Genomic DNA, 57,671 nt, shown 5'->3' on the forward strand with positions numbered 1-57,671 from the left:
TTGCATAATCTCTTGCACAAAAAAGGGCGGCTTCCGGAGGAGCCCGCCCTACGTAATCAACTGTAGGAGCGAGCTTGCTCGCGATGAACTTCAGAACACCGCGTTTATCCAGGACAAACGCGTCATCGTTAGCGACCATCGCGAGCAAGCTCGCTCCTACAACAACACCATCAAGCCGAAGCCTGACCCTCAGCCAGGAAGAACCAGGTCTCCAGTACGGAGTCAGGGTTCAGCGACACGCTTTCGATGCCTTGCTCCATCAGCCACTTGGCCAGGTCCGGGTGGTCCGAAGGGCCCTGACCGCAAATGCCGATGTACTTGCCAGCCTTGTTGCACGCGGCAATCGCGTTGGCCAGCAGCTTCTTGACCGCAGGATTACGCTCGTCGAACAGGTGCGCGATGATGCCGGAGTCACGGTCCAGGCCCAGGGTCAGCTGGGTCAGGTCGTTGGAACCGATGGAGAAACCGTCGAAGTACTCGAGGAATTCATCCGCCAGGATCGCGTTGGACGGCAGTTCGCACATCATGATGACGCGCAGGCCGTTTTCACCGCGGGCCAGGCCGTTCTTGGCCAGCAGGTCGACCACCTGGCTCGCTTCGCCCAGGGTACGGACGAACGGCACCATGATTTCAACGTTGGTCAGGCCCATCTCGTTACGCACGCGCTTGAGGGCGCGGCATTCGAGTTCGAAGCAGTCACGGAACGATTCGCTGATGTAACGCGAAGCGCCGCGGAAGCCCAGCATCGGGTTTTCTTCTTCCGGCTCGTAGAGCTTGCCGCCGATCAGGTTCGCATATTCGTTGGACTTGAAGTCCGACAGACGCACGATGACCTTCTTCGGATAGAACGCCGCAGCCAGGGTGCTGATGCCTTCGACCAGTTTTTCGACGTAGAAGCCGACCGGATCGTTGTAGCCGGCGATACGCTTGTCGACGCTTTCCTTGATGTCCAGCGGCAGACCATCGTAGTTCAGCAGTGCCTTGGGGTGCACGCCGATCATGCGGTTGATGATGAACTCCAGGCGGGCCAGGCCCACACCGGCGTTCGGCAGCTGTGCGAAGTCAAAGGCACGGTCCGGGTTGCCGACGTTCATCATGATCTTGAACGGCAGGTCCGGCATGGCGTCGACGGAGTTCTTCTTGATGTCGAAGCCCAGTTCGCCTTCGAAGATGTAACCGGTGTCGCCTTCGGCGCAGGAAACGGTCACGCCCTGGCCTTCCTTCAGCAGTTCGGTGGCGTTGCCGCAACCGACCACGGCCGGAATACCCAGTTCACGGGCGATGATCGCCGCGTGGCAAGTACGGCCACCACGGTTGGTGACGATGGCGCTGGCGCGCTTCATGACCGGTTCCCAGTCCGGGTCGGTCATGTCGGAGACCAGTACGTCGCCGACCTGGACCTTGTCCATCTCGGACACGTCCTTGATGATGCGGACCTTGCCGGCGCCGATGCGCTGGCCGATGGCGCGACCTTCCACCAGCACGGTGCCCGTTTCCTTCAGCAGGTAACGTTCCATGACGTTGGCCTGGGTGCGGCTCTTCACGGTTTCCGGACGGGCCTGCACGATGTACAGCTTGCCGTCGTCACCGTCCTTGGCCCATTCGATGTCCATCGGGCACTGATAGTGCTTCTCGATGATCATCGCCTGCTTGGCCAGTTCGCTGACTTCGGCGTCGGTCAGGCAGAAACGCGCGCGATCGGCCTTGTCGACATCAACGGTCTTGACCGAACGACCGGCCTTGGCCTCGTCGCCGTAGATCATCTTGATGGCCTTGCTGCCCAGGTTGCGGCGCAGGATCGCCGGACGACCGGCGGCCAGGGTGCCTTTGTGGACATAGAATTCATCCGGGTTCACCGCGCCTTGTACGACGGTTTCACCCAGGCCGTAGGCGCCGGTGATGAACACCACGTCACGGAAGCCCGATTCGGTATCGAGGGTGAACATCACGCCGGCGGTGCCGGTTTCGGAGCGGACCATGCGTTGTACGCCGGCCGACAGGGCAACCAACTTGTGGTCGAAGCCCTGATGCACGCGGTAGGAAATCGCGCGATCGTTGAAAAGGGAGGCGAACACCTCTTTGGCGGCGCGAATGACGTTTTCGACACCACGGATGTTCAGGAAGGTTTCCTGCTGACCGGCGAAGGAAGCGTCCGGCAGGTCTTCGGCGGTAGCCGAAGAACGTACGGCCACGGCCACGTCGGGATTGCCGGCGGACATTGTGGCGAAGGCGGCGCGGATTTCGGCGTTCAGTTTTTCAGGGAACTCGGCTTCCATGATCCATTGACGGATCTGGGCGCCGGTCTTGGCCAGGGCATTCACGTCATCGACGTCCAGGGCATCCAGGGCGTCGTGAATCTGCTGGTTCAGGCCGCTCAGTTCCAGGAAGTCACGATAAGCCTGAGCGGTTGTGGCGAAGCCGCCGGGCACCGATACACCGGCACCTGCAAGGTTGCTGATCATCTCGCCCAGGGATGCGTTCTTGCCCCCCACATGCTCAACATCATGTTTGCCGAGCTTATCGAGGGAAACTACGTACTCTACCAAGGTGATCTCTCCACTAACTGTGTTGGAAAAGCTCAGAAGCCGGCTGCTTAAAGGAGCGTTTGCCGGCTATATGGCCTGGACCTGGAAAATAAGTGAGAATGCGGGCCGTTGGCGGCCGGCAAATCGCGCCTATCATATCCAAGATTCGTCACTAGCTTAAGGCCCAAGGTGCAAATGAAACGATCTGCTTTCTTTATCTCCGATGGCACCGGCATTACTGCCGAAACCCTGGGTCAAAGCCTTCTGGCGCAGTTCGAAAACATTACCTTCGCCAAATTCACACGGCCGTACATCGACAGCGTGGATAAAGCGCGGGCCATGGTACAACAAATCAACAAAGCCGCCGAAACCGACGGCTTTCGTCCGATTATCTTCGACACCATCGTCAATCAGGACATTCGTGAGATCCTCGCGACTTCCAATGGTTTCATGATCGACATTTTCTCGACCTTCCTGGCGCCCCTGGAACAGGAATTGACCGAGCATTCTTCCTATTCCGTCGGCAAATCCCACTCCATCGGCTCCAATTCCAATTACATGGAGCGTATCGAGGCGGTGAACTTCGCCCTCGACAACGATGACGGCGCCCGCACGCACTATTACGACAAGGCCGACCTGATCCTGGTGGGCGTGTCGCGCTGCGGCAAGACACCTACCTGTCTGTACATGGCCATGCAATTCGGCATCCGCGCGGCCAACTACCCGCTGACCGAAGACGACATGGAACGCCTGACCCTGCCAAGCGCCCTGCGCGCCCACCAGCACAAGCTCTTCGGCCTGACCATCGACCCGGACCGCCTCACGGCCATCCGCAACGAGCGCAAGCCCAACAGCCGCTATTCGAGCTACGCCCAGTGCGAGTTCGAAGTGCGCGAAGTGGAAAACCTGTTTCGTCGCGAGAACATTCCCAACATCAACTCCACGCATTTCTCGGTGGAAGAGATCTCCGCGAAGATTCTTGTGGAGAAAGGTGTGGAGCGGCGGTTCAAGTAGTTCTTTTTCACCTGTTCAATCGCTATCGCGGGCAAGCCCGCTCCCACAGGTTTCGCTGGTGTTCGCAAACTTCGCATTCACAACAAAACCCTGTGGGAGCGAGCCTGCTCGCGATTGAACGATAACGCTGTCCTTCAGATAACAAACAAATCCATAAACCTGTTCACCGGCGTCGCCTCAAGCCGCGCCTGGTCCTTGCACAACGCAAATATTTCCTCGCTTCTCTGTCCGGTAAACCGGGTCGCCAGGTTCGCCCTGAACTTGTCCTCCAGCAGCGCAATACCCTCCGCACGCCGCCGGCGATGGCCGATCGGGTACTCCACCACCACGTTTTCCGTGCTGGAACCGTCCTTGAAAAACACCTGCACCGCATTGGCGATGGAGCGCTTGTCGGGCTCCAGGTATTCGCGGGTGAAACGCGGGTCTTCGACGATGACCATTTTGTCGCGCAACACATCGATGATCGGGTGCGAGCGGTGGAAATCATCCTCGTAGTGTTCGGCCACCAGATTGCCGTAGGCCAGCGGCACGGCGGTCATGTACTGAATGCAGTGATCACGGTCGGCGGCATTGGCCAGCGGACCGACCTTGGAAATGATGCGGATCGCCGATTCGTGTGTGGTGATGACGATTCGGTCAATTTCATGCAGGCGATTGCGCACCAGCGGGTGCAGGGTCACTGCAGCCTCGCAGGCGGTTTGCGCATGGAATTCCGCCGGAAAACTGATCTTGAACAGCACGTTTTCCATCACATAACTGCCGTAGGGGCGCGAGAAGCTGAAGGCGCGCTTGTCTTCGGGCTTGAGCGCCAGATCGTTGTTGGTGTGACTGAACAACACATCGTAAAAGCCCCACTGTCTCGCGCTCAGCACACCGGGGATGCCCATTTCGCCGCGCATGGCGATGTCTGCCAAGCGCACGCCCCGACTGGAGGCGTCCCCCGCCGCCCAGGACTTTCTCGATCCGGCATTCGGCGCATGACGGTAAGTACGCAATGCCTGGCCGTCGGCGAAGGCATGGGACAACGCCGACAACAGCTGCTCGCGATTGGCCCCCATCAGTTTGGCGGTGACCGCGGTCGAGGCGACTTTCACCAGGATCACGTGGTCGAGGCCGACCCGGTTGAACGAGTTTTCCAGGGCGATCACACCCTGGATTTCGTGGGCCATGATCATCGCGTCGAGCACCGCACGAACGGTCAGGGGTGCGTCGCCATTGGCCAGGCGCTTTTGTGATAAATGGTCAGCCACTGCAAGGATGCCACCGAGATTGTCCGACGGATGCCCCCACTCCGCGGCCAGCCAGGTGTCGTTGTAATCGAGCCAGCGCACGATGCAACCGATGTCCCACGCTGCCTTGACCGGATCCAGCCGATAGGAAGTGCCGGGCACCCGCGCGCCAAACGGCACCACCGTGCCTTCGACGACCGGCCCGAGATGCTTGGTGCACTCGGGAAAGCGCAGCGCCAGCAGGCCACAGCCCAGGGTATCCATCAGGCAGTTGCGGGCGGTATCGAGGGCTTCCGGGGATTCGATCTGGTAGTTCAGGACGTAATCGGCAATGTCCTGCAGGACCTGGTCATAGTCCGGGCGATTGTTCAGGTCAACGTTGGCGCTCATGTTCGATTCACTCGTGAAGTGGTTCGTTGATGGGACCTCGGTTCAGGGCAATCCCGGTCGATGACAAATTCTTGTGATTGAAATGCAGGTCACTGTGGGAGCGAGCTTGCTCGCGATGGCGGTGTATCAGTCGACATCAATGCTGACTGTCAGTCCGTCATCGCGAGCAGGCTCGCTCCTACAGGGGTCGGTGCGAGAATTAGAAAGAATCACCCGGCACACGAACAAAACCTTCCATCAATACCCGCGCACTGCGGCTCATGATGGCCTTGTTCACCGTCCATTCGCCGTTGACCTGGCTGGCCTCGGCCCCCACGCGCAAGGTGCCCGACGGATGCCCGAAGCGCACCGCGTTGCGCTCGACACCGCCAGCAGCGAGGTTCACCAAGGTGCCGGAAATCGCCGCCGCCGTGCCAATGGCCACCGCCGCAGTGCCCATCATCGCGTGGTGCAGCTTGCCCATGGACAACGCACGTACCAGCAGGTCGACATCTGCCGCCGCAATCGCCTTGCCGCTCGAAGCGACGTAGTCCGCAGGCTTGGCGACGAACGCCACCTTCGGCGTGTGCTGCCGCTTGGCCGCTTCGTCGATGTTGGAAATCAGGCCCATGCGCAACGCGCCATAGGCACGGATGGTTTCGAACATCAGCAACGCTTTCGGGTCGCCGTTGATCGCGCCCTGCAACTCGGTGCCCTTGTAACCGATGTCTTCGGCATTGACGAAAATCGTCGGGATGCCGGCGTTGATCATGGTCGCCTTGAAGGTGCCGACACCGGGTACTTCCAGGTCGTCGACCAGGTTGCCGGTAGGGAACATCGAACCGCCCGCGCCCTCTTCTTCCGCTGCCGGGTCGAGGAATTCGAGCTGCACTTCGGCCGCCGGGAAGGTCACGCCATCGAGTTCGAAATCGCCGGTTTCCTGCACTTCACCGTTGGTGATCGGCACGTGGGCGATGATGGTCTTGCCGATGTTGGCCTGCCATACGCGAACCACTGCCACGCCGTTGTGCGGGATGCGGCTGGCGTCCACCAGGCCATTGCTGACGGCGAACGAACCGACCGCCGCCGAGAGGTTGCCGCAGTTACCGCTCCAGTCAACGAACGGCTTGTCGATGGCGACCTGGCCGAACAGGTAGTCGACGTCGTGATCGGGCTTGATGCTTTTCGACAGGATCACGGTTTTGCTGGTGCTGGAGGTGGCGCCGCCCATGCCGTCGATCTGTTTGTCGTACGGGTCGGGGCTGCCAATCACGCGCAACAACAGGGCATCGCGGGCCGGGCCCGGAACCTGTGCCGCTTCGGGCAAATCCTTCAGGCTGAAGAACACGCCTTTGCTGGTGCCGCCGCGCATGTAGGTGGCGGGAATCTTGATCTGTGGTGCATGAGCCATGATGCTCGTTACTCCTTACCAAAAACAGACACGGGACTCAAAAGCCCCGTGTCCGTACAGCCTGTGTTAGACGGCTACCGCTGATTCTTCGAGGAAGTCCTGGGCGAAGCGTTGCAACACGCCGCCGGCCTCGTAGATCGACACTTCTTCGGCGGTGTCGAGACGGCAAGTCACCGGCACCTCGACGCGCTCGCCGTTCTTGCGATGGATCACCAGCGTCAGATCGGCGCGTGGTGTGCGCTCACCGACCACGTCATAGATTTCGGTGCCGTCGATGGCCAGGGTGTGACGGTCGGTGCCCGGCTTGAACTCCAGCGGCAACACGCCCATGCCCACCAGGTTGGTGCGGTGGATGCGTTCGAAACCTTCGGCGGCAATCGCCTCCACACCCGCCAGACGCACGCCCTTGGCTGCCCAGTCGCGGGACGAGCCCTGACCGTAGTCGGCGCCGGCGATGATGATCAGCGACTGCTTGCGATCCATGTAGGTCTCGATGGCTTCCCACATGCGCATCACTTTGCCTTCCGGCTCGACGCGGGCCAGGGAGCCCTGCTTGACCTTGCCGTTTTCCTGGACCATTTCGTTGAACAGTTTCGGGTTGGCGAAGGTCGCGCGCTGTGCGGTCAGGTGATCGCCACGGTGAGTCGCGTAAGAGTTGAAGTCCTCTTCCGGCAGGCCCATTTTCGCCAGGTATTCGCCCGCGGCGCTGTCCAGCATGATGGCGTTGGATGGCGACAGGTGGTCGGTGGTGATGTTGTCCGGCAGTACCGCCAGCGGGCGCATGCCCTTGAGCGGACGGGCGCCGGCCAATGCGCCTTCCCAGTACGGCGGACGGCGGATGTAGGTGCTCATCTCGCGCCAGTCGTACAGCGGCGCGACTTTCGGGCCGTTGTCTTCGTGGATGGCGAACATCGGGATGTAGACCTGACGGAACTGCTCCGGCTTCACCGAAGCCTTCACCACCGCGTCGATTTCTTCGTCGCTCGGCCAGATGTCCTTCAGGCGGATTTCCTTGCCATCGACCACGCCCAACACATCTTTTTCGATGTCGAAGCGGATGGTGCCGGCGATGGCGTAAGCGACCACCAGCGGCGGCGAAGCCAGGAATGCCTGCTTGGCGTACGGGTGAATCCGCCCGTCGAAGTTACGGTTGCCCGACAGTACAGCGGTGGCGTACAGATCGCGGTCGATGATTTCCTGCTGGATCACCGGGTCCAGTGCACCGGACATGCCGTTGCAGGTGGTGCAGGCGAACGCGACGACGCCGAAACCGAGTTGCTCCAGTTCATCGGTCAGGCCGGCTTCGTCGAGGTACAGCGCCACGGTTTTCGAGCCCGGCGCCAGGGACGATTTGACCCAGGGCTTGCGGGTCAGGCCCAGCTTGTTGGCATTGCGCGCCAGCAGGCCGGCGGCGATCACGTTGCGCGGGTTGCTGGTGTTGGTGCAGCTGGTGATGGCGGCGATGATCACCGCGCCGTCCGGCATTTGGCCGGGTACATCTTCCCACTGGCCGGAGATGCCTTTGGCAGCCAGATCCGACACCGCGACACGGGCGTGCGGGTTGCTCGGACCGGCCATGTTGCGAACCACCGAGGACAGGTCGAAAGTCAGGCCGCGCTCGTATTGCGCGCCCTTGAGGCTGTCCGCCCACAGGCCGATCTGCCTGGCGTAGTTCTCGACCAACTGCACCTGCTCGTCTTCACGGCCGGTGAGCTTGAGGTAGTCGATGGTCTGCTGGTCGATGTAGAACATTGCAGCGGTAGCGCCGTACTCAGGCGCCATGTTGGAAATGGTTGCACGGTCGCCCAGGGTCAGCGCCGACGCGCCTTCGCCGAAGAACTCCAGCCACGCGCCCACAACCTTCTGCTTGCGCAGGAACTCGGTCAGCGCCAGCACCATGTCGGTGGCGGTGATGCCCGGTTGCAGCTTGCCGGTCAGTTCGACGCCGACGCTTTCCGGCAGACGCATCCACGATGCGCGACCGAGCATCACGCTCTCGGCTTCCAGGCCACCGACACCGATGGCGATCACACCCAGCGCATCGACGTGCGGGGTATGGCTGTCGGTGCCGACGCAGGTATCAGGGAAGGCCACGCCGTCACGCACCTGGATCACCGGAGACATTTTCTCCAGGTTGATCTGGTGCATGATGCCGTTGCCCGGCGGGATCACGTCGACGTTCTTGAACGCCTTCTTGGTCCAGTTGATGAAGTGGAAACGGTCTTCGTTGCGACGATCTTCGATGGCGCGGTTCTTCTCGAACGCCTCCGGATCGAAGCCGCCGCGCTCGACGGCCAGGGAGTGGTCGACGATCAGTTGGGTCGGCACCACCGGGTTGACTTGCGCCGGGTCACCGCCTTGCTGGGCGATGGCGTCACGCAGGCCGGCGAGGTCCACCAGCGCGGTCTGGCCGAGAATGTCGTGGCACACCACGCGAGCCGGGAACCATGGGAAGTCGAGGTCGCGCTTGCGCTCGATGAATTGCTTCAGGGATTCGGTGAGCGTGGCCGGGTCGCAGCGACGCACAAGGTTTTCCGCCAGCACGCGGGAGGTGTACGGCAGGGTGTCGTAGGCGCCGGGCTGGATGGCCTCGACCGCCGCGCGCACGTCGTAATAATCCAGATGGCTGCCGGGCAGCGTTTTGCGGAATTCTGTGTTCATCGTCAGGACTCGGTCACGGTAATTACAAAGGGTGGGGCCTGGTGCCAGACTTGAATTCAACACAATCCACTGTAGGAGTGAGCCTGCTCGCGATAGCGGTAAATCAGTCGACATCCATTTTGAATGTCAGTCCGTCATCGCGAGCAGGCTCGCTCCTACAGGGATCTGTGTTGGGTTCAGATCCCGGTTCCGGCCTCCACCATTCAGCGTTGTTCGATTGGCACGAACTTGCGCTGTTCGACGCCGGTGTACTCGGCGCTCGGGCGGATGATGCGGTTGTTGGCGCGTTGTTCGAACACGTGCGCCGCCCAGCCGGTCAGGCGCGAGCAGACGAAAATCGGTGTGAACAACTTGGTCGGGATACCCATGAAGTGGTACGCCGAGGCATGGTAGAAGTCCGCGTTCGGGAACAGTTTCTTCTGCTCCCACATGGTCTTGTCGATGGCTTCGGAGACCGGGAACAGCACCTTGTCGCCCACTTCGTCGGCGAGTTTTTTCGACCAGCCCTTGATCACTTCGTTACGTGGATCGCTGTCCTTATAGATCGCGTGGCCAAAGCCCATGATCTTGTCCTTGCGCTCGAGCATGCCGAGGGTGCCCTTGATCGCCTCTTCCGGCGACGAGAAGCGCTCGATCATTTCCATCGCCGCTTCGTTGGCGCCACCGTGCAGCGGACCGCGCAGCGAGCCGATGGCCGCGGTGACGCAGGAGAACAGGTCGGACAGGGTCGAGGCGCAAACACGGGCGGTGAAGGTCGATGCGTTGAATTCGTGCTCCGCGTAGAGGATCAGCGAAACGTTCATCACCTTGACGTGCAGCTCGCTCGGCTTCTTGCCGTGCAGCAGGTGCAGGAAGTGGCCACCGATGGACTGCTCGTCGCTCACGCAATCGATGCGCTTGCCTTCGTGGCTGAAGCGATACCAGTAGGTCATGATCGCCGGGAAGGCGGCCAGCAGACGGTCGGTCTTGTCGTGTTGCTCGGAGAAATTGTGCTCCGGCTCCAGGTTACCCAGGAACGAGCAACCAGTGCGCATCACATCCATCGGATGGGCATCGGCAGGGATGCGTTCCAGCACTTCTTTCAGCGCTTGCGGCAGGTCGCGCAGCTTGCTCAGTTTGGCGACGTAAGCTGCCAGTTGCGCCTTGCTCGGCAGTTCGCCGTACAGCAGCAGGTAAGCGACTTCTTCAAATTGTGCATCAGCCGCCAGTTCGCGAACGTCGTAGCCGCGATAGGTCAGGCCTGCACCCGCCTGGCCCACGGTGGACAGTGCGGTTTGTCCGGCAACCTGGCCACGGAGCCCGGCGCCACTGAGTACTTTTGCTTCGGCCATTGCTGTCTCCAGTCTTCTTGAATTTGTCAGAGATTTTTTGCCTGTCTATCTGTCTCCTGTAGGAGCGAGCTTGCTCGCGATGGTGGACGCTTCACCGCGAGGCATCAGGCTCCCCGCGTCATCGTTGAAGTCCATCGCGAGCATGCTCGCTCCTACAGGAATCAGTGCAGTCCCAGATTTACAGGTACAGGGTGTTCATTACTTCTTAGCGGCAAACAACGCATCGAGCTTCTGCTCGAAGGTGTGGTAGTCGATGCGATCGTAAAGCTCCATGCGAGTCTGCATGGTGTCGATGACGTTCTGTTGCGTGCCGTCGCGGCGGATCGCGGTGTAGACGTTTTCCGCGGCCTTGTTCATGGCACGGAAAGCCGACAGCGGGTACAGCACCAGCGACACGTCGGCACCCGCCAGCTGCTCGGTGGTATACAGCGGCGTCGCGCCGAATTCGGTGATGTTGGCCAGGATCGGCGCTTTCACGCGGCTGGCGAACAGCTTGTACATTTCCAGTTCGGTGATGGCTTCCGGGAACACCATGTCGGCACCAGCCTCGATGCAGGCGGCAGCGCGATCCAGGGCGGACTCCAGACCTTCCACCGCCAGGGCGTCGGTACGGGCCATGATCACGAAGCTGTCATCGGTACGGGCATCGACGGCGGCCTTGATGCGGTCGACCATTTCCTGCTGCGAAACGATTTCCTTATTAGGACGGTGACCGCAACGCTTGGCGCCGACCTGGTCTTCGATGTGAATCGCCGCTGCGCCGAACTTGATCATCGACTTGACGGTACGGGCGACGTTGAACGCCGAGGAACCGAAACCGGTGTCCACGTCCACCAGCAGCGGCAGATCGCACACGTCAGTGATGCGACGCACGTCGGTCAGCACGTCATCCAGGCCGGTGATGCCCAGATCCGGCACACCGAGGGAACCGGCCGCCACCCCGCCACCAGACAGGTAAATGGCCTTGAAACCGGCACGCTTGGCCAGCAGTGCGTGGTTGGCGTTGATCGCGCCGACCACTTGCAATGGATGCTCGCTGGCGACCGCATCGCGGAAACGCTGGCCTGGAGTGCTCTTGTTGGAACTCATGACTCACCTCGTTTGGCTGTCGGGTTGGCGCCGTCCTGGTAATGACGGGCGATGTTGCGTTTGGAAGCGCCGATGTGACGACGCATCAACAACTCGGCCAGTTCACCGTCACGGTCGGCGATGGCATCGAGAATTCGGTGGTGTTCGGCAAAGGCCTGGTGCGGGCGATTGGGCGTGGTAGAAAACTGGATGCGGTACATGCGCACCAATTGATACAGCTCGCCGCAGAGCATTTGCGTCAGGGTGCGGTTACCGCTGCCCTGGATGATTCGGTAGTGGAAGTCGAAATCGCCTTCCTGCTGGTAATAACCCCGGCCGGCCTGGAATGCCTCGTCGCGCTCGTGGGTTTCGAGGACGCGGCGCAGTTCATCGATTTCTTCGACGCTCATGCGCTCGGCCGCCAGGCGACAAGCCATGCCTTCGAGGGATTCGCGAATTTCGTAGAGTTCCAGCAGCTCGGCGTGATTGAGCGATACCACTCGTGCACCGACGTGCGGAACGCGCACCAGCAGGCGCTGACCTTCCAGGCGGTGGATCGCCTCGCGCAGCGGCCCGCGGCTGATGCCATAGGTACGGGCCAGCTCCGGCTCGGAAATTTTACTGCCCGGCGCGATATCGCCTTTGACGATAGCCGCCTGAATGCGACGGAAGACGTTCTCGGAGAGCGTTTCCGAATCGTCTGAAGCAGAAACCGGGGGATCGAGTTGATCCAGCATATTGTCGACACCTTGAAAGCTGATGCGGCAAAAACTAACGAATTAGCACCTCGCAGTCAAAGGATAAATGGAAATTGTCGACAATCGTCTAATAACCTCTCGCACCATAACGAAGCAGTCCATCGATTTTCAGGCGCCGCTCAGCGCTGGCGCCTTAAAACCACCGTGCTAGAATGCCGCCCGCATTTGTTTGTCACATCTGCACTGTCTGTCATAAATAGCTGATAGGCATACGAGGAGCTTGCGCAGCAATGCCAGGGTCTTGAATCGAAATACGGACCGCTGCGCACCAGGATTTATGAGACTCAAGCCCTTCCCCGCCTTCCTTTATGTGCTATGCCTGCCTGGGTTTGCAGTCGCGGGGGAAAAGACTGTGTATGGCCTCAATGAGTACGCATCGCTGGGCGGCATCGACCTGGAAGTGGCGGCCAAGCTCGATACCGGGGCCAAGACCGCTTCCCTGAGTGCCCGCGACATCAAGCGCTTCAAACGCAATGGCGAATCCTGGGTCCGTTTTTACCTGGCGATCGACGCTGCCCATTCGCACCCGATCGAACGACCGCTGGCCCGCGTCAGCAAGATCAAGCGCCGCGCCGGCGACTACGACCCGGAAGAAGGCAAGAAGTACACAGCCCGTCCGGTGATCGAGCTGGATATCTGCATGGGCTCGGCCCTGCGCAGCATAGAAGTGAACCTGACCGACCGCAGCGCGTTCCAATACCCGCTCCTGATCGGCTCCGAAGCCCTGAAACGCTTCGATGCGCTGGTCGACCCCAGTCTTAAATACGCTGCCGGCAAACCCGCCTGCGCCACCGACGCTCATACCGCAGAGTAATTCCAATGCGCTCTCTTACCCTTCATCTGAAACTGCTGATCGCCATCCTGGTGGTGCTGGGCATTTCAGTCACGGCCTACCAGATCTTCGTGCTGGGCATTCCCATGACCGAAGACGCCACCGACGACTTGTGGAACATCGACGCCAAGGTCGAGTTCGTCGCCAGTGCCAAGGACCCGGTCAAGATCCAGATGTTCGTGCCACCGCTGAGCCGCGATTACGTCAGCCTCAATGAAAGCTTCATCTCCAATAACTACGGGGTGGCGGTCAACCGGGTCGATGGCAACCGCAAGGTCACCTGGTCGGCACGTCGGGCCAAGGGCAACCAGACCCTTTACTACCGCCTGGTACTGACCAAGCGCTACAGCGCCGAAAAAACCAAGATCAAGGGCCCGACTTTCCGCGACAGCATTGCCGTCGAAGGCCCGGAAAAAATTGCCGCCGAAGCCCTGCTCGCGCCGATTCGCCAACACTCGGCCGACGTCGAGACCTTCGTCGGCGAAGCGATCAAACGTGTCAACAATGTCAACGACGACAACGTGAAGCTGCTGTTGGCGGGTGATCCATCCACCTCGCAGAAAGCCCGGATCGTCGAACTGGTGCTGTCCATCGCCCACGTGCCGGTGGAAAAAGTCCACACCATTCGCCTGGTCGCCGATCAGCCGCAAACCCCGGAACTGTGGTTGCGCAGCTTCAACGGCACCGACTGGCTGTACTTCAACCCGGAGACCGGCGAACAGGGCCTGCCGACCGACCGCCTGCTGTGGTGGACCGGCGATGAGAACCTGATCACCGTCGATGGCGGCAAGAAAGCCACCGTCACCTTCAGCATGAACAACAGCGAAATGAACGCCATTCGCCTGGCCAAGCTGACCGACGAAAACACCGACGCCAATTTCCTCGAATATTCGCTGTACGGCTTGCCGCTGCAGACCCAGCAGACCTTCATGATCATGGTGATGATCCCGATTGGCGTGCTGGTGATCCTGATCCTGCGCAACCTGGTCGGCCTGCAGACCCTCGGCACCTTCACTCCGGTGCTGATCGCCCTGGCCTTCCGCGAAACCCAGTTGGGCTTCGGCATCGTGCTGTTCACCATCATCACGGCCCTGGGGCTGTCGCTGCGCTCCTACCTTGAGCACCTGAAACTGCAAATGCTGCCAAGGCTGTCAGTGGTGTTGACGTTCGTGGTGGTGTTGATCGCCGCCATCAGCCTGCTCAGCCACAAACTTGGCCTGGAGCGCGGGTTGTCGGTGGCGCTGTTCCCGATGGTGATCCTGACCATGACCATCGAACGCCTGTCGATCACCTGGGAAGAGCGCGGCGCCAGCCATGCCATGAAAGTGGCGATCGGCACCCTGTTCGCCGCGTCCCTGGCACACCTGATCATGACCGTGCCGGAGCTGGTGTACTTCGTCTTCACCTTCCCGGCGATCCTGCTGATCATGGTGGGCTTCATGCTGGCCATGGGTCGCTATCGCGGCTACCGCCTGACCGAACTGGTGCGCTTCAAGGCTTTCCTGAAAAAGGCTGACGCTTGATGTTTGGCTTCTGGAAGACCTGGAAGGCCCTGGAAGCCCGGGGCATCATGGGCATCAATCGGCGCAACGCGGACTATGTGCTCAAGTACAACAAGCGCAGCCTGTACCCGATTGTCGATGACAAGATCATCACCAAGGAGCGCGCCATCGCCGCCGGCATCCATGTGCCGGAGCTGTACGGGATCATCTCCACCGAGAAGGAAATCGATAACCTCGACGAGATCATCGGCGGGCGCAACGACTTCGTGATCAAGCCGGCCCAGGGCGCGGGCGGTGACGGCATTATCGTGATTGCCGACCGCTTCGAAGGGCGCTATCGCACGGTGTCGGGCAAGATCATCGCCCACGAAGAGCTCGAACATCACATCTCCAGCATCCTGACCGGCCTCTATTCGCTGGGCGGGCACCGCGACCGGGCACTGATCGAATACCGCGTGACCCCCGACCAGATCTTCAAGAGCATCAGCTACGAAGGCGTGCCCGACATCCGCATCATCGTGCTGATGGGCTACCCGGTGATGGCCATGCTGCGTCTGCCGACCCGTCAGTCCGGCGGCAAGGCCAACCTGCACCAGGGCGCCATCGGCGTCGGCGTCGACCTCGCCACCGGCCTGACCCTGCGCGGCACCTGGCTGAACAACATCATCGCCAAACACCCGGACACCACCAACGCGGTGGACGGCGTGCAACTGCCCTACTGGGACGGTTTCATGAAGCTCGCCGCCGGCTGCTACGAGCTGTGTGGTTTGGGTTACATCGGTGTCGACATGGTGCTCGACCAGGACAAAGGTCCGCTGATCCTCGAACTCAATGCCCGGCCGGGCCTGAACATCCAGATCGCCAATGACTGCGGCCTGACCTTGCGTACCCACGCGGTAGAGGCACGGATTGAAGAAATGAAGGCCCGTGGCGTGACGGAAACCGTCGAAGAGCGGGTGGCGTTCGTGCAGGAGATGTTTGGGCATATTCCGCCGGTCGAGGGTTGATCCAAGACCGCGCTGCCCCTTTCGCGGGCAAGCCACGCTCCCACAGGTTTTGTGTCGCTCACACCTCCAACGGACGACTTGAAACCTGTGGGAGCGGGCTTGCCCGCGAAGGCTGCTGCCCAGGCACTGCATCCCCCAAACCTGCCTCCAATCTGCCAATCCCCGACATCCCCCTAGGAGCAATTCCCCCAGGGGACTACAATCGCCACCCCGCCTCGATGGCTGATCCAACCCGCCCATGCTGACCTGTTCCGTACACCCGCTGCCCTATCGCGCCAACCCCGCCGACTACTTTGCGGCCATCCGCCATGCCCCCGGCGCCGTGCTGCTCGACAGCGGCCGCCCTGCCGCCGAACGAGGAAGGTTCGACCTGCTCAGCGCCTGGCCGCTGGCTGAACTGGCGGTCGCGCCTGACGAAAGCGGTGGCGATTTCCTGCAACGCCTGCGGGATAACCTGACACGTCTGGGCGAAGCCACCCTGCCAGCAACCTGCGAACTGCCATTCGCCGGCGGCCTGATCGGTTACCTGAGCTACGACTTCGGGCGCCATCTGGAGCATCTGCCCAGCCACGCCCTGGATGATCTGCAATTGCCGGACGCGCGCTTCGGCCTGTACGACTGGGCGCTGATCAGCGATCACCATCAGGCTACCAGCCAGTTGGTGTTTCACCCGACCCTGGCCGACAGCGAACGTCAGCGCCTGATCCAGCTGTTCAGGCAGCCAGCCGTCGACGCGTTCGAGCCCTTCAAACTTCAAGCGCCGATGAATGCCGACCTGAGCGCCGAGCAGTACCGGCAGGCGATCGAGCGTATCCAGCAATACATTCAGGCCGGCGACTGCTACCAGGTCAACTTCGCCCAACGCTTCCGCGCGCCCTGTGACGGTGATCCCTGGGCCGCATATTGCGCGCTGCGCCTGGCCTGCCCGACGCCGTTTTCCGGCTTCCAGAGCCTGCCTGATGGCGGCGCCGTGCTGAGTCTGTCGCCGGAACGCTTCGTCAAAGTCAGCGAGCGTCACGTGGAAACCCGTCCGATCAAAGGCACCCGTCCCCGCGGCCAGACCGCCAGCGAAGATGCGGCGAACGCCGCAGAACTGCTGGCCAGCCCCAAGGATCGCGCGGAGAACCTGATGATCGTCGACCTGCTGCGCAACGACCTCGGCCGCACCTGTCGTACCGGCTCGGTCCGGGTCCCGGAATTGTTCAGCCTGGAAAGCTACCCCAACGTGCATCACCTGGTGAGCAGCGTGACCGGCGAACTGGCGGATGATCGGGATGCACTGGACCTGATCGCCGGCAGTTTCCCCGGCGGCTCGATCACCGGCGCACCGAAGATTCGCGCGATGCAGATCATCGACGAGCTGGAACCGACCCGACGTGGGTTGTATTGCGGCTCATTGTTGTACCTGGACGTGCGCGGCGAGATGGACAGCTCCATCGCCATACGCAGCTTGCTGGTCAAGGATGGGCAGGTGTGTTGCTGGGGCGGTGGCGGGATTGTGGCCGATTCCGAGTGGCAGGCGGAGTATCAGGAGTCGATTACCAAGGTGAAGGTGCTGCTCGATACCCTGCAAAACCTGTAGGAGCGAGCTTGCTCGCGATGGTCGTCAACGATAACGCTGGAAACCTGACACCCAGCGGCGTTCTCTGGTTCATCGCGAGCAAGCTCGCTCCTACAACGATTGGGTTTACAGGCTCAGGGTGCGGTTCGAAGCCTTGATGAACTCCTGCTTCAGCTCCTCAAACGTATGCACCGCCGGGAACTGCGGGAATTCACGGATCACGTTATCCGGCGCATGGAACAGAATCCCCGCATCCGCCTCGCCCAGCATGGTGGTGTCGTTGTAGGAATCCCCTGCGGCAATCACCCGGTAGTACAGGCTCTTGAACGCCAGGACCGACTGACGCTTCGGATCTTTCTGACGCAACTGATAGCCGGTCACCCGCCCGCTATCGTCCGTAATCAGGCGATGGCAGAGCAACGTCGGGAAGCCCAGCTGACGCATCAGCGGTTGGGAGAATTCGTAGAAGGTGTCCGACAGAATCACCACCTGGAAGCGCTCGCGCAGCCAGTTGACGAACTCGATGGCGCCGTCCAGCGGCTTGAGCGTGGCGATCACTTCCTGGATATCGGCGAGCTTCAGCCCATGCTCATCGAGAATCCGCAGGCGCTGCTTCATCAATACGTCGTAATCGGGGATGTCTCGGGTGGTGGCCCTGAGGGACTCGATTCCGGTTTTTTCAGCGAAGGCGATCCAGATTTCCGGGACCAGCACACCTTCAAGATCCAGGCAGGCAATTTCCACAAGACACTCCCATTTGTATTGTTTATTGAGTCGAGCGAGCCCGAACTCTAGCGACTCATGCCCCACCGCGCAACGCAGAGGACGCCCCGGCCGGCGCAGCTTTTTGTTACCATCAGCCCCATATAGAGCGCCCAGCGCCACCGACCTGTAGGAAGCCGCCCTGATGAGCCCAACGTTCGACGTCGTGGAACTCGCCACGACCTATGCCAACAAATCCGCCCAGGACATCCTGAAACTCGCGTTTGCCGAGTTCGGCGATGACTTGTGGATATCTTTCAGCGGCGCCGAGGATGTGGTGCTGGTGGACATGGCCTGGAAGCTGAACAAGAACGTCAAGGTGTTCAGCCTCGACACCGGCCGCCTGCACCCCGAGACCTATCGCTTCATCGATCAGGTGCGCGAGCACTACAAGATCGACATCGAACTGGTGTCGCCGGACTACACGAAACTCGAACCTTTCGTGAAGGAAAAAGGCCTGTTCAGCTTCTACAAGGACGGCCATGGCGAATGCTGCGGGATCCGCAAGATCGAGCCGCTGCGTCGCAAGCTCGCCGGCGTGAAGGCCTGGGCCACCGGCCAGCGCCGGGACCAGAGCCCGGGCACTCGCAGCGCCGTGGCGGTGATGGAAATCGACTCCGCGTTTTCCACCCCGGAACGCACCCTGTACAAGTTCAACCCGCTGGCGCAGATGACCAGCGAAGAGATCTGGGGTTACATCCGCATGCTCGAACTGCCGTACAACAGCCTGCATGAACGCGGTTTCATCAGCATCGGCTGCGAACCCTGCACTCGCCCGGTACTGCCGAACCAGCACGAACGCGAAGGTCGCTGGTGGTGGGAAGAAGCGACGCAGAAAGAGTGCGGCCTGCATGCGGGGAATATCATCAGCAAGGCCTAGCACTGATATCCCCCTGTAGGAGCGAGCCTGCTCGCGATGGTCGTCAACGATAACGCTGGATACCTGATACCCCGCGGCGTTCTCAGGTTCATCGCGAGCAGGCTCGCTCCCACAGGTTTGATCGATCCACCCTGTAAAATGTGTACACACGAATGTCACCATCGGTGCCATTTATGTGTGCACTTTTAGTTTCTACGACCCAAAAAGTTACATTCCCGCACTTGCCCCCCTCCGCCGCCCCCTTCCGAATCCCCTGCCCAAAAATAAATAGCTGCTCGATCGGTCAGCTTATATCCCCCGATTTTCAGTGCCTTGCCCTCCCTTGATAACAAAACGAAATCAGCCGCTCATTGCATAGATTCCCGTGCTGGCATGCTTCTGGCTTAAGTGCATACATGTTTTGTATACAATCACCTCAAAACATAAAAACACTTTAGATCCGCAAGCCTGAAGCGCCCTATCCCGTACAGGCTGCAGATGCCCCGTAACCAATGATATTCGCCACCTGCGACGAAGATTGCCGAGCCCAACGCTCATGCACAGTCATCGCGGCACCGAACATCAGGAGCCTGCCGGAATGCGTACAAGCCTCTCCAATAACAACATTGCGCTGGATCTGCCCTCCTCCCACTCCACCCACCGGGATCAAACACAGCCATGCCCCGTGGTGCTCAGCCCTCGCCTGCACAATAAAGACCTGGCGCCGACCAAGGTCGAAGGCCGGCGTTGGGGCAAATACAGCATCTTCGCCCTGTGGACCAACGACGTTCACAACATCGCCAACTACTCGTTCGCCATCGGCCTGTACGCCCTGGGCCTGGGCGGCTGGCAGATTCTGCTGTCGCTGGGCATCGGCGCGGCGCTGGTGTACTGCTTCATGAACCTGTCCGGGTACATGGGGCAGAAAACCGGCGTGCCGTTTCCGGTGATCAGCCGGATCAGTTTCGGTATCCACGGTGCGCAGATTCCTGCATTGATTCGCGCCGTGATCGCCATTGCCTGGTTCGGGATTCAGACGTACCTGGCCTCGGTGGTGTTTCGCGTGCTGTTGACGGCGGTCCACCCCGGATTCGCCGAATACGACCACGACTCGATCCTCGGCCTGTCGACCCTGGGCTGGGTGTGCTTCGTGGCGATCTGGTTCGTGCAGCTGGCGATTCTGGCCTACGGCATGGAGATGGTGCGGCGCTACGAGGCGTTTGCCGGACCGGTGATTCTGCTGACCGTCGCCGCGCTCGCCGCCTGGATGTACTTCCAGGCCAACGCCACCATCGCCTGGTCGATCCGCGAACCGCTGACCGGCGGCGAGATGTGGCGCAACATCTTCGCCGGCGGCGCCTTGTGGCTGGCGATCTACGGCACGCTGATCCTCAATTTCTGCGACTTCGCCCGCTCCTCACCGTGCCGCAAGACGATCAAGATCGGAAATTTCTGGGGCCTGCCGGTCAACATTCTGGTGTTCGCGGCGATCACCGTCCTGTTGTGCGGAGCGCAGTTCCAGATCGATGGCCGAATCATTGAAAGCCCGACCGAGATCATCGCCTCCATCCCCAACACCCTCTTCCTGGTGCTCGGTTGCCTGGCGTTCCTGATCGTCACCGTGGCGGTCAACATCATGGCCAACTTCGTCGCCCCGGCATTCGTGCTGAGCAACCTGGCGCCCAAATACCTGACCTTCCGCCGCGCCGGCCTCATCAGCGCCACCATCGCCGTGCTGATCCTGCCGTGGAACCTCTACAACAGCCCGCTGGTGATCGTGTACTTCCTCTCGGGCCTCGGCGCCCTGCTCGGCCCGCTGTATGGCGTGATCATGGTCGACTACTGGCTGGTGCGAAAAGGTCAGGTGAACGTGCCGCAGTTGTACAGCGAAGACCCGAACGGCGCTTATTACTACAGCCGTGGCGTCAATTTGCGCGCCGTAGCGGCGTTCATTCCTGCAGCCCTGATCGCCATCGTCCTGGCGCTGGTGCCGGGCTTCCACCTGGTGTCGCCGTTCTCCTGGCTGATCGGCGCCGGCATCGCCGGGATGCTCTACCTGATCATCGCCAAACGCCAACCCCACTACGCCGACGTCAGCGGTGAAGCCATCGCCGTCGACAACGTCAGCCACTGACTCCATCGCGGCCCGGCAGCGTCGGGCCGCAGACCCACTCTTTTATAAGCATCCCGTTTTAAGGACTTCCCATGCGAATTCTCGTGGTCAACGTCAACACCACCGAATCCATCACCCAGGCCATCGCCCGCTCGGCGCAGGCCGTTGCTTCACCGGGCACAGAAATCGTCGGCCTGACGCCGCACTTCGGCGCCGACTCCGTCGAAGGCAATTTCGAAAGTTATCTGGCAGCCATCGCGGTCATGGACCGGGTGATGTCCTACGACCAGCCCTTCGATGCCGTGATCCAGGCCGGTTACGGCGAACACGGCCGCGAAGGCCTGCAGGAGCTGCTCAATGTGCCGGTGGTCGACATCACCGACGCGGCGGCGAGCACCGCCATGTACCTCGGCCACGCCTATTCGGTGGTCACCACCCTCGACCGCACCGTGCCGCTGATCGAGGACCGCCTGAAACTGTCCGGGCTCTGGGATCGCTGCGCCTCGGTGCGGGCCAGTGGCCTTGCGGTACTGGAACTCGAACACGAACCGCAACGTGCCCTCGAGGCCATCGTGCATCAGGCCGAACTGGCGGTGACTCAGGACAAGGCGGAAGTGATTTGCCTGGGCTGCGGCGGCATGGCCGGGCTGGACGAGCAAATTCGCCAGCGCACCGGCGTACCCGTGGTGGATGGGGTGACGGCGGCTGTGACCATTGCCGAATCGCTGGTGCGCCTGGGGCTGTCGACCTCGAAGGTGCGGACCTACGCCACACCGCGGCCGAAGCGCATCATTGGCTGGGCGGAGCGGTTTTCCCGGTAAACCGCGTTAACGTTCATCGCGAGCAGGCTCGCTCCCACATTTGAAATGCGTTCCCCTGTGGGAGCGAGCCTGCTCGCGATGGCAGCACCCTGGTCTCAAGCCTGCCTCAAATAGCACTGAACCGACGCCCCAACCCCTGCCCGGCAAACTGCTCGATGATGAAATCGACAAACGCCCGGGTCTTGCCCGGCAGCAGCTTGTGCTCGGCGTAATAGATGGAAATGTTGCCATCGTCGACGTACCAGTCCGGCAACACCCGCTGCAACGTCCCTGCCTCCAGAAAACCCACGGCGAACGGCATGCTCACCAGCGCAATGCCCAGGCCCTGTGCCGCCGTGACGCAAGCCGCTTGCGAATCGCTCATGGTCATCCGCGCTTTCAGGATCAACGGGCTATGTTGCAGGCTGCGACTGGTCAATTGCCAGGAACGCACGCGGCCGGTCTGCGGCGAGCGAATGAGGATCCCATCGTGATGTTTGAGGTCGTCGGGTTCGACAATGGCTGGTCGCGCTGCCAGATAGTCCGGTGAAGCCACCAGTACCCGGTGGGCCGGTGTCAGCTTGCGCGCCACCACTCCCTGGGGCAGCTCGAATCCACCGCCAATCGCGGCGTCGAAGCCCTGCCCGATCAGGTCAACTTGGCGGTTATCGAAATGCCAGTCCGGATTGATCGCCGGAAAACGCCGCAGGAATTCCCCGAGCAGCGGCACGATGTACAAACTTCCAAACACCGTACCCACGCTGACCTTCAGCGTCCCCGCCGGCTGGCCTTCGGCGCTGGCGAGATTGGCCACGGCATTCTGGATCGTATGCAGACTTTCACTGACCTCACTCAGAAACCGCTGGCCGGCCTCCGTCAGCGTCAGGCTCCGGGTACTGCGCTGGAACAGCCGCACACCTAGTCGCGCCTCCAGTTTTGCCACACTTTTACCCACTGCCGCCGGGGTCAGGCTGAGGCGACGGGCAGCCTCGGCGAAGCTGCCGACTTCGGCGCTGCGGACAAAGCATTCGATACTGCTGAAGGTTTCCATGGCGCACCACTATAAACTTCTGGTTTACACAGACTATCGCAATTACCGTCTACACAGCCTGTAATCGGAAATTGATACTAGGCTCCATCAACCGGGACATATCGCCTCGGGACTTTGGAGATCGTTATGACTACTCAGAACCTCAGCGGCAAAGTGGCATTGATTCAAGGTGGTTCCCGCGGCATCGGCGCTGCCATCGTCAAACGCCTCGCTGCTGAAGGCGCGACAGTCGCCTTTACCTACGTCAGTTCCGCAGCCAAGGCTGAAGAACTGCAGGACAGCATTACTGCCAACGGTGGCAAAGCCCTGGCAATCAAGGCGGACAGCGCCGATGCCGAGGCGATCCGCCGGGCCGTGAGCGCGACAGTAGAGACTTTTGGTCGGCTGGATATCCTGGTCAACAACGCCGGCGTGCTGGCGGTGGCGCCACTGGAAGAATTCAAACTCGAGGATTTCGACCAGACCCTGGCGATCAACATCCGCAGCGTCTTCATCGCCACCCAGGCGGCGGCCAAACACATGACCGAAGGCGGTCGCATCATCAACATCGGCAGCACCAACGCCGATCGCATGCCCTTCGCCGGTGGCGGCCCGTACGCCATGAGCAAGTCGGCGCTGGTGGGCCTGACCAAGGGCCTGTCCCGCGACCTCGGCCCCAAAGGCATCACCGTCAACAACGTGCAACCGGGCCCGGTCGATACCGACATGAACCCGGCCAGCGGCGACTTCGCAGACAGCCTGATCCCGCTGATGGCCGTGGGGCGCTACGGCAAGGTCGAAGAGATCGCCAGTTTCGTGGCCTACCTCGCCGGTCCCGAGGCTGGTTACATCACGGGTGCGAGCCTGACCATCGACGGTGGTTTTGGCGCCTGATACCGGTCAGCCAAATACAATCCCCTGTGGGAGCGAGCCTACTCGCGATGAGGGAGTGTCAGCCAGCATTTCTGGTGCCTGACACACCGCTATCGCGAGCAGGCTCGCTCCCACATTTGGATTGGCGTCATGCCCACTCAAGCGCCGGCAAACCAAACGCACTCGGCATGAACGCCTTCAACGTACGAAGAATGCCATCGGCATGTGCGTATTTTTCGTCATCCATCGCCGCATCGGGAATCGCGATCGCCGTCATCCCCGCCGCCTTCGCCGCCGTAACACCGAACGGCGAATCCTCGAACACCAGACAATCCTTCGGCTCGACACCCAGGCGTCGCGCCGCGGTCAGGAAGATATCCGGCGCCGGTTTGGCTGCGCCAACTTCCGGATCGTCAGCGGTGACGATGGTGTCGAACAGGGCGAACCAGTCCCGATGCAAAGTAGTTTTCTGGCCAAACGAATGGCTCGACGAACTGGTGCCGACCGCGATGGGGATGTTGTTGGCCTTCAGATGTCGTACCAATTGCTGCGCGCCGGGCATCGCTTGAGCTGTAGGAAAGCGCTCGCGCATCAGGGGTTCGCGGATCACCAGAAACTCTTCGGCGCTGATCGGCAACTCCAGCGCCTCGACCACGTAACGCGCCAGGTCACCGGCACCACGACCGATGATGTGCTGCTTGAGGCTCCAGTCGAAAGTGCGCCCATAGCGCCCGGCGATGATCGACGTGACTTCCGTGTAAATGCCCTCGGTGTCCAGCAGCAAGCCGTCCATATCGAAAATCACGGCCTTGATCGGGCCGAACTCATCCAGCGCTGCATTCATCGCATCTGATCCGTTTTCAATGACATCCCAGGCGGCTCGGATGCGGCCGGCTCGATGGCGGATTAAAGGATTCAGCAGCATAGCGAGCGTGGCGGACATTGGGCAACGGTCACGGTGCACGACGTTCCTTTCAATGGTCAGGGGTCGCCTCGACATCAGTGCGCTTGACGTCTTCGTCGGGCACTCGTTCGATATCCTCGCTCTCATCTGGCGGGCGTTGATCGCGACTCAAAGGATCAGTCGGTGAAGGCAGGGGATATTCGGGGGTTTCGTCTATGTCGGATTGTTTCGGATCAACATTCATTGAACACCTCTCAAGGAGCCTGAAAAGCAGGCCCTGAAATTTCGAGGCTCAAGCGATGTGCGTGTTCGATCCGGCAGACAATCGGTCGATCACGCCCAATTGTCGTCATCGTCCTCGTTGTCTTCTTCAAATTCGATGTTACCCACGTCACCCGCATCATCCGAATCGTTGAGCGGCACAGTGGCATCGTCCATCAAGGAACCCGGATCTTCATTGCCCGGATCGTTGATGAATGGCAGACCGTTCGAGCCGTTCTCTTCTCTGCCTTCGGTTTCCGGGGTCATGACAAGTCTCCCGTTTTCATGGGTGTATGACATTCGAGGGGTACGGCGATCAAACGTTCCGGCGCCCATCGGCAGAAACGAAAAACCCGGCGCCTGGCCGGGTTTGTCTGTTGGGTGAAGCCTGATCAGTGATGTTTGTTGCGATGCTTGTTCTTGTGCTTGTGGCCACCGGAATGGGAACTGTCGTGGTCACTGCCAAGATTATTGCCAACCGCACCACCCGCCGCGCCACCCAGGCCAGCCCCGATGGTTGAACCGGTAGAACCGCCAAGGCTATTACCGATCACCGAACCGCCCGCAGAGCCCAGGCCGCCGCCGATTGCCGCCTCGGTGCGACTGCCTTTTTTGGCACCGACCGCACTGCCCGCAGCGCCGCCGACACCGGCACCGATCGCGGCACCGGTACTGCCACCGACCTGCCCACCCACTACGTTACCCAGTGCGCCGCCAAGACCGCCGCCTACCGCAGCGGTGCCATCACCGGCCGCCATGGCCAGCGGTGCAAGCAACAGCCCAAAAACCAGGGCCGGTAGCGCAGAACGTAGAGCCCGATGGTTGTCAGCTTTATTACCTTGGGTATTCGCTGTCATGGTGTGCCTCGATTCTTCAAGGGATTTAATGATTGGAGGCGCAATGTGCGAAAACGTTCGATGAAGCGGATCGATCAACCCGTGATGGCACGATCCGCCGACAGCTTGCCCGCACCTTCAACCAGGACCGCGATGCTGCCACCCAGCAGAGCCAGGGCGAACTCGTAGCCGTTGTTGGCCATGAACAGACCGTTGCTGATGTGAACGGAGAAGATCGCTACCAGCGAAAGGAAGGTCAGGCCCAGCGCCGCAGGGCGAACCAGCAGGCCAATGATCAGTGCCAGACCGGCGAAGAATTCGGTCCCGCCCGCCAGCGTCGCCATCAGGTAGCCCGGCGTCAGACCCAGGCTTTCCATGTATTGCGCGGTCCCGGCCAGGCCGTAGCCACCGAATGCCCCGAAGAGCTTCTGCGAACCGTGGGCCGCGAAAATGATGCCGACGAAAACTCGCAGAACGGTCAGGCCGTAGCCAGCGCGGGTGAAGAGAACCTTGTTGACCAGTGTGCTCATGCTTGTAACTTCCTTTGTGAGTGCTTGTTGGTTGGGCGCCATATTAATCGGTAAACATCATAGTTAAAGCGCAAAAAACCGCTATAACACTTCAATTTATTCGATCATTTCCGTAGGGCGACCTTCTGCCCCTGGGGCTCCAACGACTCCCGTTCACGATCGAACGCCAGGTAGTACTTGTTCACGCTATTAACATAGCTGACAGGTCCCATCCCCACTTGCTCCATGGCGATGCGCTCGACCTGGAAGAACCACTGATTGGGATTCAGGCCCCGCCGCCGTGCTTCGGCGCGCATGCCCTGGACCCGCTCCGGACCGATGTTGTAGGCCGCCAGCACAAACGCCATTCGCTCACGCTCGTTGAGCTTGGGGCTGGCGAAGAACTTGCGGCGGATCATCGCCAGGTACTTGGCCCCCGCCTGCACATTGCCGTCGAGATCCTGAATATTGCTGACCCCGACCCGCTCAGCCGCGGACGGCGTGATCTGCATCAAACCGGTAGGTGCGCCACCGCTGCGGGCCTTGGGTTGCAAGGCGGATTCCTTGAACGCCAGCGCCGCCAGGTTCAGCCAGTCCATGCCCTGGGCCTCGGCATGTTTCTGCAATACCGGCCGCAGTTTTTCCAGGCGCTGGCGGTCGGCCTTGGCCAACGGATAGTGCACTTGATAAAGGCGGCGATAGATGCGCAGGAACGCGGCGTCCTGGTCCGACGGTTTCTTGTAGCCGCTGAGGAAGCGATCGATGCTGGCGCGCAACATCGATGCGTCACGGCGTACGAACCAGTATTCCTCGCCCGGCTCGCTGATCAGTACCTGCCGGTCGATACGCAGTTTGGGCAGGATCTTGCCCCAGCGCTCGGCAATCGGTTGCTCGACGATGGTCAGGTGAAAGATCCCGCCCTGGACCATCTCCAGCACATCCTCGACCGCCAGGCTGGGGTCGACCCACTCGATCGTGACGGGCGGCAGTTTGTGCAGGGCGAGTTTCTGGTTGATCTGGCTGACAGCATCCCCTGCGGCACTGCCGGTGGGCAGCGCCAGGGTTTTGCCCGACAGCTGTTCAAGGCGGGTATAGCGGCGTTCACCCTTGATGCCCACCAGCACCAATGGAATGTCGCGGGCAATCGGCTCGCTGGTGCTGACAGCGTAACCGGCCTGCAAATCGAGCAATTCACCAGGGGCTACAAGGTCGCCCTCCCCGCGTTGCAAGGCGCCCAGCAGTTGGTCCTTGGCCTTGGGAATGATCTTGAGGGTGACTTCCTGACCGTCGCGGGCATGGCCGTTAAGGTATTGCTCGAAAGCACGCAAGCGGTGGTATTCGACGCCGATGGACTGTCCCTGGACTTCGCCGGAGCTGTTGCGGCTCTGGTTGACCAGCACCCGCAGCACGCGACTGCTGCGGATGTCCGTCAGGTCGCGGACCTTGGTCGCCGGTACGGCTTGCAGCGGCCCGGGCAGCCGCGCAACCGCCGACATCGGCAGTAGCAGCGAACAGCACAGCAGTAGCAAAACCGAGGGACGAATCATCCACTCTCCGGCAAGAGTTCGGGTCGTTTACATGAAATGTTCATGCAACCACATTGAAGAAATCGTGCGCATTGACCACAGGCAAGGTACGCAGACAAAGTGCGAAAGACTGGCACAATGATGGCACTCTGACCATCCTGTTCTGCGCAAGGCTCAGGGGCACGGCTTGAAAGACAGCGATAACTGCTTGTAGTTCTTGGTTTTTCTTATAAATCTACAGCTCTGATATGCTTTGCGGCCTTGAGTCCGAGGTAGCACCATGCAACTCATCGATATCGGCGTCAACCTGACCAACTCCAGTTTTGACGACAAGCACCGGGCGGTACTTGACCGTGCCTACGCTGCCGGTGTCTGCCAATTGGTGTTGACCGGCACCAGCGTCGAGGGCAGCGAGCAGGCACTGGAGCTGTGTCGGCAACTGGACGAAAGCGCGCAACGCCTGTTCGCCACCGCCGGTATCCACCCCCACTGCGCCAGCGACTGGAATGCAGAAAGTGGCCGCCAGCTGCGCAGCCTGCTCAAGGAAGCCAACGTAGTGGCCGTGGGTGAATGCGGCCTGGATTTCAACCGCGATTTCTCACCGCGCCCGCAGCAGGAAAAAGTCCTCGAAGAACACCTGGCGCTGGCGGTCGAGTTGCAGATGCCGGTGTTTCTGCACGAACGCGATGCCAGTCAGCGTCTGCTGGAGATCCTGCGCGACTACCGCGATCAGTTGCCCGCAGCGGTCGTGCACTGCTTCACCGGGGAAAAAAAGGCACTGTTCAGCTACCTCGACATGGACCTGCACATCGGCATTACCGGCTGGATCTGCGATGAACGCCGGGGCACTCATCTGCATCCCCTGGTGAAGGAAATCAAGCGCGGGCGCCTGATGCTCGAAAGCGATGCACCTTACCTGCTGCCGCGCAGCTTGCGCCCCAAGCCGAAAAACGGTCGAAACGAGCCTGCCTATCTGACGGAAGTATTGCGGGAAGTGGCGTTGCATCGGGGGGAGACTCTGGAAGATCTCGCCGCACATACCACTGCCTGTGCCCGAGAGTTTTACGACTTGCCCACTATCTCCGTGTAAACACACTCCCCCTGTAGGAGCGAGCCTGCTCGCGATGGCGGTGTGTCAGGCAACATCGATCTGTCTGAATGACCGCTATCGCGAGCAGGCTCGCTCCTACAGGGGAATGCGGTGCGTGTTGACCCACATCAAGATTCGACGCACTGACTAGCGGCACAATAATGGCACCTTGCCAAAACTGTTTCCGCTATCAGAGAAGACCTCCATGGGTGCCTGGCTTAGCAATATCTCGCTGAAATACAAATTCTGGGCGGTGAATGCCGTCGCCTTCGTCACCACTCTGCTGCTGGTGCTGTACGCCGTGCATCTTGAACAGCACGCCCGCAACCATGCTGCCCAGGTTTCCGCCCAGGCCCAGGCCCGCTTGCTCGGTAACTGGCCCGCCGGGCAACCACTGCCAAAAGCCGACAACGTGCTGACATTCAATCGCGGGCAAGCTCCCATGCTTGACGGCCAACCCCGGCCGGAGCTGGGCAACGCCAATGGCTGGGTCGAGATAAACGCCGTCCCCCTGTTTGGTGAATCCCTGTTGCTGGGCGCCCAGGTATTCCCACGGGCGGACGGCCAGCAAGTTGCCGTGGTTGCCCAGGGCGTGAGCCTGAGCGAGGTGTTCGACCAGCGCATTGCCCATTACGCAGTCGCCGTGTTCATCCTGATGCTGGCGATGCTCGGCGCCTCGCAGTTGTTGATCCGCTTCCTGCTCACCCAGCTCAATACCTTGAAAGACGTGATGCTCCACGTCGAACGGACCGGTGACCTGTCGGCCCGGGTACCGCTGGCGTGCAGCGACGAGGTCGGACAAATGGCCAATGCCTTCAACGCCATGCAGGCCGGTTATCAGCGAGTGGTCAACACCGTGGCCATCACCGCCCGCCAACTGGATGACGGCGCCGCGCGGCTGGCGTCGAGCATGAACGAAGTACGCCACGGCATGCTGGGCCAGCAGAGCGAAACCGATCAAGCCGCCACGGCGATCAATGAAATGACCGCCACCGTCCACCATATCGCCCAACACGCCGGCGCCACCCGTGATCTCTCGCAATCGGCCGACACCCTGGCCGGCAGCGGGCAAGCCGTGGTCATGCGCGTGCAGCAGTCGATTGCCGGGTTGTCCACCGGCGTGCAGCAAACCGCCGAGATGATTCAGCGTCTGGCCGAAGACAGCCAGAAGATCAACGGCGTGGTCAACGTGATCCACAGCATCGCCGAGCAGACCAACCTGCTGGCCCTGAACGCCGCGATCGAAGCGGCCCGGGCGGGTGAAATGGGGCGCGGTTTTGCGGTGGTTGCCGATGAGGTACGCAACCTGGCCAAGCGTGTGCAGACCTCCACGGATGAAATCACCGTGATGGTTTCGGCATTGCAGGCGGGAACCCGCGATGCCGTGGATTTCATGCAGGAGAGCTCGTTCAAGGCCGATGACTGTGTGCAACAGGCACAGGAAGCCGGGGCGGCGCTGGAGCAAATCACCGGGGCGGTGGCGCAGATGCGCGAAAGCAATACGCAGATCGCGGTGGCGGCCGAACAGCAGAGCCATGTGGCGGAGGAAATGAACCGGGCGGTGGTCAGCATCCGCGACGTGACCGAAAACACGGTGCAGCAGACGGTCGGTTCGGCGACTACCAGTCATGAACTGGCGGAGCTGGCCGGGCAATTGAGCAAGGCGATAGGTCAACTCAAGCTTTGAGGGCCCCATCGCGGGCAAGCCCGCTCCCACAGGGAATAGTGATCAACCTGTGGGAGCGGGCTTGCCCGCGATGGCGTCATCAAGGTCAACATCAATAATGGCCATTACCCCTATCACACCAATAGCCAACCTTGATTCGCCCCGTGCATTAGCCAGGCCTATCCTTCAAGCATGTGTTCAACATGGACTTGAGGATCAGCATCATGGGCAAACGTCACCCCAACCTTCCCTCCTGGCAATGGCGTGCCTACCCGAACAATCATCAGCACCCGACCAATCTGGTGTTGCACCTGATTGCCGTACCGCTGTTCATCGTGGCGTTTCTGCTGATTGTTTCCGGAGTGTTCGGCCTGAACCTGGCGAATTTCGCCATCGGCGTCATCGGCGTGTTCGCGGCACTGGGTTTGCAGCGTCACGGTCACAGCCTGGAAGCGCAAGCCTCCGAGCCGTTCAGTGATCGCAAGGATGCGGTATCGCGTTTGCTGGTCGAGCAGTTCCTGACCTTTCCACGGTTTTTCCTCAGTGGTGGCTGGTGGCGCGCCTGGCGTGAGCGCCACCGCCGTCACTGATCAGGTAGCTATTGGTCACGCAAAAACGGTCACCGTCTGCCGGCTCATGGCGATCAACCGTCCCTGCGGGTCCCACAATTTCGCCGCCGCGTGGCCATAGCCATCGGCGGCGTGTTCGGTTTCGACAAGGTATTTGCACCAGTAGAGCGTGCTCAGGTCCAGCAGCGGCTGAACGAATTCGATAGTCCAGGTCAGGGTGCTTCCCATGGCCGGCTTCTTCAGAAACGGCATGACCGCCGGTGGCCAGGCATCCACCAGTGCCAGAATGTGCGCTTCGCTCACCGCCTCTTCCTTCACATCGCCACGCAAGCGCACCCAACCGCCCATATGCCGCGAGGTATTGCCGGAGAACGGCAGGCCACCCACGCTCCAACGCATCGCCAGATGTCGCATGAACTCCGGAATAACGCCTTCGATGAAGGGTAGTTCCTGACAGTCGTCCCAATGCTTCATGTCCGGGGCCGGTTCGGCCTGTACCGCGACCTCCGACGGCCGCGACGCGCCGAAGCTGCCTTGGATCAGGGTCACTACCTGCCCTTTCTGCATCGCCCGACCCAGAATCTGGCTGACGGCCTTGCCCTCGCGCAGAACATCGACCTCAAAGCTGACCGGCACCTCCGGCTCGACCGGTCCGACGAAGGTAATTGCCAGCGACCGCACAGGACGATCCGCCGGCACTTTCGCGCGCATGGCTTCGTATTGCAGCGCGGCCACCAGGCCACCGAAGCTGGCGCGCCCTTGCGCCCATCCCGCCGGGATAGACAGTTCCAGCGGCTGGCGGCGGACAGCGTCGAGCAGATCGGAAAAGCGCATGAAAACCTCGGGGGGCATAAAAAGAATGGGGGGATCTTAACCAGCAAGCGAAGGCTGTACAGCGCCTATTCCGGCCAAATTGACCGGCAGATGAGCCGCACAGTCTTTATGTAGGAGCTGCCGTAGGCTGCGATCTTTTGATTTTGCTTTTCAAGAACAAGATCAAAAGATCGCAGCCTGCGGCAGCTCCTACAGTTGATTGTGGAGATTCAGGAGTTGAAGCAGGCCCTGTCGAGTTTTTCCAGGACCCGGTCGGCGCGCTGTTCAGCCTCGGCCATGTTGGTTTTCCAGGTGGCAACGCAGGGCTGCAGATCCGCCTCCTGCTCGGCCCTGGCCAGCCATTGCAAACAATCATGCCAATCGCCCAGTGCGCTCTGGGCTGACTTCAATCTGGGCATCGCCGCCCTCGGCAGGCGGTCCAGCTCGGGATAGGCTTCGATGCCATAGCGCACACGCTTGATCAACAGGCGCAGGCGATGACGGTCATGGGCGGGATCGTGCAGGGCCTGGTCGAGTTTTTTCCACTGCTTGCCCAGGCGCTTGCTGATGCGCTTGCCCAGCCCCTTGAGCAATCCCTGTCGCTGGGCCGCGCGTAAAAAGCGTGGAAAAGCGTCGAGGATCATCAGCAACTGCCCAAGCTCGGTGCTCGTCGCCACCGCTGGATAAGCCTCGGCCATCTGCGCCATTCGCCATTGGGCGGCTTGCGGTTGGCCGTGTTCAAGCAGCCAGGCAGCCAGCACCTCGCGATCGCGCAATGGCGTGGTCAGGTCGCCGACTCCGGACGCAGCCGCTTCCAGCTGCTCGACACCGGGCAAACCGCGCAATGGTCGCAACAGGCTGCGTAATCGCCGAACCGTGGTGCGCAGGTCGTGCAGGGCTTCGGGGTCAGTACGGGCACTCAAGCGCGCCTGACAGGCCAACACCCGAACTTCAACACCCAGGACATGCGCTACCAATCGGTTAATCATGGGGAGCTACTCCATCAACAGCTGCAAGCCAGAAGTTCGAATGCCGGACGGCCAGACTTGTAGCTTAGAGCTTGCAGGCGCTTTTAGCCTTTAGCGCCCTGCACGCGACTCGCGAATATAGAAACGCGCCTTCTCGGCTTTGTGGGTGCAGCCCTCGAAGCCTTCGAATTGCTGTTGAGTCTTGGCCGCGGTCAGCAGCGACAGGGCCTTGGAGTAGCTGACGGTCCCGGCAAAACCCTCGGCCTTGGCCAGGTCCAGCTCATGCCAGGCGGCATCGAGGTTGCTACCGCAGCTGTCGCGATAGGCGGTTTTGCCGGCACAACCGGCCAGTGCCAGAGCAATCAATGGCACACAGATCCAGGCTTTCATCACTTACACCTCAAAAGATAGAAACAGTCATGCACTTAGGACGGTTCGGCGCGGGAAAAGTGCCGTCCATCGGCTGCGTAAACTATAGCGTTGGCGAGAATAGTCGAGTGCCGCCATTAGCTGTCGAAAAAACGACGCGTTCACCGCAGCACACGACCTTGACGATTGAACCACGCCCCTCGATGGGTGCATTGTTGAACCATTCAAGCGAGGGCGATTCATGAAAAAGCGTGTCGCACTGGTATTGGGCTCGGGTGGAGCCAGGGGTTATGCCCATATTGGCGTGATCCAGGAGATCGAACGGCGCGGCTACGACATCGCCTGCATTGCCGGTTGCTCAATGGGTGCGGTGGTCGGCGGGATCTACGCCGCCGGCAAACTCGATGATTATCGCGACTGGATCGAGAGCCTGGATTATCTCGACGTGCTGCGCCTGGTGGATGTGAGTTTTCGCCTCGGTGCGATTCGCGGGGAAAAGGTATTCGGGCAGATCCGCAAGATCGTCGGCGAGATCAACATCGAAGACCTGCGCATCCCCTACACGGCGGTGGCCACCGACCTGACCAACCAGCAGGAAATCTGGTTCCAGGAAGGTTGCCTGCACCAGGCCATGCGCGCCTCGGCGGCGATTCCCAGCCTGTTTACCCCGGTGATGCAGGGCAATCGGATGCTGGTGGACGGCGGCATTCTCAACCCGCTGCCGATCGTGCCGGTGGTGTCCAGCCATTGCGATTTGATCATCGCGGTCAACCTCAACTCGACCAACCAGCGTCACTATCAGATGCCGGTGATCCAGCGACCCGCTGCGTTCAAGACCCGCTTCGACAGCCTGATCAGTTCACTTGGTTCGAAGATGCCGTTCCGGCGCAAACAGGCGGAGCAGTTGCTGCGGCTGGAGAAAGAAGCCTTGATGGCCGAAGCCGCCGAGATCAATCCCTGGGTCGAGTCCGCCGAACCCGAAGCCCAACAACCGGCCGCTGCCCCTGAGCGCGACGGCGCGCCGAAATCCGCCACCGGGTCGTTCATCATCGACAACGTCGGGCCGGCGTCGCTGCTGGACCTGATCAACCAGAGCTTCGAAGTGATGCAGACCTCGCTGGCGCAGTACAAGATTGCGGGGTACCCGCCGGACATCCTGATCAACGTGCCGAAGCGGGTGTGCCGTTTTTTCGAGTTCTACAAGGCGCCGGAGTTGATCGCGCTGGGACGGGAGATTGCCAGGGATACCCTGGATCGGTATGAGAATGAGCGGGATTCCTGAAGCCCTTGAGTGAATGAAAAGGCCCCATCGCGAGCAGGCTCGCTCCCACAGGTGAATGCATTCCAATGTGGGAGCGAGCCTGCTCGCGATGAGGCCAGATGATTCAGCAAAAGGCTAAAGACCACCCTCACTCAACAACCGATACCCCACCCCCGCCTCGGTCACGATAAACCGCGGTTGCGTCGGATCATCCGCCAGTTTCTGCCGCAAGTGGCCAACCACGATCCGCAGGTAATGGCTGTCTTCGGTATGGGTCGGCCCCCAGATATCCTTGAGCAGTTGCTGCTGGGTGATGACCCGTCCGGGATGCCGTGCCAGTTGCGCCAGTACCGCGTATTCCTTGCGCGTCAGCGCGACTTCATTGCCGTCGAGCAACACCCGGCGATAGGCCAGGTCCACCGTCAACGGGCCAAAGTTCAACGCCGCCTGCTGGTTCTCGCCCACCGGCGCCTGGCGCAGCAACGCACGAATCCGCGCCAGGAATTCCTGGATGCCGAAGGGTTTGGTCACGTAGTCATTGGCGCCGCCATCCAGCGCTTCCACCTTCTGCCCTTCACTGGCGCGTACCGAGAGCACCAGCACAGGTACCTTCGACCACTCGCGAAAATCGCGCAGCACCTGTTGACCATCCATGTCCGGCAACCCGAGGTCGAGCACCAGCAGGTCCGGTTTGTTCAGCGCAGCCTGGGCCAGTCCTTCGCTGCCGGTTCCGGCTTCCAGCACCTTGTAGCCCTGGGAAACGAGGCTGATGCGCAGGAATTTGCGGATTTGCGGTTCGTCATCGATGACCAAAATGGTCGCGGTCTGGCTCATGGATTCCCATCGACAAGTGAAATTGGCAAAAGAGTAGCAAAGTCAGGCTTCACCTTCGGCTCCTAATTTTCAAAAGCAGGTTGAGCCTGCAATGGCAGGTGCAAGGTAATGCAGGTGCCGCGCCCTTCGATGCCATCGCCGACACTGATCCGCCCACCATGGGCGCCGACCATGCCCTGACAGATCGCCAGCCCGAGACCTGTGCCTTGCCCCCCACGATCACCGCGTGCGGCGGTGTAGAACATGTCGAATATCTTCGCCCTGTCCGCCTCCGGAATCCCCGGCCCTTCATCACTCACCGAGAAAAAAATTTCAGTGTCATCGGCCCCGGCGCGCAATTGCAGACGCCCGTGGGACGGCGAGAAGCGCGCGGCATTTTCCAGCACGTTGACCAACGCCTGCTCGATCAACGCCGCATGGACGAACAGCAGCGGCAGTTGCGCCGGCACCTCGGTACTGACCTGCAACGGCGCCAGCACCGCGCGCAGGCGGTTGAGCGCACTGCCGACGATGTCCGCCGGTGAGACCCAGTCCCGTGCCAGCTTCAGCGCGCCATGACCGAGGCGGGTCATGTCCAGCAGGTTCTGGATGTAACGATCGAGGCGTTCGGCTTCATCGCGGGTGCCTTCGAGCAACTCGCGGCGATCTTCCAGCGGGATCGCTTCGCCCAGCGCCAGCAGGCTGTCGATGCTGCCGCGCATGGAGGTCAGCGGGGTGCGCAGATCGTGGGACACCGAGGCCAGCAAGGCACTGCGCAGTTGCTCGGTTTCGCCGTGCAGTCGTGCAGCCTCCAGGTCATCGGCCAACTGTGCGCGGGCCAGTGCCTGGGCCAGCGGCTGGCTCAACGCGGTCAACAAGCGTCGACGCTGGCCACTCAAGGTCTGACCCTCCTTGGCGCACACGCCTAGCAGTGCCAGCGGCCCCTCCTCCCCCGACAACGGCCACCACCACCAACGGCCGAACGGCAAGGTGCCGGTGCCTGCGCCAGCCGGCTGGTCGTGTTGCCAGGCCCAATCGGCGGCGGCGCGTTCGGCTTCGGTAAATTCCAATGGGCCGCCGGTTTCGACTTTCCAGCCACTCTGACCATCGCGATTGAGCAGGCACAGTTGCAGATCGCTCCAGCCCTCCAGGTGATGAGCGGCGGCGTTGATCACCGCCTGGCGGTCGGTGGCGGCAGTGAGCTTGCGTGACAGGTCGAGCAGTTCGGTGGTTTCTTCCTGGGTGTCGCGCAGGGCCTGCAATTGTCGGCGCTGGCGTGCCGCGAGGTTGCCGGTGAGGGCCGCCATCAGCAGGAAGAACAGCAAGGTCAGCACGTCCTCTTCACGCTGGATGTAGAAAGAAAAATTAGGTGGAATGAATAAAAAGTCGTACGCCAGAAACGATAGCGCAGCACAGGCAAGCGCCGGGCCGAGGCTGCTGCGCACCGCTACCAGCAACACCGCGGCGAGGAATACCAGGGAAATATTCGGCAATGGCAAGACACTGGAAACTGCCTTGGCAAGGACACTGGCCAGCAAGGTCGCGACCAGCACCAGCGCATAGTCGAACCACACCAGTGACTGCTCCGGGCGTTGTCGTGGCTGATCCTGTTCGTGATCGCTGTCGATGACGTTGATTTCCAGCCCGCGCGCATGGCGTAACAAACGCGCCGCCAGGCCGCCACCGAACAACCGCCGGCGCAATCGCTGCCGGGACTGGCCGACCAGCACCAGGCTGGCACGGCGTTCGGCGGCATGCTGGATCAGGGTTTTCGCCACCTCGCCGGCCCGCAGCAATACCACTTCGCCGCCCAGGCGTTCGGCCAGTTGCTGGGCACTTTGCAAACGCAGGCGCGACTGCTCGTCCCGCACACTACCGTTGTCCACATGCACCAGACTCCAGGGCAGATGCCGACGCTGGGCGACGCGGCTGGCGTGGCGCACCAGACGCTCGGCTTGGGCATCGCCATCGACGCCCACCAGCAAACGACCGCGCACTGCCGGCGCGGCCTGGCCGAGCTGACGGTAACCCTGGGCCAGATCGTTATCGACCTGAGCCGCAGCGGTTTGCATTGCCAGTTCACGCAAGGCGGTGAGGTTGGTCTGGGAGAAGTAGGCATCGATGGCTGCCCGCGCCTGCTCCGGCACATAGACCTTTCCTTCACGCAGACGCTCAAGCAACTCCCGTGGAGGCAAGTCGATCAGCATCAGTTCGTAGGCTTCCTGCAGCACCCAGTCCGGCAGGGTCTCGCGGACCTGTACGCCGGTAATGCCGCGCACCTGATCATTGAGACTCTCCAGGTGCTGGACGTTGACCGTGGTGTACACATCAATGCCGGCAGCGAGCAGTTCCTGGATGTCCTGCCAGCGTTTGACGTGGCGACTGCCCGGAGCGTTGGTGTGGGCCAGTTCATCCACCAGCACCAGTTTCGGCCTGGCGGCCAGCAAGCCGTCGAGGTCCATTTCTTCAAGCATCACGCCGCGGTATTCCGAGCGCAGCAGCGGTTGCTGCGGCAAGCCGCCGAGCAGCGCTTCGGTCTCGGCGCGACCATGGGTCTCGACCACGCCGGCGATGAGTTTCACCCCTTGGCGCAGCTGGGTGTGAGCCGCTTGCAGCATGGCGTAGGTCTTGCCGACGCCGGGCGCGGCGCCGAGGAAAACCTTGAGCCGGCCACGGCCATCGCGGGGCAGGTCAGCTAACAGCGCGTCGGCGCGGCCGGAGTCACTCATGTTTGGGGGATCTCTTTTTTCAGGTGTTGATGTGTTGATTGTTCTGCCGCCATCGCGAGCACGCTCGCTCCCACCTTTGGCATGCATTCTCCTGTGGGAGCGAGCCTGCTCGCGATTGGGGCCGTCACCGATCTACAGTTTTTCAAGTGCCAGATTCAACTCAAGCACATTCACCACCGGCGGCCCCACCAACGGCTGCTCGATGTGCGCATCCAAGAGGTTCTGCAGTGTCGCCACCGGCAGGTTGCGCGCCGCCGCGACACGCGCCAGTTGATAGGCAATCGCCGCCGGTGGCAAGTGGGGATCGAGGCCGCTGCCGGAGGTGGTGACCATCGCCAGCGGCACCGGTCCCTGACCGGGCACCAGGAGTTTGTTGGCATCGTCGATCACGCGGGTGGCCAATGCCGGGTTGCTCGGCGACAGGTTGCTGGCGCCGCTCGACACCGTGGCAAAGGCACCCGCCGATGGCCGTGGGTGAAACCAGGCGTCACCGACGAAATCCTGGGCGATCAGCGATGAGCCGCGAACCTTGCCCTCGGCATCGCGAACCAGGCTGCCATTGGCCTGATCCGGGAACGCGACCTGAGCCACGCCGGTCACCACCAGGGGATAGGCGACACCGGTGATCAGGGTCATCAGCACAAGCAGGCTCAGGGCCGGGCGTATCATTGTGGACATTTCAAAATCCTCGAATTCAGTGAAACAGGCACAACACCTGTGGCGAGGGAGCTTGCTCCCGCTCGGCTGCGAAGCAGTCGAAAACCTGATCCATGCGATGTGCCTCAATAAATTCAGTGCCTGGTTGGGACTGCTTCGCAGCCCAGCGGGAGCAAGCTCCCTCGCCACAAAAAGCAGTCCTGGCCAGCCACCATTCGTCACACCAGATGCAACGCAGTCAGCAACATGTCGATGGCCTTGATGCCCACGAACGGCACCAGGATCCCGCCCAACCCATAGATCAGCAGATTGCGTCGCAGCAACGCCGCCGCACTCGCCGCCTGCACTCGCACGCCACGCAATGCCAGTGGAATGAGTACGACGATGATCAGGGCGTTGAACACGATCGCCGAGAGAATCGCGCTCTGCGGACTGCTCAAGTGCATGACGTTGAGTACGCCCAGTTGCGGATAGATCGCGGCAAACAGCGCCGGCAGGATCGCGAAGTACTTGGCCACGTCGTTGGCGATGGAAAAGGTGGTCAATGCGCCACGGGTCACCAGCAGTTCCTTGCCGATCTGCACCACGTCCAGCAGCTTGGTCGGGTCGCTGTCGAGGTCGACCATGTTGGCCGCTTCACGCGCCGCCTGGGTGCCGTCGTTCATCGCCATGCCGACGTCTGCCTGGGCCAGCGCCGGGGCGTCGTTGGCGCCGTCGCCGCACATGGCAACCAGGCGACCGTCGTTCTGCTCGTGACGAATGCGCGCCAGTTTTTTCTCCGGCGTGGCTTCTGCCAGCACGTCATCCACACCCGCTTCGGCGGCAATCGCCGCAGCGGTCAGCGGGTTGTCGCCGGTCACCATGACGGTGCGGATCCCCAGTTTGCGCAGCTCGGCGAAACGCTCGCGGATGCCGGGCTTGACCACGTCCTTGAGGTGGATCGCACCGAGCAATTTGCCGTCGGCGCAGACCAGCAACGGGGTACCGCCGCTCTGGGCGATCTTGTCGATTTCACGGGACAGGGCCGGAGCCAGGTCGGCGCGTTTCAGCCCGACGAACGCCAGCAACGAATCCACCGCGCCCTTGCGATACACACGGCCCTGATAGTCGACACCCGACAACCGGGTTTCGGCGCTGAAGGGTACGGCGGTCAGCAGTTCGTTGGCCGGCTCAGGTTGTGGCTGCGTGGTTCGCAGGTATTCGACGATGGATTTGCCTTCCGCCGTGTCATCGGCCAGCGAGGCGAACAAGGCGCCCTCGGCAAGCTCCCGGGTGGTCACACCTGGCGCCGCGACCACTGCTGCGCAACGACGGTTGCCGAAGGTGATGGTGCCGGTCTTGTCCAGCAACAGGACGTGCACGTCCCCCGCCGCCTCCACGGCGCGACCGGATTTGGCGATCACGTTCAAGCGCACCAGGCGATCCATCCCGGCGATACCGATGGCGGACAACAGGCCACCGATGGTGGTCGGGATCAGCGTGACCAATAACGCCACCAGGAACACCAGCGGCAGGCTGCCATTGGCGAAGTGCGCGAAGGGCTGCAGGGTCACGACCACCAGCAGGAAGATCAGGGTCAGACCGATCAGCAGGATGTCGAGCGCCACTTCGTTCGGGGTTTTCTGGCGCTTGGCGCCTTCGACCAGGGCGATCATGCGATCCAGTGTGGACTCACCGGGGTTGGCGGTGATCTTTACCAGCAGCCAGTCGGAGACCAGCCGTGTATTGCCGGTGACAGCGGAGCGGTCGCCGCCGGACTCGCGGATCACCGGCGCCGATTCGCCGGTGATCGCCGCTTCGTTGACGGCGGCAATACCTTCGATCACTTCGCCGTCACCGGGGATCATTTCCCCGGCTTCGACGCGCACCACATCACCCTTGCGCAGACTGCTGGCAGGCACCACTTGAAAGGTGCCGTTACTGGTCTTGCGACGGGCGCTCAAGCCTTCGCTGCCGGCCTTGAGACTGTCGGCACGGGCCTTGCTTCGACCTTCGGCCAGGGCCTCGGCGAAGTTGGCGAACAGCACGGTGAACCACAGCCACACCGCGATTTGCGCGGCGACGAAGGTCGGCACCGCCGTGTCCGGCACGAAGCACAGCACGGTAGTCAGGATCGCGGTCAGCTCGACCACCAACATCACCGGCGCGCGCTGCAATTGCCGAGGGTCGAGTTTGACGAAGGCTTGCAGCAGTGCCGGGCGCCAAAGGGCCGAGATCGCGGTTTTCGGTTGTTCCGGTGCCTTGACGGCAACGGTTTTGGTTACGGGCATATTCATCATCAGATCCTCAGAAGCCCATGCTCAAATGTTCGGCAATCGGGCCCAACGCCAGCGTCGGCAAGAAGGTCAGGCCGCCCACCAGCAAGATGGTCACGGTCAGCAGGGTCACGAACAGCGGGCCATGGGTCGGGAAGCTGTTCTGGCCGATCGGTGCGGTTTTCTTCATCGCCAGGCTGCCGGCCAATGCCATGACCGGCAGGATGTAGCCGAAGCGACCGATCAACATGCCCAGGCCCAGCATCAGGTTGTGGAACGGCGTATTGGCCGTGAATCCACCGAACGCGGAGCCGTTGTTGGCACTGGCCGAGGTATAGGCGTAGAGCAACTGACTGAATCCGTGAGAGCCCGGGTTGCTTACCGAGGCCACCGGACCTGGCAGGACGGCAGCAATGGCACCCAGCACCAGCACACCGATCGGCATGACCATCAGGGTCACTACCAGCAATTGCACTTCTTTGGCTTGCAACTTCTTCCCGAGGTATTCCGGGGTGCGACCGATCATCAGGCCGGCGAGGAACACCGCGATCAGCACGTTGAGCAACATGCCGTAGAGCCCGGCGCCGACGCCGCCGAAGATCACCTCGCCAACCATCATGTTGACCAGCGCCACCATGCCGCTGAGCGGGTTGAGGCTGTCGTGCATGCCGTTGACCGAGCCGTTCGATGCCGCCGTGGTGGTCACCGACCACAGCACGGAGGCCGTGGTGCCGAAGCGAGCCTCCTTGCCTTCCAGCGGCGCCGTCTGCTCGACAGCGACGTTGTTCAAGGCCGGGTTCGGCTGATACTCGGCCCACAGCGACGTCGCACCACCGATCAGGAACAAGGCCAGCATGCAGGCGATGATCGCGCGGCTCTGACGCAGGTCTTTCACGTAGTGGCCGAAGGTGAACACCAGCGCGACGGGAATCAGGATGATCGACGCCAGCTCGAACAGGTTGGCCCAGGCCGTGGGGTTCTCGAACGGATGCGCCGAGTTGACGCCGAAGAAGCCACCGCCGTTGGTGCCCAGTTGCTTGATCGCAATCTGACTGGCCGCCGGGCCCAGCGGAATCACTTGATCAACGCCCTGCACGGTCACGGCATTCACGTACTGCGCGAAGGTCTGCGGCACGCCCTGCCACACCAGGTACAGCGCCAGCAGCAGGCACAGCGGCAACAGGCCGTAGAGGGTGGCGCGGGTCATGTCGACCCAGAAATTGCCCAGAGACTGAGTGGATTTGCGACCGATGCCGCGGCATAGAGCCACCAGTACCGCGAGGCCGGTGGCGGCGCTGACGAAGTTCTGCACGGTGAGACCGACCATCTGGCTCAAATAGCTCAGGGACGCCTCGCCGCTGTAGGCCTGCCAGTTGGTGTTGGTCATGAAACTGATGGCGGTGTTGAATGCCAGCGTCCACTCCTGGCCCGGCAGGTTTTGCGGGTTCAGCGGCAAGTGGTCCTGGAACAACAGAATCGCGAACAGCAGCAGGAAACCCGCGAGGTTGAAGGCGAGCAAGGCCAGGGTGTACTTCTGCCAGCTCTGTTCGACCTGTGGATCAACTCCCGCGATTCGATAACAACCGCGCTCCACCGGACCGAGGATCGGCGTCAACCAGGTGCGCTGCCCTTCCATCACCTTGTAATAGAAGCGCCCGAGAAACGGCGCCGGGACCAATACCACCGCAAAAAACGCGAGGATCAGCCAATAGTCATAACTGTGCATAGCCGCTCCTAGTTCCGGTCCGCGCGCAACAGCGCAACCAACAGATAAATGAACAGCCCCACTGCCAACAGCAGTGACACCCCGTCCAGAACGCTCATGGAAGATCTCCGTGTTACGGCTAACTGCCGCTTGTGGGGGTTATTGTCGGAAGGGAGGGCGTAAAGGAGCGAGATCGAGGGTTATGGCGGGGAATAAAAAAAGCGTAAAGAGTGGGTTTATGCGGGGGTTACAGAGGTGATGGGCGGGCCCCTTCGCTAGCAGACCCGCTCTCACGGGTGATCGGCGCTGTCCGGGCGAACGCATTCCAAATGTGGGGCCGGGCTTGCTCGCGAAGGCGGCAGAACAGACCGCAACGCCCTCAACTGATGCACAAAAACCGCACAGACAGCGCCGAACATCCCCGATACGACACCTTTTCCCGCTTTACGACCGCTGTCACAACACTGGCACGCCCACTGCACACGCCCTCCCCCCGAGCTGTCCAAACCGTTCAGGGAGCAAACGCATGAACACACAACTCAAACCCACGCTGGGCACGCTGCACTTGTGGGGCATCGCGGTGGGGCTGGTGATTTCCGGGGAGTATTTCGGCTGGAGTTATGGCTGGGGTGTGGCCGGGACCTTGGGCTTTCTGGTGACCTCGTTCATGGTCGCGACCATGTACACCTGCTTCATCTTCAGCTTCACCGAACTGACCACCGCCATTCCCCATGCCGGTGGGCCCTTTGCCTACAGTCGCCGCGCCTTTGGCGAGAAAGGCGGGTTGATCGCAGGTCTCGCAACGCTGATTGAATTCGTGTTCGCGCCACCGGCGATTGCCCTGGCGATTGGTGCCTACCTCAACGTTCAGTTCCCCGCCCTTGATCCGAAACACGCGGCGGTGGGCGCCTACATCGTGTTCATGGGCCTGAACATCCTCGGCGTCAAGCTGGCGGCGACCTTCGAATTGGTAGTCTGCGTTCTGGCGGTGGCGGAGCTGCTGGTGTTCATGGGCGTGGTAGCTCCGGCGTTCAGCTTCAGCAACTTCGCCCTCAATGGCTGGGCCGGGTCCGATGTGTTCGGCGCACCGGCGATTGCCGGGATGTTTGCGGCCATCCCCTTCGCGATCTGGTTCTTCCTGGCCATCGAAGGCGCAGCGATGGCCGCCGAAGAGGCCAAAGACCCGAAACGCACAATTCCCAAGGCTTACATCAGCGGCATCCTGACCCTGGTGCTGCTGGCCATGGGCGTGATGTTCTTTGCAGGTGGCGTCGGTGACTGGCGTACTCTGTCGAACATCAATGACCCACTGCCGCAAGCGATGAAAACCGTGGTCGGCGAGAGCTCTGGCTGGCTGCACATGCTGGTGTGGATCGGCCTGTTCGGGCTGGTGGCGAGTTTCCACGGGATCATCCTTGGCTACTCGCGGCAATTCTTCGCCCTGGCCCGTGCCGGTTACTTGCCGGCCTCCCTGGCCAAGCTGTCGCGTTTCCAGACGCCGCACCGGGCGATCATCGCCGGTGGTGTCATCGGTATCGCGGCGATCTACAGCGATGGCCTGATCAACCTTGGCGGCATGACACTGACGGCGGCGATGATCACCATGGCGGTGTTCGGCGCGATCGTGATGTACATCATGAGCATGCTCAGCCTGTTCAAACTGCGCAAAACCGAACCGAACCTGGAGCGCACCTTCCGCGCGCCCTGCTACCCGCTGGTGCCGTTCATCGCACTGGTGCTGGCGATGGTGTGCCTGGTGGCCATGGCCTGGTTCAACACGCTGATCGGGCTGATCTTCCTCGGTTTTATGGCGGCCGGTTTCGTGTACTTCATGCTCACCGCACAACTGCGCGCCGATGCACCGGCGGATGCGATGTTGACCGGGCTATAAACCAACCATTGTGGGAGCGAGCCTGCTCGCGAAAAACCTGAGACTGTCGCGGGGTACCTGTTAACCAGCGTTATCGTTGGCGACCATCGCGAGCAAACTCGCTCCTACAAGGCCTATCAGGCATAGAATGGAACCACCGCGAAACCAAATCGCTCAATAGTGGTAAGCACGATCGATTGACGAAACCCGTCAATCGGCCTGCCTTCAAGGAGAACCCTATGCCCTGGTATGCCTGGTTGATTCTGATCGTAGCCATCGGCTCGATCGTTGGCGGTTTGATGATGCTGCGTGACACCGCCACCAAGGTTGAGCTGACCGATGAACAGCGCGCTCGTGTAGCGGAGCGCAATGCGCAAGCGGATGCCAAGGATGCGCAGGACCGCTGAAAAACCTTCAACTGCTTTTTGCTTTTGGTGGGAACAAGCGGGCGGCATTCCGACTTGCCCGCGATGGCGATCTTAAGGGCGTCATCGCGGGCAAGCCTTGCTCCCACAGGTCCGATATGTGCCGATTATTTTTCCCAATCCGCCTTGACGATGTGCAAACCATGCAGCCCGTTGTACGCCGCACGCTCAGGCGAACTCCACCCCTCCAGCAACGACTCCTCCAGACGATAGATCTCCACCCCCAACGGCCGGCACACGCTCAAGGGGTCTTGTGCGTCCGGCCCCCACATGGCCAGCGACAGATCACCGCCTGGGCAGGTTGAGAGTGCGCACAGCAAATCGATCTCGGCGAAGAACTCCAGGTAGTCGCCCTTCTGCGCGGGACAGGCTTTCATGAAGTACATGTCATCGTGGTTCAGGCCGGTGCACTGGAAAATGTTCAGCACGTCGTGCACGTCGAACTCGGTCAGACCATGGGGCAGCACCGCGCGGGTCAGATTGGAGTGGCAGTGGTGATGGAAATCTTCCCCGGTCAGCATTTTGTTCACGTAAGGATCGCAGCGGGTGCCGAGTAAATCGTGCAAACGCCCGCCATGCTCATCGATGCCGTAACTGGCCAGGCTGTCATCGGTAATGGTCACCAGCGGTCGTAAAAACGGCAGGTTCGACCAGAGGCGGTCATGGGTGCTGACGTGCGCACCTTGCAGCTGGCGAGTTCGCGACGCCCACAAGCGTTCGCGCGGATCGTTGGCATTCCACACGTTGAAGTCGCCCACTTGCGGGCCGACGGGGGTCGTGACCCTGAACACATGCCCCGCGGGTACCTTCCAGGCACGACCGGCGCGAATCGGCACTTCGAACGATTCGATCAGCGTGCGCCCGTCCTTCGCGTCACGAACTCGTTCATAGAACGCCTTATCCACCTGCAAGGCCGAGCCTTTGCTGACTTGATAGGCTGCTGGATAGTCTTTGTACATGTCACGTGTCCTCGATCAGTGATGCGAAGTGGGGGCAAGCATTTGCAACAGCAGGTATTCGGAGTCGTCGAGATAGAGGCTCAGCGCATCTTCGGCGCCACGTTTGTCACCTTCGACCAGTAGCTCATGGATCTGTCGGTCGCGAGCCAGCCAGGGCGCCTGAAAACTCGATTCATCAGGCGCAGTGCAGAACACCAGACGCAATTGCGCGACGACATTGGTGAAAAACTCATCGAACAATGGACTGCGCATCAACCCGACAATGTGTTGATGAAAGGCCAGACTGTGGGTGCCGACGGCGCGCCAATCTTCGCGCTCCCGGGCCAGCTCCGTGGCTTCGAGGGCTTCCTGCATACGGTCCGATTGATAGTCGCGCAGCGGGCGACTCGTATTGATGGCCTGCAATTCAAGCGTACGTCGAACCTTGAACAGATCCCGCACGTCATCAAAGTCCAGACGGCGCACCATCACGCCTTTGTTGCGCACATATCGCGCCAGGCCCTCCTGCCCCAGCCGATGCAAGGCTTCACGAATGGTATTGCGCGAAGCGTTGTAGGCAGACACCAGATCGTTTTCCACCAGGGCCATGCCCGGCAGCAAGCGACCACCGATGATGTCGGCACGCAACTCCAATGTAATGTGATCGGCCAGTGACAGTCCGCTGTTCATGCTCATTGCCTCAGGATTGTTCAACAATCGTCAGTCAATGAGTAATCACTATTCGTGCCACTAGTGTCGGAGTTTCATACCAGTTCGACGCATCTGTGTGCTTTTTAGAAGTAGAAGTACAGTCACCATCCAATTTGCATTGGTTAATATGGCGCATTGATGCTGGAGATATCAGATGCGTTACTCGCAGGACCATAAAGCCCAGACCCACCAACGCATCATCAAGGAAGCTTCGGCACGCTTTCGCCGTGACGGCATCGGCGCGACCGGCCTGCAACCTCTGATGAAGGCCCTGGGCTTGACTCACGGCGGCTTTTATTCGCACTTCAAGTCCAAGGACGAACTGGTGGAAAAGGCGCTGCAGGCTGCGGGCGATCAAGTCGCAGTTATTTGCGCCGAGCTGTTCGCCCAGGAGCGCCCGCTGGAGGCGTTCATCGATGCCTACTTGTCCGAATGGCACAAGACTTCGCCCCATGAAGGTTGTCCGCTGTTGACCATTTCCTCGGAACTGGGACTGCGAGGCCAACCGAGCCCAACGAGCGATGCGGTACTCAAGGCCCGACTCGATCAGATCGAGGGCACCCTGGAAGGCGAAAACGCCGACCGGCGCAGCATTGTAATCATGGCTACGCTGGCCGGCGCCGTGTTGTTATCGCGTAGCATTTCCGACGTTGAGTTCGCCCAGCGGATTCTCGACGTCACACGCGAACACCTCATCCAGTCACAGGACTAACCCTGCCAGCGCTTGAACAACACGCTGGCATTGACCCCACCAAACCCGAAACCATTGGACAACGCATACTCGATGGCCATTGGCCGGGCCTGACCGTGGACGATATCCACGCCTTCGGCAGCGGGGTCCGGATTGACGAAGTTAAGCGTTGCGGGGACGACCTGATCACGGATCGCCAGCAGGGTGAAGATCGCTTCAATCCCGCCGGCCGCACCGAGCAAATGTCCGGTGGCCGATTTGGTGGATGTCACCGCGATCTTGTTATCCGCGCCGAACAATGCCTTGATCGCCGCCAGCTCTCCCAGGTCACCAACCGGCGTCGAAGTAGCGTGGGCATTGAGATGCTGAACCTGTTGCGGCGTTACACCCGCCTGAGCCAACGCCAACGACATCGCACGGCGCGCGCCGCTGCCATCCTCGGGACCTGCGGTCAGGTGATAAGCGTCGGCACTGGTGCCGTAACCGACCAGTTCAGCCAGGGGCGTGGCGCCACGGGCCAGGGCATGTTCCAGGGACTCAATCACCAGTAGACCCGCGCCTTCTCCCATGACAAAGCCATCGCGGCCGCTGTCGAAAGGACGTGAAGCGCGCTCCGGGGTCTCGTTGTAAGCGCTGGACAACGCGCGCGCCGCCGCGAACCCGGCGAGACTGACGCGATCAATTGCCGCTTCCGCACCGCCACACACCGCGATGTCCGCTTCGCCGGAGCGAATCAGCCGCGCCGCGTCGCCAATCGCCTGAACCCCGGCGGCACAAGCCGTCACCGGCGCACCCAACGGTCCCTTGAAACCGTGCTGAATCGACACATGACCGGCTGCCAGATTGACCAGAAACGATGGGATGGTGAACGGTGACAGACGCCGCGGGCCGCGAGTATCGGTGGTACGCACCGCATCGGCGATCGCACCGAAACCACCTACTCCGGAACCGATGATGGTCGCGGTACGCTCTTGGGTATCGGTGGTCTGCGCTTGCCAGCCGGCCTGCTCCAGTGCCTGACGGGCCGCTTCCATGGCGAACAGAATGAAGCGGTCCATCTTCTTTTGTTCTTTGGGTGGCGTTGCACGATCCGGATCGAATCCCGCTTCAGGATCGTCAGCCAGAGTCGGCACTGCCCCACCGACCTTAGCCGGTAGATCGGCCACTACATCGTCCGGCAGATTTCTTATACCGGAACGCCCGGCCAACAAGCGTGCCCAGACGGCTTCAACACCACTACCCAGCGGGGACACCAGACCCATGCCTGTTACAACCACTCGACGATCACTCATACCGCATCACCCCTGCAGATTTTTTCGCTTTATTTGTAACGCGCGGCGGCTTTGCTTTTGGAAAGGTTGGGCGCCATCACATGACGCGCTGCGACGAAAGCTTCCCAGTCAGAAGCATCCGGCAGCGACGGAATGGTCACCAGCTCGCCCTGATCCAGTCCTGACAGAGCCGCATCAACCATCTCCGTCGCCTCCATGACCATCTCTGCAGGAATCTGTGAAGCATCGATACCGGAGCGTTCCCAGATTTCGGTACGCGTTACGCCTGGCAACACAGCCTGGACCTTGACTCCGGTGCCCTCCAGTTCGGCGTTCAGCGATTGGGTCAGGCTCAGCACGTAAGCCTTGCTGGCGCTGTAGGTCGCGTTGAAGCGCTCGGGAAACAATGCCACCACCGATGCGATGTTGATGATCGTGCCCCGACCAGCCTTGGCAAAACTGGCCGCCGCGGCCGATGCCAGGCGTGTGACCGCGGTGACGTTCAGTTGAATCATTCGTTCAAGCTGGTCGGTATCAGCATTGGCCAACAGACCATCAGCCGCCACGCCGGCATTGTTGAGCAACAGACTGATGCTGGAGTCGCTGCGCAGGCGTTGTTCGAGTTTGAGGACGTCGTCCTTTTGCGTCAGGTCTGCTTTGAGGACTTCAACCTGGACGCCATGCTCAGCACGGAGCTTGGTGGCAGCATCGTCCAGACGCTGCTGATCGCGAGCCACCAGCAACAGATCGAAACCGTGCGACGCCAGACGTTGCGCGTAAACCGCACCAATACCGGAAGAAGCGCCGGTGACAAGGGCCGTACCTTTGGACTGAACAGAATTCATGACGGTGCTCCTGGAAAGATGCTCGAGGGAAAGCCAAGCGCTCGGATCTCAGAACGCTTCGGCGGGAAACCAATTTATTATAGGCATAATCTAATCCGCATATGATAGCCATAATTTCCGCGATGCCGACAAAAGGCATCTGTGTGGGAGCCTACGCCGGAATGCAAAAAGGCCGGTCAATGACCGGCCCCTTGGCGTTGAATAATCAGCTTAGTTCACTTCCAGCTTCTCGCGGTTCCGATCCAGAATCGCCTTGCCGATACCTTTCACTTCCAGCAACTCGTCCACCGATGCGAACGGTCCATTAATATCGCGATACGCAACAATCGCATTGGCCTTGGTCTCGCCTATACCGGACAGCTCACGCTGCAAAGTTGGCGCATCAGCCACGTTGAGATCGATTTTGCCGTTCTGGGCCTTAGGAGAAACTTCTTGCATCAGGGGTGCGTTGCCAGCCTCTGGCTTGGCCACAGGCGCCGCGTTGGCGGCCGTTGAAACGGCCGTGAGAAAGGCAAAAACCAAAGAGTAGAAAAAGCCAGTACGCATAGTTGAAGCTCCATGACATCGGTTGAGGAAGCAGCTTTTCCGAAGCTGCCTCCCAAACTTAGGCGATGTCTGGAGCCTGTCAAAAATGTGTGCGTTACGGGATATGAAACAATCAGGGCTCGAGGCGACGCTGTTGGTAGATCCAGTCGACGATATCGCCGTCGGGGGTATAACCGCTGACGGTTTCGCGTAGGAGTTGGCGTACCTTCGAGTAATCATCTTGATCGACTGCCGTCAGCAATTCCCGCAAACGGCCCTTGAGCACGTCCCACGGCAAATGATCCTCGTTGGCACTCATGATCATTGGATGCTGAGTTGCCGATACGTTGTCGCCAATCAGCAACTCTTCGTAAAGCTTCTCACCAGGGCGTAGACCGGTGAACTCAATCGAAATGTCGCCTTGAAGGTTTTTCTCCGAACGAACGCTCAAACCGGAGAGGTGGATCATTTTCTCTGCCAGCTCAACGATCTTCACCGGTTCACCCATGTCGAGAACGAATACATCACCACCCTGCCCCATGGACCCCGCCTGGATCACCAATTGCGCGGCTTCGGGAATGGTCATGAAATAGCGGGTGATTTTCGGGTGAGTGACCGTCAGCGGCCCACCGGACTTGATCTGGCTGTGAAACAGTGGAATCACAGATCCGGACGAACCCAGCACATTGCCGAATCGAACCATGGTGAAACGGGTTTTGTTAACCCGCGATACATTGGCTTTGTCGCCAAACAGAACCGGGGCAATCTCGCGACTCAAGGCTTGAAGTGTCAACTCGGCCAGGCGCTTGGTGCTGCCCATCACATTCGTCGGGCGAACCGCTTTGTCGGTGGAGATCAGCACGAAGTTGGAGACTCCAGACTGCAACGCTGCCTGAGCAGTGTTGAGTGTGCCGATGACGTTGTTCAATACCCCCTCGGCGATGTTGTGCTCAACCATGGGCACATGCTTGTAAGCAGCGGCGTGGTAGACGGTGTCCACACCCCAGGTTTTCATTACATCCAGCAATTTGTCCTGGTGGCGAATGGAGCCGAGAATCGGTAAAAGCTGGACAGGAACCGATTCCCGGCAGCCACGACGCTCCAATTCCGACAGAATGCTGTAGAGGTTGAACTCGCTGTGGTCGAACAGCAAAAGCGTGGTCGGGCCCAATGTGAAAATCTGCCGGCAAAGCTCTGCGCCAATCGACCCACCCGCGCCAGTCACCATGACTGTCTTGCCTTTGATACAACGCTCGAGAAGATCTGGTTGCGCCGGCACCGAATCGCGCCCTAGCAAATCAGCGATGTCCACTTCCTGAATGTCTTCGACCTTCACCCGACCACTGGCCAAGTCGGTAAAGTTCGGAACGCTGCGAATGTGTAGTGGAAAACGCTCGAGGAAAGTCAGGATCTCCCGTCGACGCGCACGAGTAGACGATGGTAGCGCCAGAAGAATTTCCTGAGCTCCCGTCTCATCGATCATCTGCTGAATATGTTTGGGTTTGTAGACCTGCAAACCGGCAATCGCCCGATCCGCAATGCTCGCGTCATCATCGATAAAAGCGACAGGGCGCATGACTCGCCCCATACGCAGCGCTGCAACCAACTGGTTTCCCGCAACGCCTGCACCGTAGATCGCAACCTTGGTCAAACCATCATCGCGGTTGGTAAATGGAACATGATGAGCCCCGGAGAACCAATCCCCCATAAAGTATTGGCGCATGCACAAGCGTAAACCGCCAATGATGACGAGGCTAAGCCACCAGTAGTTGAATACGATGGAGCGTGGCACTACCGCTTCATGATTGCTGTACCAATAGACCACAAGCGCCAGGACCAGCGAAGAGAGGCTGACGGCTTTGACAATGGCGATGAGCGCGTCGTTTCCGAAATAGCGCATGACGGCACGGTACATGCCAAAACGGATGAACAACGGGATGGCAACGATGGGCGCGCAAACGAAGAGCCAGAGATGTGCCTTGAACGGGTTGTACATATCGTCCAGACCCAACCGGACAATAAAAGCCAACCACAAGGCAGCCCAGACCAGCAAAATATCTGTGGCGACCTGAATCAGCCTTTTCCGGCGTCGGGGGAGGCCTACCAGGTATCCTCTAACTTTATCCATAAACCCTTCAATCACCTAAATCACTCCTTCCTGCGGCTCTTCATCATGGTGATGGCTCAAGGGCGCGTCGTGATCACTCTAAACCTAAATGACACACTAGTTACCGCTTAGTTCTGATCCACCGGTACCTCCAGCTCTCCGGCGTGAAACTTTATCGCTAACCCGATCAGCGGCAGGTAAGCCAGAAGCACCCCCAAGACGCCGTCAAGACCGAAGCGTATAACGCAAACGGCTATCGGCAACAGCCAGAGCAGATTGATCGCTCCAACCGCGATAGTGACCGGTAAGTGCTTGCCGAAACGACGTGAAGCGAACTGGTAGGCATGACTTCGATGCGCCTCATAGACTTTTTCTCCACGGACCAAACGACGAAACAGCGTGAACGTTGCATCGACAATGAATACCCCAAGCAGAATCAACCAAGCCTCCAGCATTGGCGGACTTACCCACGCGGCCTGTAGAGAGAGCCCCCCCAGTACCAAGCCAATAAAACCGCTGCCGGCGTCCCCCATGAATATCCGTGCCGGAGGGAAATTCCAGTAAAGAAAACCGGCGACCGAAGCGACAAGCAATAAAGGCGCCCAAATCAGACTATCCAGCCCTGCCATCCAGTAAAGCAGACAAGCACCTAGACACGCACAAATCGCTTCTACGCTAGCGATTCCGTCGATGCCGTCCATGAAGTTGTAGAGATTGAGCAGCCATACCAGGTAAAAAGCGGCAAGCACAAAACCGGGCCACCCAAGATCCACGGAATTGCCGAATAGCTGGATTGGGGGTAGCCCACCGATCCAACCCAACAACCAAAATGCTGATGCGAAATGACCCGCCAACCGCCAACGCGCAGCGATATGTCCGTGATCGTCCATAAAGCCAATCAAGGCGACTGCGCCCCCCGCCCCTACAATCGCGAAAAAAAACGTGAAGGGAATCAAACCGGTGACGTAAAGAAATCCCAACGACATAATGAACGCAACGACAATCGCGACACCGCCACCGCGAGGTGTTGCAACCACGTGGGAGCTGCGCGCATTGGGGACGTCCAACAGGCTTCGGGATACTGCATATCTGCGTAGTACTGTTGTCAATATAAAGGATGCAGCGACAACAAACGGAATGAACCACACGTAACTCATTTTTTGCGAGACTCCAGAAAATGCTCTGTGGTTGCTTTCAAACCATCATTAAGGCTGAACGGCGGACGCCAACCCAGTAATTCCTGATTTTTCTGGATATCGACCTGTAGCGACCCGAAAAGACGTTGAGCGACAGCGCCTCTTCCCACCAAACCCGCCATGAACATCAGCATGGCAACAGGAACAGGTATAAGCCAGGTTTTCACGCCCAAGCAACTAATGAGGTGCTGCATCAGCCGTGTCGTTGAAATATCTTCACCATCACTGACCACAAACACCTGATTTGCAGCACCAGGATGAGTGACGCAAGTGCCGACAAAGTCGACGACATTGTCCAAATAAACGAGACTTCGTACATTGCAGATCGCTCCGAAAGGCAGAGGGATCCCCTTTACAAGCCAGCGCATCATTTGCTGAAAATTCGCACCCACCCCTGGACCATAAATCAGTACCGGACGGATAATTACAACTTCTATTGCTCCTGACTCGGCAAGTTTTAGAAGTTTTTGCTCTGCTTCGTACTTGGATAGCCCATAAGGATCCAATGGCTGCGGAATGTCATCTGCAGAAAATACTCTTCCAACCGCAGTACTTTCGCCATTGACTTTGATGGAACTTATATAAACAAACCTTTTAACTCCGGCCTGAATGGACTGTTCTGCAAGACGAAGCGTTCCCTTTACATTTACAGCGCGAAACTTATCTATTGACTGCACTGGGTCTTCATTCATGACATGCACACGTGCCGCGGCATGCACTACGGTATCAACACCAACAAGAGACTCACCCCAATCGGTATTCTCATCAATATCTGGTAAATAGAATTTTTCTACTTTATCGGGCAACACATTATTAATACTTCGTATTGGGGCCACGACTGAAGTATTGGGGAAAGTGCAAAAATAATTAACCAAGGACCTTCCAAGAAACCCTGTTGCACCGGTGACAAGTATTCTTTTTGGCATTCTAAACCGATTCAAGCAGTAGATAGCAATGGCGCAATCTATCACGAATGGCTCGCAGAAGAAATTCCCACGCTTTCTTCTCGAAATGTTCTTACAAACGGAGGCGAAAACTCGGTGAACAGGAATCAAAAAAACCATTCGAATACGGCATCAACACCCTACGATAACCTTGATGTGGGTGCGCAACACTGCGGTGCGCTTCGCCGACCTCAATGCAAGAGGTTGCTCGAAAGCCTTGTTAAGCAAGCGATCAGCGAATACGCCAGCGATCCGCTGGACAACGAACCAACTCAAGATCTTTTTGAGAAAGCTCGTACTCTATCTGAGTGCGTGATCTGAGCCATGCGTCCTATTTGAAAAGGCGCAAAATTTTCTTTAGCACGCGATAAGAAGTCAGTTTGAAACCGCCTTCATACATTGAAATCTCAATCAGCAACCAATAATGGGACAGCCTTCTAACCAATCCATCCCACGCAGAAACATGAACAGGCGTTATTCTACTATTAGTCAATAATTTCCCACCCTGTTGAAAAAGGGCAGCCCATTGAGTCGCGACAGCAGAGATATCAAATCTGCTATGAACATCATTGTATGCCTTCTCGACAATTTCCGCTCTACTCGACTCATCATCTAAATAACGTTCGATTGCGGAAATCCAACTTTCAGTCGTATTGGTTTCAACCAACAACCCCGTAACCCCGTCCACAACAGAGTCAACATAACTTTCAGAGACGGAATAAACCCCTGCACATCGAAATGCGGAATATTCGCGATACTTATTATTTGTCTTGTATTTATTAGACGTTTTATTATCAAGAGGGGCCAGACCGATTTTCCAACTGCGCGTGGCTTGGAAGGCAATATATTCGGCATAGCTATGCATGTGCCCGAAAAACCTGACTTTCGGTCCTTGCTCCAGCCACTTTGGCAAACAACCGATAAACTCAAACGCCAGGTTATCTCTACGATTGAGAAAATAAGGAATTACATCTTTCAGGATATCCAAATCAGCATCGCGCGATGCACTACCTGCGAAGCCAATTCGATATTCGTCGACTGGTTTCGAGTCACAGACGGGAAGCAACGAAAAATCAAAAAAAGCGGGCAAAAGCATCGTATTTTTATTTTTAGGAAGTATATATTCCCTTAAAGCAACCGAGTTGGTAATAACGGTATGTGCGTTTTCTACGGCGAATTTAAGCGAACGACGTATTATTGGATGTTTATAATATTTTGCTAAAGGGCTATCACCACCTATCAGCCAAAAATTATCATCAATATAATAAAAATAGGGGATATTGCTACGCTTTAGAGCTTCCATCCAATATATCGCAACAGGATCAGCAGTTCTCACAAACAACGGCAAAGCCGCACCGGTGAAAGCATGCTCATCAAGCTGAGAAAGATATAGCTTTTTGTACCTGATACCGAAAGCTAGACACTCTGACAGCAGCTGTTCTGTTAACTGAGTTGTCGCGATATCGGCTTCAACAACCAATAGAACATCAACATCGAAACCAATATCACTCATAATGTAAAAAAACTTGCATACGGTACTTGCTTGCCAGGACGCAAAGGCCAGCGAGACGCCACTGAACATTCCACCGCTTTAACACCGACATTCAAATTTCGACCAAAGAAGCGAATAAAAGCCAAATCTTCTTGCTGAAATGGCTTCTCAAGAGAAAAATTTACAACCCCGATAGTATTCAAACCAGATAATCCCTCTACTGAGCACCACACAACGCTATTGCTTTTATCAACCAATCCCACATACCGATTCTATTGCCTTACGGAGTTTCCCGCCCTTTGCCCGCCGAAACGTTGGCAGCAGAACAGAAACCAATGGGACCGCACATTTGCATAAGAACTTCCAGGCAACAATTGCGAATTGCGAATGAGATCTTTAACTTCCATGTTTTAGACCTTATACACTTGCCGAGTAATTGTCTGAATACGCCTTTAGCACTTGATCAGTTTTCCCGTCCATGCGAATTTTTCCTTTTTCAAGCCAGATTGTGCGCTCGCAAAAGTCACTCACCAACTCTGGTGAGTGGCTCGAAAAAACAAGAATCTTGCCTTGAGCCATAAATTTTTTCATTCGCTCTTGGGCTTTGTGGGCAAAATTGATGTCTCCAGCCCCCATAACTTCATCAAGCAAAAGCACTTCAGGGTTTATCGCGGTAGAGACCGAGAACGCCAAGCGAATGAACATACCTGCAGAGTAAGTACGCACGGGATAATTCAAAAACTCTCCCAACTCAGAGAACTCAGCAATTTCCTGCATTTTTGCTTTAATCTCTTTCGGCTTTAAACCTAACAATAACGCACGAATCTTTATATTATCCCACCCCGACTGGTTCATTTCAAAACCCGTCGCAAGCTCAAACATCGGACATACGTGGCCGCGTGTCTGAGCTGTTCCAGTAGTGGTAGGATATATACGAGCCATAACTTTTAAAATGGTGCTTTTTCCGGCACCATTCAAGCCAATTAAGCCAACGCGTTCTCCTCGTGTGATGGAGAGATTAACATTAGAAAGCGCATTGATTTTATATTCTTTAGTATTTGATGCCACCGGACGGCGCAGTATTGTATTTTTCACTCTGCCTAGGAAATCGGTCTGCCCAGTAAATACAACACTTGCATCTCGCAAAACTATAGAAATATCGCTCATAGCATATAAACCACTTTCTTATCCATTTTAGACCCAAGCACTATGCAGACCATCCATAGAAGCGATAGATAAGCCGCGCAAAACATATAGTCCTGCTTTACTGCAAACGTCCCTTCCAAAATTGGAAACCTAATCACATCGACCAAATAGTACAATGGATTATATTTATAGATAAAATCCAATCCACGCTCTTTAAGCATAGTAACAGGAAACATGATTGGCGTAACGAAGAACAACACTTGAAAAATGCCACTCAAGGCGTGCGGCAAGTCCCTAAGGCGGGCGGAGACATATGCACTGAGGGTAATATGCCCTAACCCTGCAATTAGAAGTATTCCAAGACCGGGCAATGCATATAGCCAACCCATTGGCTTAAAACGATCAAAGAACAACAATGTGCCCGCTAAAGCGACAATACCGATCAACATAACTATAAATAGAGAAACCAGCACTCGAAACAGATAAATTTGTTTCGGGAAGGAAAACTGCTTAATGTATCCTTCAGAACTTATAAACGCATACCCACCTTCAACAAAGGATGCAACCAGGAACCCCCAAACTATCAAACCGCATGTAAGATAAGGGAGAAACTCTGCCATAGGTTGCTTTAGCAAAACACCATAAACCATACCGGCGCCCAAAACCATCATCGCCAGGTTTATAAGTATCCAAAGCGGCCCTATTGCCGATCTGCGAAAACGGGCTTTGATATCCTGGAGCCCCATATACAACCAAACACGCCACTCAATAAGCGATTTAAGCGTATTGGATAGAAAACTATTTTGACTTATCATCTAAAGCCTATTTAGCTCAAGCACTATTAATTTGCCCTTGCGAGAAACTTCGTTGAAGC

52 protein-coding genes (2 of these 52 running past the window's edge) are annotated in these 57,671 nt (G+C 59.2%); 16 read left to right on the top strand and 36 right to left on the bottom strand.

The features are described from left to right. Positions 1-6: the start of an alpha/beta fold hydrolase gene (locus tag ABTV29_RS22700; RefSeq protein ID WP_433766890.1), read on the bottom strand. The gene continues 984 nt to the left of window position 1, outside the view; only the first 6 of its 990 coding nucleotides appear in the window; the start codon lies at positions 4-6; its stop codon lies off the left edge, out of view. Between the two features lie 164 nt (positions 7-170). Beyond that, entirely contained in the window at positions 171-2,546 is a 2,376-nt protein-coding gene (gene ppsA / locus ABTV29_RS22705) for a phosphoenolpyruvate synthase (protein WP_433766891.1), read from the bottom strand. 174 nt (positions 2,547-2,720) lie between these two features. On the opposite strand from ppsA, the gene ppsR reads away from it, so the two are divergent. Then, positions 2,721-3,539, top strand: a complete 819-nt coding sequence (gene ppsR, locus ABTV29_RS22710) for a posphoenolpyruvate synthetase regulatory kinase/phosphorylase PpsR (RefSeq protein ID WP_433766892.1) — start codon at positions 2,721-2,723, stop codon at positions 3,537-3,539. A 134-nt stretch (positions 3,540-3,673) separates the two neighbouring features. On the opposite strand, the gene prpD is transcribed toward ppsR, so the two are convergent. The 6 genes from prpD to ABTV29_RS22740 form a co-directional block, all read right to left on the bottom strand. Beyond that, positions 3,674-5,158: a 2-methylcitrate dehydratase gene (prpD, locus tag ABTV29_RS22715; RefSeq protein WP_433766893.1), complete on the bottom strand. Its 1,485-nt coding sequence runs from the start codon at positions 5,156-5,158 to the stop codon at positions 3,674-3,676. 199 nt (positions 5,159-5,357) lie between these two features. After that, positions 5,358-6,548, bottom strand: a complete 1,191-nt coding sequence (gene prpF, locus ABTV29_RS22720; RefSeq protein WP_433766894.1) for a 2-methylaconitate cis-trans isomerase PrpF — start codon at positions 6,546-6,548, stop codon at positions 5,358-5,360. Positions 6,549-6,614: 66 nt separating this feature from the next. Next, a complete protein-coding gene (gene acnD, locus ABTV29_RS22725; protein ID WP_433766895.1) occupies positions 6,615-9,209 on the bottom strand; it encodes a Fe/S-dependent 2-methylisocitrate dehydratase AcnD in 2,595 nt (864 codons plus the stop codon). Between the two features lie 203 nt (positions 9,210-9,412). Then, positions 9,413-10,540, bottom strand: a complete 1,128-nt coding sequence (gene prpC, locus ABTV29_RS22730; protein WP_433766896.1) for a bifunctional 2-methylcitrate synthase/citrate synthase — start codon at positions 10,538-10,540, stop codon at positions 9,413-9,415. A 198-nt stretch (positions 10,541-10,738) separates the two neighbouring features. Continuing rightward, on the bottom strand, positions 10,739-11,629 hold the full coding sequence (gene prpB / locus ABTV29_RS22735) for a methylisocitrate lyase (protein WP_077045475.1): 891 nt from the start codon (positions 11,627-11,629) through the stop codon (positions 10,739-10,741). Next, the gene (locus ABTV29_RS22740) at positions 11,626-12,345 is read right to left on the bottom strand and encodes a GntR family transcriptional regulator (protein WP_433766897.1); all 720 of its coding nucleotides are present in this window, start codon (positions 12,343-12,345) and stop codon (positions 11,626-11,628) included. Before ABTV29_RS22740 ends, prpB begins: the two co-directional genes overlap by 4 nt. Positions 12,346-12,643: 298 nt before the next feature. Here ABTV29_RS22740 and ABTV29_RS22745 point away from each other — a divergent pair, with 298 nt between their 5' ends. The 4 genes from ABTV29_RS22745 to pabB all read left to right on the top strand — a co-directional run bounded on the left by ABTV29_RS22745 (position 12,644) and on the right by pabB (position 17,289). Beyond that, positions 12,644-13,180, top strand: a complete 537-nt coding sequence (locus ABTV29_RS22745; RefSeq protein WP_110967113.1) for an ATP-dependent zinc protease family protein — start codon at positions 12,644-12,646, stop codon at positions 13,178-13,180. A gap of 5 nt (positions 13,181-13,185) precedes the next feature. Beyond that, entirely contained in the window at positions 13,186-14,721 is a 1,536-nt protein-coding gene (locus tag ABTV29_RS22750) for an inactive transglutaminase family protein (RefSeq protein WP_433766898.1), read from the top strand. Beyond that, the gene (locus ABTV29_RS22755) at positions 14,721-15,707 is read left to right on the top strand and encodes an alpha-L-glutamate ligase-like protein (protein ID WP_433766899.1); all 987 of its coding nucleotides are present in this window, start codon (positions 14,721-14,723) and stop codon (positions 15,705-15,707) included. Before ABTV29_RS22750 ends, ABTV29_RS22755 begins: the two co-directional genes overlap by 1 nt. A 238-nt stretch (positions 15,708-15,945) precedes the next feature. Continuing rightward, positions 15,946-17,289 (top strand): aminodeoxychorismate synthase component I, encoded by a 1,344-nt coding sequence (gene pabB / locus ABTV29_RS22760; RefSeq protein WP_433766900.1) that lies wholly within the window; start codon positions 15,946-15,948, stop codon positions 17,287-17,289. A gap of 105 nt (positions 17,290-17,394) precedes the next feature. On the opposite strand, the gene thrH is transcribed toward pabB, so the two are convergent. Next, positions 17,395-18,012, bottom strand: coding sequence for a bifunctional phosphoserine phosphatase/homoserine phosphotransferase ThrH (gene thrH / locus ABTV29_RS22765; RefSeq protein WP_433766901.1), 618 nt, complete (start codon positions 18,010-18,012; stop codon positions 17,395-17,397). 163 nt (positions 18,013-18,175) lie between these two features. On the opposite strand from thrH, the gene ABTV29_RS22770 reads away from it, so the two are divergent. From ABTV29_RS22770 to ABTV29_RS22780, 3 genes are all read left to right on the top strand, one after another. After that, on the top strand, positions 18,176-18,910 hold the full coding sequence (locus ABTV29_RS22770) for a phosphoadenylyl-sulfate reductase (protein WP_110967108.1): 735 nt from the start codon (positions 18,176-18,178) through the stop codon (positions 18,908-18,910). Positions 18,911-19,487: 577 nt separating this feature from the next. Beyond that, positions 19,488-21,023 (top strand): NCS1 family nucleobase:cation symporter-1, encoded by a 1,536-nt coding sequence (locus ABTV29_RS22775; protein ID WP_433766902.1) that lies wholly within the window; start codon positions 19,488-19,490, stop codon positions 21,021-21,023. A 71-nt stretch (positions 21,024-21,094) separates the two neighbouring features. Continuing rightward, positions 21,095-21,823 carry an aspartate/glutamate racemase family protein gene (locus tag ABTV29_RS22780; RefSeq protein ID WP_433766903.1) on the top strand — a complete coding sequence of 243 codons (729 nt, stop codon included), beginning with the start codon at positions 21,095-21,097 and terminating at the stop codon, positions 21,821-21,823. 106 nt (positions 21,824-21,929) lie between these two features. Here the strand turns inward: ABTV29_RS22780 and ABTV29_RS22785 are convergent, their stop codons facing one another. After that, positions 21,930-22,853, bottom strand: coding sequence for a LysR substrate-binding domain-containing protein (locus ABTV29_RS22785; RefSeq protein ID WP_433766904.1), 924 nt, complete (start codon positions 22,851-22,853; stop codon positions 21,930-21,932). A gap of 126 nt (positions 22,854-22,979) precedes the next feature. On the opposite strand from ABTV29_RS22785, the gene ABTV29_RS22790 reads away from it, so the two are divergent. Beyond that, positions 22,980-23,726, top strand: coding sequence for a 3-oxoacyl-ACP reductase family protein (locus tag ABTV29_RS22790; RefSeq protein ID WP_433766905.1), 747 nt, complete (start codon positions 22,980-22,982; stop codon positions 23,724-23,726). 127 nt (positions 23,727-23,853) lie between these two features. Here ABTV29_RS22790 and ABTV29_RS22795 read toward each other — a convergent pair whose 3' ends face one another. The 5 genes from ABTV29_RS22795 to ABTV29_RS22815 form a co-directional block, all read right to left on the bottom strand. Beyond that, positions 23,854-24,549 carry an HAD-IA family hydrolase gene (locus ABTV29_RS22795; protein WP_433766906.1) on the bottom strand — a complete coding sequence of 232 codons (696 nt, stop codon included), beginning with the start codon at positions 24,547-24,549 and terminating at the stop codon, positions 23,854-23,856. Between the two features lie 393 nt (positions 24,550-24,942). Continuing rightward, complete coding sequence (locus ABTV29_RS22800) at positions 24,943-25,137, bottom strand: hypothetical protein (protein WP_433766907.1); 195 nt, start codon at positions 25,135-25,137, stop codon at positions 24,943-24,945. 125 nt (positions 25,138-25,262) lie between these two features. Beyond that, positions 25,263-25,727 carry a glycine zipper domain-containing protein gene (locus ABTV29_RS22805; RefSeq protein WP_433766908.1) on the bottom strand — a complete coding sequence of 155 codons (465 nt, stop codon included), beginning with the start codon at positions 25,725-25,727 and terminating at the stop codon, positions 25,263-25,265. Positions 25,728-25,801: 74 nt separating this feature from the next. Continuing rightward, positions 25,802-26,236 carry a DoxX family protein gene (locus ABTV29_RS22810; RefSeq protein ID WP_433766909.1) on the bottom strand — a complete coding sequence of 145 codons (435 nt, stop codon included), beginning with the start codon at positions 26,234-26,236 and terminating at the stop codon, positions 25,802-25,804. 104 nt (positions 26,237-26,340) lie between these two features. Next, the gene (locus ABTV29_RS22815; protein WP_433766910.1) at positions 26,341-27,762 is read right to left on the bottom strand and encodes a transglycosylase SLT domain-containing protein; all 1,422 of its coding nucleotides are present in this window, start codon (positions 27,760-27,762) and stop codon (positions 26,341-26,343) included. A 259-nt stretch (positions 27,763-28,021) separates the two neighbouring features. Between ABTV29_RS22815 and ABTV29_RS22820 the strand changes: the two genes are divergently transcribed. The 3 genes from ABTV29_RS22820 (at position 28,022) to ABTV29_RS22830 (ending at position 31,087) form a co-directional block, all read left to right on the top strand. Continuing rightward, positions 28,022-28,831 carry a TatD family hydrolase gene (locus tag ABTV29_RS22820; RefSeq protein WP_433766911.1) on the top strand — a complete coding sequence of 270 codons (810 nt, stop codon included), beginning with the start codon at positions 28,022-28,024 and terminating at the stop codon, positions 28,829-28,831. A gap of 205 nt (positions 28,832-29,036) precedes the next feature. Continuing rightward, on the top strand, positions 29,037-30,518 hold the full coding sequence (locus ABTV29_RS22825; RefSeq protein ID WP_433766912.1) for a methyl-accepting chemotaxis protein: 1,482 nt from the start codon (positions 29,037-29,039) through the stop codon (positions 30,516-30,518). Positions 30,519-30,721: 203 nt separating this feature from the next. Beyond that, positions 30,722-31,087: an Mpo1-like protein gene (locus ABTV29_RS22830; protein WP_433766913.1), complete on the top strand. Its 366-nt coding sequence runs from the start codon at positions 30,722-30,724 to the stop codon at positions 31,085-31,087. A gap of 15 nt (positions 31,088-31,102) precedes the next feature. Here ABTV29_RS22830 and ABTV29_RS22835 read toward each other — a convergent pair whose 3' ends face one another. The 3 genes from ABTV29_RS22835 to ABTV29_RS22845 form a co-directional block, all read right to left on the bottom strand. After that, positions 31,103-31,900 (bottom strand): acyl-CoA thioesterase, encoded by a 798-nt coding sequence (locus ABTV29_RS22835; RefSeq protein ID WP_433766914.1) that lies wholly within the window; start codon positions 31,898-31,900, stop codon positions 31,103-31,105. Positions 31,901-32,109: 209 nt separating this feature from the next. Next, positions 32,110-32,868 carry a CHAD domain-containing protein gene (locus tag ABTV29_RS22840; RefSeq protein ID WP_433766915.1) on the bottom strand — a complete coding sequence of 253 codons (759 nt, stop codon included), beginning with the start codon at positions 32,866-32,868 and terminating at the stop codon, positions 32,110-32,112. A 90-nt stretch (positions 32,869-32,958) separates the two neighbouring features. Next, positions 32,959-33,237 (bottom strand): hypothetical protein, encoded by a 279-nt coding sequence (locus ABTV29_RS22845; RefSeq protein WP_104448937.1) that lies wholly within the window; start codon positions 33,235-33,237, stop codon positions 32,959-32,961. Between the two features lie 220 nt (positions 33,238-33,457). Between ABTV29_RS22845 and ABTV29_RS22850 the strand changes: the two genes are divergently transcribed. After that, entirely contained in the window at positions 33,458-34,498 is a 1,041-nt protein-coding gene (locus tag ABTV29_RS22850) for a patatin-like phospholipase family protein (protein ID WP_433766916.1), read from the top strand. A gap of 114 nt (positions 34,499-34,612) precedes the next feature. Here the strand turns inward: ABTV29_RS22850 and ABTV29_RS22855 are convergent, their stop codons facing one another. From ABTV29_RS22855 to kdpF, 6 genes are all read right to left on the bottom strand, one after another. Next, complete coding sequence (locus ABTV29_RS22855) at positions 34,613-35,311, bottom strand: response regulator (RefSeq protein ID WP_433766917.1); 699 nt, start codon at positions 35,309-35,311, stop codon at positions 34,613-34,615. Between the two features lie 62 nt (positions 35,312-35,373). Continuing rightward, the gene (locus ABTV29_RS22860; protein WP_433766918.1) at positions 35,374-38,019 is read right to left on the bottom strand and encodes an ATP-binding protein; all 2,646 of its coding nucleotides are present in this window, start codon (positions 38,017-38,019) and stop codon (positions 35,374-35,376) included. A 132-nt stretch (positions 38,020-38,151) separates the two neighbouring features. Continuing rightward, positions 38,152-38,697 carry a potassium-transporting ATPase subunit KdpC gene (gene kdpC, locus ABTV29_RS22865; protein ID WP_433766919.1) on the bottom strand — a complete coding sequence of 182 codons (546 nt, stop codon included), beginning with the start codon at positions 38,695-38,697 and terminating at the stop codon, positions 38,152-38,154. A 197-nt stretch (positions 38,698-38,894) separates the two neighbouring features. After that, the gene (gene kdpB / locus ABTV29_RS22870; protein WP_433766920.1) at positions 38,895-40,952 is read right to left on the bottom strand and encodes a potassium-transporting ATPase subunit KdpB; all 2,058 of its coding nucleotides are present in this window, start codon (positions 40,950-40,952) and stop codon (positions 38,895-38,897) included. Between the two features lie 10 nt (positions 40,953-40,962). Then, the gene (gene kdpA, locus ABTV29_RS22875; RefSeq protein WP_433766921.1) at positions 40,963-42,657 is read right to left on the bottom strand and encodes a potassium-transporting ATPase subunit KdpA; all 1,695 of its coding nucleotides are present in this window, start codon (positions 42,655-42,657) and stop codon (positions 40,963-40,965) included. Positions 42,658-42,665: 8 nt separating this feature from the next. After that, positions 42,666-42,755: a K(+)-transporting ATPase subunit F gene (gene kdpF, locus ABTV29_RS22880; protein ID WP_007899818.1), complete on the bottom strand. Its 90-nt coding sequence runs from the start codon at positions 42,753-42,755 to the stop codon at positions 42,666-42,668. Between the two features lie 407 nt (positions 42,756-43,162). Between kdpF and eat the strand changes: the two genes are divergently transcribed. Beyond that, entirely contained in the window at positions 43,163-44,527 is a 1,365-nt protein-coding gene (gene eat / locus ABTV29_RS22885; RefSeq protein ID WP_433766922.1) for an ethanolamine permease, read from the top strand. 218 nt (positions 44,528-44,745) lie between these two features. Continuing rightward, a complete protein-coding gene (locus ABTV29_RS22890) occupies positions 44,746-44,913 on the top strand; it encodes a DUF2897 family protein (RefSeq protein ID WP_433766923.1) in 168 nt (55 codons plus the stop codon). Between the two features lie 125 nt (positions 44,914-45,038). Here the strand turns inward: ABTV29_RS22890 and ABTV29_RS22895 are convergent, their stop codons facing one another. Then, on the bottom strand, positions 45,039-45,890 hold the full coding sequence (locus tag ABTV29_RS22895; RefSeq protein WP_433766924.1) for an urea carboxylase-associated family protein: 852 nt from the start codon (positions 45,888-45,890) through the stop codon (positions 45,039-45,041). A 15-nt stretch (positions 45,891-45,905) separates the two neighbouring features. After that, positions 45,906-46,559, bottom strand: coding sequence for a GntR family transcriptional regulator (locus ABTV29_RS22900; protein ID WP_433766925.1), 654 nt, complete (start codon positions 46,557-46,559; stop codon positions 45,906-45,908). A 175-nt stretch (positions 46,560-46,734) separates the two neighbouring features. On the opposite strand from ABTV29_RS22900, the gene ABTV29_RS22905 reads away from it, so the two are divergent. Further along, positions 46,735-47,292, top strand: a complete 558-nt coding sequence (locus ABTV29_RS22905) for a TetR/AcrR family transcriptional regulator (protein WP_433766926.1) — start codon at positions 46,735-46,737, stop codon at positions 47,290-47,292. On the opposite strand, the gene fabF is transcribed toward ABTV29_RS22905, so the two are convergent. From fabF to ABTV29_RS22955, 10 genes are all read right to left on the bottom strand, one after another. Beyond that, positions 47,289-48,563 carry a beta-ketoacyl-ACP synthase II gene (gene fabF, locus ABTV29_RS22910; protein WP_433766927.1) on the bottom strand — a complete coding sequence of 425 codons (1,275 nt, stop codon included), beginning with the start codon at positions 48,561-48,563 and terminating at the stop codon, positions 47,289-47,291. The two genes, ABTV29_RS22905 and fabF, sit on opposite strands and share 4 nt — an antisense overlap. 29 nt (positions 48,564-48,592) lie before the next feature. After that, positions 48,593-49,387 carry an SDR family NAD(P)-dependent oxidoreductase gene (locus ABTV29_RS22915; protein WP_433766928.1) on the bottom strand — a complete coding sequence of 265 codons (795 nt, stop codon included), beginning with the start codon at positions 49,385-49,387 and terminating at the stop codon, positions 48,593-48,595. 210 nt (positions 49,388-49,597) lie between these two features. Further along, positions 49,598-49,933 (bottom strand): ComEA family DNA-binding protein, encoded by a 336-nt coding sequence (locus ABTV29_RS22920; RefSeq protein WP_433766929.1) that lies wholly within the window; start codon positions 49,931-49,933, stop codon positions 49,598-49,600. A 112-nt stretch (positions 49,934-50,045) separates the two neighbouring features. Continuing rightward, positions 50,046-52,040, bottom strand: a complete 1,995-nt coding sequence (locus tag ABTV29_RS22925; RefSeq protein ID WP_433771982.1) for a polysaccharide biosynthesis protein — start codon at positions 52,038-52,040, stop codon at positions 50,046-50,048. 107 nt (positions 52,041-52,147) lie between these two features. Then, positions 52,148-53,176 carry an MraY family glycosyltransferase gene (locus ABTV29_RS22930; RefSeq protein ID WP_433766930.1) on the bottom strand — a complete coding sequence of 343 codons (1,029 nt, stop codon included), beginning with the start codon at positions 53,174-53,176 and terminating at the stop codon, positions 52,148-52,150. Further along, positions 53,173-54,141 carry a UDP-glucose 4-epimerase family protein gene (locus ABTV29_RS22935; protein ID WP_433766931.1) on the bottom strand — a complete coding sequence of 323 codons (969 nt, stop codon included), beginning with the start codon at positions 54,139-54,141 and terminating at the stop codon, positions 53,173-53,175. Before ABTV29_RS22935 ends, ABTV29_RS22930 begins: the two co-directional genes overlap by 4 nt. Positions 54,142-54,490: 349 nt before the next feature. Next, positions 54,491-55,741, bottom strand: coding sequence for a glycosyltransferase (locus tag ABTV29_RS22940; protein ID WP_433766932.1), 1,251 nt, complete (start codon positions 55,739-55,741; stop codon positions 54,491-54,493). Between the two features lie 327 nt (positions 55,742-56,068). Then, positions 56,069-56,818, bottom strand: a complete 750-nt coding sequence (locus ABTV29_RS22945; RefSeq protein ID WP_433766933.1) for an ABC transporter ATP-binding protein — start codon at positions 56,816-56,818, stop codon at positions 56,069-56,071. After that, positions 56,815-57,612: an ABC transporter permease gene (locus ABTV29_RS22950; protein ID WP_433766934.1), complete on the bottom strand. Its 798-nt coding sequence runs from the start codon at positions 57,610-57,612 to the stop codon at positions 56,815-56,817. Before ABTV29_RS22950 ends, ABTV29_RS22945 begins: the two co-directional genes overlap by 4 nt. Then, positions 57,613-57,671: the 3' portion of a GNAT family N-acetyltransferase gene (locus tag ABTV29_RS22955; RefSeq protein ID WP_433766935.1), read on the bottom strand. 436 nt of this gene lie beyond the right edge of the window; only the last 59 of its 495 coding nucleotides appear in the window; the start codon falls outside the window, past its right edge; its stop codon occupies positions 57,613-57,615. It lies immediately after the preceding gene.

The sequence above is a fragment of the Pseudomonas putida genome (assembly GCF_050989985.1).
In the GTDB taxonomy this organism is placed as follows: domain Bacteria; phylum Pseudomonadota; class Gammaproteobacteria; order Pseudomonadales; family Pseudomonadaceae; genus Aquipseudomonas; species Aquipseudomonas putida_AI.

Bases quoted from the DNA above. Each gene is read 5' to 3' on its own strand.
- ppsR (WP_433766892.1), top strand. From the start codon at position 2,721: ATGAAACGATCTGCTTTCTTTATCTCCGATGGCACCGGCATTACTGCC.
- prpD (WP_433766893.1), bottom strand. From the start codon at position 5,158: ATGAGCGCCAACGTTGACCTGAACAATCGCCCGGACTATGACCAGGTC.
- prpF (WP_433766894.1), bottom strand. From the start codon at position 6,548: ATGGCTCATGCACCACAGATCAAGATTCCCGCCACCTACATGCGCGGC.
- acnD (WP_433766895.1), bottom strand. From the start codon at position 9,209: ATGAACACAGAATTCCGCAAAACGCTGCCCGGCAGCCATCTGGATTAT.
- prpC (WP_433766896.1), bottom strand. From the start codon at position 10,540: ATGGCCGAAGCAAAAGTACTCAGTGGCGCCGGGCTCCGTGGCCAGGTT.
- prpB (WP_077045475.1), bottom strand. From the start codon at position 11,629: ATGAGTTCCAACAAGAGCACTCCAGGCCAGCGTTTCCGCGATGCGGTC.
- ABTV29_RS22740 (WP_433766897.1), bottom strand. From the start codon at position 12,345: ATGCTGGATCAACTCGATCCCCCGGTTTCTGCTTCAGACGATTCGGAA.
- ABTV29_RS22745 (WP_110967113.1), top strand. From the start codon at position 12,644: ATGAGACTCAAGCCCTTCCCCGCCTTCCTTTATGTGCTATGCCTGCCT.
- ABTV29_RS22750 (WP_433766898.1), top strand. From the start codon at position 13,186: ATGCGCTCTCTTACCCTTCATCTGAAACTGCTGATCGCCATCCTGGTG.
- ABTV29_RS22755 (WP_433766899.1), top strand. From the start codon at position 14,721: ATGTTTGGCTTCTGGAAGACCTGGAAGGCCCTGGAAGCCCGGGGCATC.
- pabB (WP_433766900.1), top strand. From the start codon at position 15,946: ATGCTGACCTGTTCCGTACACCCGCTGCCCTATCGCGCCAACCCCGCC.
- ABTV29_RS22770 (WP_110967108.1), top strand. From the start codon at position 18,176: ATGAGCCCAACGTTCGACGTCGTGGAACTCGCCACGACCTATGCCAAC.
- ABTV29_RS22775 (WP_433766902.1), top strand. From the start codon at position 19,488: ATGCGTACAAGCCTCTCCAATAACAACATTGCGCTGGATCTGCCCTCC.
- ABTV29_RS22780 (WP_433766903.1), top strand. From the start codon at position 21,095: ATGCGAATTCTCGTGGTCAACGTCAACACCACCGAATCCATCACCCAG.
- ABTV29_RS22785 (WP_433766904.1), bottom strand. From the start codon at position 22,853: ATGGAAACCTTCAGCAGTATCGAATGCTTTGTCCGCAGCGCCGAAGTC.
- ABTV29_RS22790 (WP_433766905.1), top strand. From the start codon at position 22,980: ATGACTACTCAGAACCTCAGCGGCAAAGTGGCATTGATTCAAGGTGGT.
- ABTV29_RS22795 (WP_433766906.1), bottom strand. From the start codon at position 24,549: ATGAATGCAGCGCTGGATGAGTTCGGCCCGATCAAGGCCGTGATTTTC.
- ABTV29_RS22800 (WP_433766907.1), bottom strand. From the start codon at position 25,137: ATGACCCCGGAAACCGAAGGCAGAGAAGAGAACGGCTCGAACGGTCTG.
- ABTV29_RS22805 (WP_433766908.1), bottom strand. From the start codon at position 25,727: ATGACAGCGAATACCCAAGGTAATAAAGCTGACAACCATCGGGCTCTA.
- ABTV29_RS22810 (WP_433766909.1), bottom strand. From the start codon at position 26,236: ATGAGCACACTGGTCAACAAGGTTCTCTTCACCCGCGCTGGCTACGGC.
- ABTV29_RS22815 (WP_433766910.1), bottom strand. From the start codon at position 27,762: ATGATTCGTCCCTCGGTTTTGCTACTGCTGTGCTGTTCGCTGCTACTG.
- ABTV29_RS22820 (WP_433766911.1), top strand. From the start codon at position 28,022: ATGCAACTCATCGATATCGGCGTCAACCTGACCAACTCCAGTTTTGAC.
- ABTV29_RS22825 (WP_433766912.1), top strand. From the start codon at position 29,037: ATGGGTGCCTGGCTTAGCAATATCTCGCTGAAATACAAATTCTGGGCG.
- ABTV29_RS22830 (WP_433766913.1), top strand. From the start codon at position 30,722: ATGGGCAAACGTCACCCCAACCTTCCCTCCTGGCAATGGCGTGCCTAC.
- ABTV29_RS22835 (WP_433766914.1), bottom strand. From the start codon at position 31,900: ATGCGCTTTTCCGATCTGCTCGACGCTGTCCGCCGCCAGCCGCTGGAA.
- ABTV29_RS22840 (WP_433766915.1), bottom strand. From the start codon at position 32,868: ATGATTAACCGATTGGTAGCGCATGTCCTGGGTGTTGAAGTTCGGGTG.
- ABTV29_RS22845 (WP_104448937.1), bottom strand. From the start codon at position 33,237: ATGAAAGCCTGGATCTGTGTGCCATTGATTGCTCTGGCACTGGCCGGT.
- ABTV29_RS22850 (WP_433766916.1), top strand. From the start codon at position 33,458: ATGAAAAAGCGTGTCGCACTGGTATTGGGCTCGGGTGGAGCCAGGGGT.
- ABTV29_RS22855 (WP_433766917.1), bottom strand. From the start codon at position 35,311: ATGAGCCAGACCGCGACCATTTTGGTCATCGATGACGAACCGCAAATC.
- ABTV29_RS22860 (WP_433766918.1), bottom strand. From the start codon at position 38,019: ATGAGTGACTCCGGCCGCGCCGACGCGCTGTTAGCTGACCTGCCCCGC.
- kdpC (WP_433766919.1), bottom strand. From the start codon at position 38,697: ATGTCCACAATGATACGCCCGGCCCTGAGCCTGCTTGTGCTGATGACC.
- kdpB (WP_433766920.1), bottom strand. From the start codon at position 40,952: ATGAATATGCCCGTAACCAAAACCGTTGCCGTCAAGGCACCGGAACAA.
- kdpA (WP_433766921.1), bottom strand. From the start codon at position 42,657: ATGCACAGTTATGACTATTGGCTGATCCTCGCGTTTTTTGCGGTGGTA.
- kdpF (WP_007899818.1), bottom strand. From the start codon at position 42,755: ATGAGCGTTCTGGACGGGGTGTCACTGCTGTTGGCAGTGGGGCTGTTC.
- eat (WP_433766922.1), top strand. From the start codon at position 43,163: ATGAACACACAACTCAAACCCACGCTGGGCACGCTGCACTTGTGGGGC.
- ABTV29_RS22890 (WP_433766923.1), top strand. From the start codon at position 44,746: ATGCCCTGGTATGCCTGGTTGATTCTGATCGTAGCCATCGGCTCGATC.
- ABTV29_RS22895 (WP_433766924.1), bottom strand. From the start codon at position 45,890: ATGTACAAAGACTATCCAGCAGCCTATCAAGTCAGCAAAGGCTCGGCC.
- ABTV29_RS22900 (WP_433766925.1), bottom strand. From the start codon at position 46,559: ATGAACAGCGGACTGTCACTGGCCGATCACATTACATTGGAGTTGCGT.
- ABTV29_RS22905 (WP_433766926.1), top strand. From the start codon at position 46,735: ATGCGTTACTCGCAGGACCATAAAGCCCAGACCCACCAACGCATCATC.
- fabF (WP_433766927.1), bottom strand. From the start codon at position 48,563: ATGAGTGATCGTCGAGTGGTTGTAACAGGCATGGGTCTGGTGTCCCCG.
- ABTV29_RS22915 (WP_433766928.1), bottom strand. From the start codon at position 49,387: ATGAATTCTGTTCAGTCCAAAGGTACGGCCCTTGTCACCGGCGCTTCT.
- ABTV29_RS22920 (WP_433766929.1), bottom strand. From the start codon at position 49,933: ATGCGTACTGGCTTTTTCTACTCTTTGGTTTTTGCCTTTCTCACGGCC.
- ABTV29_RS22925 (WP_433771982.1), bottom strand. From the start codon at position 52,040: ATGGATAAAGTTAGAGGATACCTGGTAGGCCTCCCCCGACGCCGGAAA.
- ABTV29_RS22930 (WP_433766930.1), bottom strand. From the start codon at position 53,176: ATGAGTTACGTGTGGTTCATTCCGTTTGTTGTCGCTGCATCCTTTATA.
- ABTV29_RS22935 (WP_433766931.1), bottom strand. From the start codon at position 54,141: ATGCCAAAAAGAATACTTGTCACCGGTGCAACAGGGTTTCTTGGAAGG.
- ABTV29_RS22940 (WP_433766932.1), bottom strand. From the start codon at position 55,741: ATGTTCAGTGGCGTCTCGCTGGCCTTTGCGTCCTGGCAAGCAAGTACC.
- ABTV29_RS22945 (WP_433766933.1), bottom strand. From the start codon at position 56,818: ATGAGCGATATTTCTATAGTTTTGCGAGATGCAAGTGTTGTATTTACT.
- ABTV29_RS22950 (WP_433766934.1), bottom strand. From the start codon at position 57,612: ATGATAAGTCAAAATAGTTTTCTATCCAATACGCTTAAATCGCTTATT.